The organism is Atribacterota bacterium, from assembly GCA_039638595.1.
Lineage (GTDB): Bacteria > Atribacterota > Atribacteria > Atribacterales > Caldatribacteriaceae > Profundicultor > Profundicultor thermophilus.
This window is the reverse complement of sequence record JBDIWM010000006.1, coordinates 1-56051: the sequence shown is the minus strand read 5'-3', so window position 1 is coordinate 56051 and position 56051 is coordinate 1. Positions and strand designations below refer to the sequence as shown.

Sequence of the window (56051 nt, the reverse complement as noted above, 5' to 3'; positions counted from 1 at the left end):
AAGCATGATCACCTACTTTTCAGGAGGAAAGCTGGTTTTTTCTCGGTATTTTAGCTGGGGATTGAAAAGGGTGTGGAATGCATTACGTGAGAAGTTCAATCTACTCCCAGTGGAAATCATGGAAGTCATGAACCGGGGGAAGAACGAAGTGGACATTCCATACCAGTTGGAAGAGGCTGTGCAAGATGTCAGCCAGGATTTGATTGTGGAATTGCGTCGCTCTATCGCCTTTTTTCAGAGTGAATTCAAACTGGATACCACAAGCGGCAAGTGCCTGCTTACAGGTGGTGGTGCTTCGCTTTATCCATTGAGAAAAGAAATCCTGCAAAACGTGGCGCTTGATTGTCAGGAGGTCAAACCTCTTTTACTGGGTAAGGAAAAGGTTCTCAGTGGGAGATTTTTAACCGCAGTAGGAGTGAGTTTATGGAACTGAAGGTGAGTTACCCAGTAAAAATTAATCTCCTGCCCAAGAAGTACGTGGTGAGACGCGCCCCAAACTGGGTGCGATTATTTTTTCTGACTTTACTTCTGAGTTTTACCACATTTTATGTTTATACGTACCTTACTACCTGGCTGGAAGTCAATTCTCTTATTAGCCAAAATACAATTCTTGAAGCTGAATTGGGACAGCTCAGAGAAAGGGAAAAAAGATTCAAAGTGGTTCAGGAGGAAATCAATCGAATTGAAAAAAGGGTTGAGGTCCTCAAGTCTCTGGTCGTCAAGGAACCGGATTGGCTAAAGATTCTGGCTATCCTCGGAAGGAGTATGCCTCCGGATCTCTATCTTGAGGAAGCCAGTTTCGACTCCAATAAAATTGACTGTAAGGGTAAAGCACAGAGTATTTTCAGTGTTGCACGGTTTATTGAAATGATTTCTCGTTATCCGGACATTTTTTCCTCGGCGGACTTCCGCTCCCTCAATCTCACTCCGGATGGAGTAATGTACAACTTTGACCTTTCTCTGGAGCTGAAAAAACTATGAATTTTGAAAAGAACTGGTCGCTGTACCTTCTTTCGTGGGTTGGTGCTTTGATTCTTTTTCTTTTTTTTGTAATCACGCCGGTTTTGCACAAAGTTGATATGCTGTTGCAGGAAAGAGACCGCCTGCAGCAGGAAATTATGGTCCTGCAAAAAAGGGTCCAGCAACTTGAAGTACTCGAAACTAGGTTAGAAAGCTTGAAAGACATGGCCCAGATCTTGGAAGAACGGATTCCTAATGAGAAAGAAATTCCCAACCTCCTTTTGACCATTGAGGACGCTTCGTTCCTCTCGAACGTGGAACTCCTTTCTCTTGTGCCCCAGGGAATGCAATCGGGAAGCGATTATATGGAGTTTCCGTTGCAGGTTTCTTTGCGTACCTCTTTTCTCGACTTTTTGCTCTTTTTAAATTGTCTTCGTCAGTCACCACGCCTTGTTCAGGTCAAAAGTTTCAATTTTCGCAGAGAACAGGAAGGATTCCTGGTGAACGCTCAGTTGGTGACGTACCTTTTGAGTTTACCTTTACCGGAGATCCAGACTAAGGAGGGGACACCGTGAGGGGAAAAGAAAGTTATGCGGTTCTTCTCTTGGCCGTAGGATTCGGTGTGATGGTTTTTCTCAGTTATGATTTCATGGGAATGGGGCTGCGAAATCCGTCCTCTGCGCCCGTTTTGCCCCCCATCATTGTGGTACCGAAGTCCAACCTTTCTCCACCTCAGAATGAACCAGTGCAAAATTTCTTTCTTCCAGCGTATTCTGACCAGGAGTTACGGTCTTTTCGCGATATTTTCCTGGCGAAAAGGGGGATTTCCTCAGTAGAAGAGTTCATCATTGCCGTGGAAGAGCCGGATTCATCAACAGAGAAAAAGATTCCAGAAGTCGAACTCGAACCACTTCCAGAGGAACAATCTGTCCAGGTAACTGTGAAAGGGATGGTTGTTTCTCCACAGGGGAAGGCTATTATTGTAGAAATTGACGGGAATATTCGCATTCTTACTTCTCAAAAACCATTGCAAGAAGGTGTGAAATTGGTTAAAGTAGAGGGAAAACAGGTAACTCTTGAGTATCAGGGGAGGGAATTTGTATTTTCACTGGCCGAGTAAGAATCTTGGATGTTAGTCTTACAGTCCTTTTTCTCCTTGCCTTTGTCGCACCTCTATACGGTGCAACGCTCAAGGATTTATTTTGGCGGGCGGACCACGGTGAGATTAAGCTCACCTTCAAATTCAACGCGCCGGTGAAGTGGAAGGATGTCTCACCCGATGAATACCATCTGGCTTTAGAAGTGGAAGGTGCGCATAGTGGATTGCCCTACGCTGAAAGATCCATGACTGTCGGCCCTTTGCAGAAAATTATTTTTACCGAAAGAGAGTTAAAGCTCGTCATCTGGGTTGAACTCGATCGACCTACGACATATGAAGCCTATGATGAAGCCGGAGGGCGTCTGGTCAGTGTCATTCTGAAAGGCCCGTTTGAAACGAGGCCAAAGAAACAAAATCTCTATTCCTTTGATTTTTACGATACCGAAGTACGAGACGCGATCGTAGCCTTAGCCAAAGTGGCTGGTGTCAATGTGGTTGTCGATGACTCGGTAGAGGGGAAGATTACTGCTTCTTTTGAAAACCTTACCTTTGATCAGGCACTGGGATATATACTCACCATACGTGGTCTGGGGCAGGTAAAACTAGGAAATAACATTATCGTTGCTCGAAAAGAAAAACTCGACGAATCTTTTGGACTATTTGAAGTGCGCAGGTTTCCTCTCAAAAGTATCGCCCCTGAAAAGGCCCGAGAAATTTTGAACCTTGTTGTTCCAGCGGAACGTGTGGCCGTTGACGAAGGAAGCCGGGCTCTTGTTATTCGGGGAAAGGAAGAGGAGTTCAATCAGATAGTAGAAATTCTGAATAAAATCGACGTTGCTCTGAAAACTCAGACTTTTTACCTTTCCAATAATATTTATGAAGATGAAGCACAACTTCAGAAAATCCGGGAACTTCTGAGAATTGTTGTTCATGAAGAAGAACGGGTGAATTACGATTTCATGCAGAAGGCCTTCATTGTTCGGGGAACAGAAGAAGAAATCAAAGCTTGTGAGGAACTGCTCGTAAATTTAGACCGTAAGCTCCCTCAGATTATGATTGAGGCCAAGCTCATAGAAATTAACCGGGAAAAGGTTAAAGACCTGGGTGTGACCTGGACTTCTGGTGGAAAAGAAGGACAGATCGCCTTTGGAGAACTCACCCTGGGTGGTTCCATGGAGCGCCAGGAATTGATGGAAGTTACTCTTAAGGCTCTAGAAAAGAGAAATTTGGCTAGGTTGGTGGGGAATCCCAGAATTTTGACCCTCAGTGGGAAAACAGCCACCATTCATGTTGGAGATTCTATTCCCTTTCGGAACCTCCGCACCGATGAAGAAGGACGAATTCTTCCTGGAGAATTGCAGTTTCTCGATGTGGGAATTACCTTGGAAGTGACTCCGATCCTCACTTCAGAGGGGACGGTCGTGGTGCACGTCAAACCTGAAGTGAGCACCTACACCGAGAGAGAGTACGTACTGGCTGGACTGGCCTTTAAGGACCCGCAAACAAGTATTAAGAATGCCGATACCACTGCCCGTCTGCATCCGGGAGAAACTTTAGTGATTGGAGGACTCATCCGGAGTGAAGATATCGAAAACATTACCCGTATTCCTATTTTGAGCGAAATTCCGCTCATCGGAAGTCTCTTTACTCTCCGGAGCAAAACCCATAAAGAGACAGAGCTCGTTGTTTTTCTGACTCCTCATCTCATTGGGTATTGAAGGAGGACAGTGATGAAGGAATTAAGGTTCTTTGGTCTTGTAGTAAGCGTATTGGCGCTGTTTTTGTCCCTTGCTGGTTGTGGCTGGTTTTCCGATAATCCCATGTTTCCCAGAGCTAAGGTGAGTATCACTGGTGAAGTGGTTATGCCTTCCGAAACATTTACGAATAACTTGGGACTGGTGAAATTTACTTTTACACCGCTAAATAAAGTTGGTGTGCAGATAACTCAATATCGCCTTGAATACAAGAAGAAGGATGGTACGGCCCTTCCTCATCTTACTGCCACTTTGAGTACCAGCATCGATGTTATTCCACCGGATACACCCATGGCTTCTTTTGCTGGTACCGAAGCTTTTTCAGTGACTCGAGAAATTGACCTTTTGCCTGCGGATGTTGAAGCGTACCTAAAGTCAAATCGTATCCCAGCCGTAGTGGTTACCATCACCTTCAGCGGTGTGGATTATGCGATGCATGATGTGAGTTATGAGGGAGGGGCATTCAGATTCAACATGTTGGAAGGACTGCCTTCAGGGTTAACACTGGAATTCTTCTGTACCGTTGAAGAGGGCTGTGCTTCCTGTGGGAACACGGCTGCAGCCAATATCGGTTGTGCTCTTACGGGTGAATATGACGTGATGGTCATCACCAAAGTGGAATTCTATATCAATGGGGAGCCGGCCGGTATCGATGTCACAGCACCTTTTGTATCTGATACCGTGAGGATGAAGCCGAATGATTCAGTTGTTGGTGTAGCTCTGGTGCATGACATCAATGGTGGTATGTCTACGGTAACGAATGTAGCAAAGGTGGAAGAGGTTTGTATGGTTGCTTCCCCAACACCTACGCCTGGTCCATAGCAAAATGAGCACCAAATGATTTCCAGGATTGCTCTTCTGGGCTTTATGGGAAGTGGCAAGACGACTATTGGCTGGATGGTAGCAGAATCATTACGTTGGCGCTTTTTAGATACTGATTCCTTGGTTGAAGAACAAACCGGCTTTTCTATTCCCCACCTCTTTGAGCAGTATGGAGAGGAATACTTCCGCCGGTGGGAAACCAGAGTGTTAAGAGAAGTCGCTAATAAGGAGAGAATTGTTCTGGCCACTGGTGGAGGACTGCCAATAAAAGAAGAGAACTGGGAAATCCTCAAGAGGTATTTCCTGACTGTTTTTCTGCGCTGGAAGTTGGACACGCTCTACGAGCGGATTAAAAACGACCCGGGAAGACCATTAACCATAAGATATCCTACGCTGAAGCACCTGGAAACACTGTACCTTCAGAGGCTCCCTTTTTATGAACGAGCCAGTGTTATAATAGATGGAAATGGAATGACCAAAGAAGAAATCGTTGAGGAGATCATACGGCATGCGAAAAATTGTGGTGTCGCTCTCTGAAGGGAGGTCGTACCCAGTTTTCGTTGGAAAAATGTTGTTCGGCGAAAAGGGGTGGAAGGATTGCGTCTTTTTTCCATCGAAAAGAGGGGTACTTATTACCAACACCACTTTGGATGCGCTTCACACCGACAAACTTGTGTCCTCTTTCGAACAGGAAAAATTCACTCTGGGAAAAGTGGTTATTCCGGATGGAGAAGCACACAAGAATCTGACCACGGTAGAAGCAATTTATCATGAACTCATCAGGTTCGATATAGACCGCAGGAATTTTCTACTTTCGTTTGGTGGAGGTGTGGTGACGGATATCACCGGTTTTGTGGCTTCGACGTTTTTGCGAGGGATAGATTACTTTCAGATTCCCACCAGTTTATTGGCCCAGGTGGACAGTTCCATCGGGGGGAAGACGGGAGTGAATCTCCAGGAGGGGAAGAATCTGGTGGGGACGTTTTACCAACCTCGGGGAGTTTTCATTGACCTCTCTTTCCTGGAAACACTTCCAGAGCGAGAGTACCGAGAGGGTTTAAGTGAAATTTTGAAGGTGGCTTTTCTCAGTGGTGGTGATTTCCTTGAATTTGTTGAGAAGTATCGAGAAGCCATAAAGAGAAGGGATTGGGAGGTACTGGAAGAACTGGTAATTCTGGCTGTGGATTTTAAAAGAAGGATTGTGGAGGAAGACGAAAGAGACAGAGGTTTGCGGAGCATCTTGAACTACGGCCACACCGTTGGGCATGCTTTGGAGAAAGCGCTGGGTTACGGGGTCATCCGTCACGGGGAAGCGGTGGCCATCGGAATGGTGGGAGAGGCTTTCCTGGCCTGGAAATTGGGTATGTCTAATGAGAAGATTTTCAAGCAACAGAGAGCAATTTTACAGAGTTTTGGGCTCCCAGTCTCCCTTGAGTATCCGCTCGACAGGTTAACTTGTGTCTCGGCCCTTTGTCGGGATAAAAAGAAAGAGGAAGGTCAAATCCGCTTTGTTTTTCTTAAGGACTTTGGTTCCCCCCAGTGGGGAGTCGAGGTGAACGAAAACGATCTTGAGTGGGTTTTATCTTTTCTGGAAAAAAGGGAGGAATAATGAGGCTTCTTATTATCTTTGGACCAAACCTTAATCTTTTGGGAGAGAGGGAAAAAGAAGTTTACGGGTCATTGAGTTTTCAAGGCCTCAAAGTGATGCTTGAAGAGGAAGCCAAAAGGATCAACGCGAGGATAGAAATTTTCCAGTCGAACCACGAAGGGGAAATTATCGATTGTATTCATAGAAACCGAAAAGAGGTGGACGGAATTATCATGAATCCTGGGGCATACACCCATTATAGCCTTGCCATCAGGGATGCTGTTAAGGCTGTCAACATTCCCACCATTGAGGTGCATCTTTCCAATATCTATGCTCGGGAGGAGTTCCGCCATCACTCGGTTATCGCCCCAGTATGCTGGGGGCAGATTTCTGGTCTCGGTCCTTGGGGATTTGTTCTGGCAATGGAAGCATTTGCTCTGAGAGGAGAAAAACATGAACTGGGAGAAACGTGTTGAAGCCCTGACGAAAGTTTTGGAGCGCCCTCTGCTTGTGACGCATCCGGCAGACCTTTTCTACCTCTCGGGCTTCACTGGTTCTGCGGGGTTTTTGCTTCTTTTCCAAGAACGAGAACCGGTCTTTTTCTGTGACGGACGATATACCACGCAGGCGCAGGAAGAGCTAAAAATTAAGGCACAAATTCTGGAGTTTCGCCATCAGGTGGCTAAGAATATTGCGGAGAAAATGAAAGAGGAGGGGAAAAGAGAGCTTTCTGTTGATGAAAGGGTGAGTTGTGCGTTCATTCGTTCTTTAGAAGGGGAAGGATTGAATCCAACCGCCATGATTTCTCCAGTGAGAAACCTCCGAATGAAAAAGGAATCTGAGGAATTGGCCATGATCAAGAAAGCACTGGCCATATCGGAAAAAGCCTTTGAGAGGGTTGTGCCCTTTTTAAAACCTGGGATACGAGAGAGAGACGTTGCCATTGAACTTGATTATCAGATGCGGGCTTTGGGAGGAGAAGTGGCTTTCCCAACCATTGTCGCCGCAGGGAGGCGCACGGCACTTCCCCATGCCCACCCTGAAAAGACGAAGCTTGAGTGGGAAAGCTGGGTTTTGGTTGACTGGGGAGCTCGGTACAAGGGATACTGTGCCGACCTCACCCGTACTGTATATCTTGGGAATCGGCATAATGAACAATTTCGAAAGATATTCCAGTGGGTTCGTGACGCACAGAAATTAGCTAAAGAGCATCTCAGAGAAGGGATGGTTGCTTGCCAGATTGACGAAATCGTGAGAAAATCTCTTTCTCAGAAAAAAATCGAAGCGTATTTCACTCATGGTTTGGGACATGGGGTGGGCATAGAGATTCACGAAGAACCGGCCATCAATCCACAGAGCCAGGTTGTGCTTTCTGAAAACATGGTGGTAACCGTTGAACCGGGGCTCTATTTTCCAGAATGGGGGGGAGTTCGTCTGGAGAGCATGGTGGTGGTCAAAAGAGATGGTTGTATTACGCTCGATCAACTGAATCCATTCTAAGAAGGGAGGAAGAAAATGCCTGACTACATCTCGAGTAACGATCTGCGTGTAGGTACCTGCATTGAAGTTGATGGCGTCCTATACGTGGTTACGGCCTTCCAGCATACCAAGGTGGGAAAATGGGGGGCGATCATGAAAACCAAGTTGCGCGATATTAATACCGGGCTTACGGTGGAAAAAAGCTTTCGTGCTGGGGAAAAAGTAGCCCGGGTAGTTCTTGAAGGAAAGAACGCTCAGTTCATGTACAGGACTGGTTCTGATTACCACTTCCTGAATCTTGAAACCTATGAAGAGATGACCCTTCCTGAAGATATGGTGGGTGAAGCCAGGGAGTTTCTGGTAGAGAACTTGGAAGTTGAAATCCTGACTCACGAAGGGAAACCCATTACGGTGAACGTGCCGCCATTTGTGGAGCTTGAAGTGGTCGATACCCCTCCGGGGATACGGGGTGACACGGCTTCGGGGGGTTCTAAGCCTGCGATTCTCGAAACCGGTCTGACTATTCAAGTTCCACTTTTTGTCAATCCTGGGGACCGAATCCGAATCGATACCCGGACGAAAGAGTATCTGGAGAGAGCCTAAGGGGTGAGCATTCTGAAAGGCGTTGAAATTGGCTCTTCACAGGGAAAAATCACGTATGCACTCAGGGTTTTACAGAAAATCGTGGAGCGAACCGTGTTACAACATCGAGGAATCGAGTCTTTGGAGAAAGGTCGGGATGAGAGTATCCGGATTGAGGTTCGCAAGGGATTGATCGCACTCAATCTTTTTCTCATTTTTAACCTGGAGAGGCGTGTTCCAGAAGTGGCTTGGGAACTCCAGAGAAATCTCAAGGAAATCATCGAGAAGCGTACCGGTATCAGGGTGGGGCAGATTAACGTTTATGTTCAGGGATTTGACTCTCGAAGAATGGAACACGTTCCCTTTTCGGTGATTTCAGAATAGGACGCTACGGTGAGGACACAGGCGCGGGAGATTGCTTTTCGTATACTTTTCCAGAAAGATCTGCGGGGAAAGAAGATGAGCGAGATTCTCCCGCTGATTAAGGTTCCCCAAGTTTGGGACGAAAAAACCATTTCTTTCTTTTTAAAATTGACGAAAGGTCTAGAAGAAAAATTGGAAGAGGTGGATCAGACCTTAACTGAGAGTATAGAAGGATGGTCTTTGGCGCGCTTAGCAAGTGTGGACCGCAACATCTTACGTATTGCAACGTATGAGATTCTTTTCCTTCCGGAGATTCCGGTTACTGTGGCGATTAATGAAGCCGTGGAGCTTGGAAAACGATACGGGACCGAAGAATCGGGGAAATTTATTAATGGAGTCCTCGGGCGCCTTTTGAAAAAATTGGGCGATGATCGCAGGAAGGACATGAATGATGAGTAATATTGAACAGTTCTTGAAGGAAAATGCTCAGGAAGTGGACAAGTTTGTTGAAAACTATCTTTCCTTGCAAAGAGTTCCACCTCAGTTGTTCAAGGCCCTGCGCTATGGTGCTATCGGAGGAGGTAAAAAAATCCGAGCTTCACTCCTTTTCGCTGCCGGTGAAGCGTACGAGGTGAGTAGGGCAACCCTTTTGCCTCTGGCCGCGGGAATTGAGATGATCCACACATTTTCTCTGGTTCATGATGATCTTCCCTGCATGGATAACGATGATTACCGGCGGGGAAAACCGAGTATGCATCGTGCTTTTGGTGAGGCCATGGGAGTGCTGGTGGGTGATGCGCTCTTGGTGGAGGGATTGTCTCTTTTCATGAACAATGAAGGTTTTATTCAATCTTTTGGGGCGGAACGGACCCTTGAGATGGCTCAAGTTATCTTGAGAGCCTTGGGGGGAGAGGGAATGGTGGGAGGGCAAGTCCTTGACCTTGAATACCAGGGTAAAGACGTAAAGGAAAATGAGGTGTATGAAATTTACCATATGAAAACAGCTTGCTTTATTCAGGCTCCGGTTATGTGTGGTGGAATAGCAGGAGGAGCAGACCAGAAGGAGAGAGGAGTTCTGGCAAAGTTTGGATTGAAGCTCGGGATATGTTTTCAGATTAAAGACGATCTCCTTGATGTCACACAGGAGAGCAGCATCCTGGGGAAAACAGCTGGTAAAGATGTAAAACAGGATAAGGCAACTCTGATAAAGATAAAGGGTATGGAAGCAGCTGAAAAAGTTCTGCAGGATGAATTTGAGCAGGCTGTAACGCTCCTTTCTTCTCTGGATCGCTCTTTTGAACGACTTCTGGGTATTGCTCGTTTTATTGTAGAACGCCGGTGTTAAATTCAGTGTATGGGGAATCCAGAAAAGAAGGTTCGACTGGATGAGTTTCTGGTCAAAACCGGTTTCTGCGAAAGCCGGGAAAAAGCACAGCGGCTGATCCTTGGTAACCAGGTCAGGGTTGAAGGATACCCATATCTCCTTAAACCTTCTACAAGAGTTATGCCTGATGCGGTTGTCTTTGTACTAAAGAAACCGCGTTTTGTAGGTCGAGGAGGGGAGAAATTAGAAAAAGCGCTGCAGGAATTCTCTCTTTCTCTTGAGGGTCTTTCTTTTGCCGATATTGGTGCTTCAACCGGTGGTTTCACCGATTGCCTTCTCCAACATGGGGCGAAGAAAGTGTACGCCGTTGATGTGGGATATGGGCAACTCCACGAAAGTTTGCGCCAGGATCCCAGAGTCGTGGTTTTGGAAAGAGTGAACGCTCGGTATCTCACCCTAGAACAGATTGGGGAATTTCTGGATGGGGTTACCATCGACGTCTCTTTTATTTCTCTCACTTTGCTCTTTGCTCCCTTAGTACGCCTTTTGAAGGAAGGAGGCATTCTTATCGCGTTAATTAAGCCTCAGTTTGAAGCTGGAAGAGAGAAAGTCAAAAAAGGGGTGGTGAAGGCACCCCAGGTTCACGAAGAAGTTCTCACGAACGTTCTTCAGGAAGCAGAACGCTCTATGCTCTCCCTTTGTGGCCTTACTTTTTCTCCTCTCCTTGGACCTCAGGGGAACATCGAATTTCTGGGATGCTGGCGTAAAACAGGTCTATCCTTAACGAAAGAGGAAAGAAGAAGTATAATAATGAAAGTGGTGGAAGAAGCACACATGTTTTTTAAAGACAGAGGAATAGTTCATGGGGTTGAATAATTTTATTCTGATTCTTGTTTCGGTATTGGTTGGAGTTGTATTTTTGACGCTGAAAATGATTTCTCTCTGGCGAGCAAGGCGCTTGCGGAGAATTTTTGCCCATGCTCACGAGGTAGAGAAAAACGCTTTTCAGTTACTTGAAAAAAAGGGGTACCGAGTACTAGGAGAACAGGTGGAAAAAGAAGCTTTTATGATTGTTGATGGTCAAAGGGTTCTCTATCGGGTTCGGGCTGACTACCTTCTCCGCAAAGGAAATAGGACCTATGTTGCTGAGGTGAAAACGGGAGATCAAGCCGTTAGCGTTCTTCAATCTCATACTCGAAGACAGCTTTTAGAGTATTATCTGGTGTATAAACCTCAAGCGGTGCTTCTGGTGGACGGAGAGGAGGGAACAATTGTAGAGGTTGTTTTCCCCGGCAGAAACAATGGTCTTAAGATATGGGAATGGGGAACAATTGTTTTTCTCTTGGGTTTTGTGGTGGGACAATGGATCAGTCTTCTCTAAGTTACGTTCACATCTTTACCAAGAAAAATAATTCCCGGGTTCAGGAGGAAGCCAAGAAATTGGCCGTATTGCTTCATTCCTTTCGGGTGGAATGTGCTTTCTTTACTGAACATGAAGAGAGGAATGAACAGCCTCAGATGGTTTTCGTTTTGGGTGGAGACGGGACCTTTCTCTCGGCAGTCCGTCATTACGCCCCACTGGGTATTCCCCTTCTGGGAATTGACATGGGGGGATTAGGTTTTCTTGCTGAAGTCAGTGTTGAGAATATGCTTGAAGCGGCGGAGAAATTGTTGCAAGGAAAATACGGCGTTGAAGAGCGCATGATGGTTCAGTGTGAAATTGTTCATCAAGATGGAACGGTAGAAACCGATTTCGCTTTGAACGATGTAGTCATATACCGGGGGCCATTTGCTCAGATGATTCGCCTTTCCACTTACGTTGACAATGAATTCCTGGCCTCTTTTCCTGCTGACGGCCTGATTGTGGCCACTCCCACTGGTTCAAGCGCGTATTCTCTTTCCGCGGGAGGGCCGGTGGTATTCCCGACGCTTGCAGTTTTCATTGTGACACCAATCTGCGCCCATACCCTGTACGCCCGTTCCATTGTGGTACCGCCAACTTCCTGTGTTAAGGTAGTTCTGGAGTCCTTGAAAGAAGGAACAATGGTTACTCTGGATGGACAACGGGGATATGCTCTCTCCAAAGGGGAACACCTCAAAGTATATCGAGCTTCTTTTGCGGCGCGTTTTATTAAACTCTTTGCAGAGCGGCACTTTTATACGCTTCTCCGGAATAAACTCTCCTGGGGTATTGACATTAGGAAAAGGATCGAGCCGGAATGTTAAAGACGCTCGTGGTCAAGAATTTTATAATTGTAGAACATCAGGAAATCGAATTTCATCCTGGACTTAACATTATTACCGGTGAAACTGGGACCGGTAAATCGCTCCTCGTTAACGCTTTACTTCTTCTTCTTGGAAGCCGTTTCAGGGAAGAGTGGATTCGTCAAGAAAGAGATGTAGCCTTGGTGGAGGGATGTTTCGAAATTGCCGGCCACGATGTCCTCAGAGAAAAAATGAGAAAACTCAATCTTGACCATGAAATACGCGATAGGGTGGTTATTTCCCGAGAGATTGCTCGGACTGGAAGGAGCAAGACTCGTCTCAATGGGAGGGTCGTCCCGGCTCAAGTTGCAAAAGTGGTCGCTTCTTTGCTTGTGGATGTGTACGCTCAGGGGGATCAAATTCGTTTTCTGGAACCGGAAAATAAATTTACCATTCTGGATACCTTCCTTTCTGAAGAAGGAAAAACATTGAAAAGAACCTATCAGGAGTTTTTTGAAAGGTTCAAATCGATCGAAGAACACCTCCAGGGATTATGGCAGGGAAAAGAAGAACGAATGAAAGAGTATGAAGAAATTTTACGGGAAATGGAAGAAGCGAAAATTGAGCCAAGGCGGGTTGAAGAAACAGAAGAAGAATTCCGGCGTCTGAGCAACTCCCAAGCTTATCTTGAAGCAATTGATTCTCTTCTTGCACTCCTTTTTGGCGGAGAAGAAGGAGGAGGATTCCTGAGCCGTCTAACGCGGGTTAAGGGGCTTTTGCGTACCCTTCCTGATGACTTCCCTTTCTTCTTACCTTCCTCTGTGTTTGAAACTCTGGAAAGGGTAGAAATTGATTTGCGGGAATTATCGCATCTTGCGCGCCGGGCTCAAGAGGCTTTCTCGTTTTCTCCCGAACGCGTTGAAGAGCTGGAACGGGACATCAGTGAGATTGAGCGGCTGAAACGTAAGTATCGCCTGCTTACTACGGGTGATTTATTATCTTTTCGGGAACGAATTATCCAAGATCTTGAGACCATCAAGCGGGAAATTGCTGAACGGGAGCGGTTAAAGAACGAAAGATGGATTATTTTAGAGGAAATGAGAAAGGTGGGGGAGAAGCTGAGTCGAGAACGAAGAGAGGCAGCTCAAGTGCTGCGGGAAAAAGTAGAAAAAGAGTTAAAAGAGCTGGTATTCCGTAAAGTTGAATTCGTCCCCTTTTTAGAAAAGCTTCAGGAACCAGGAAACTCTGGTCTTGACCGGATTTCCTTTCTGGTATCGCTCAATCCCGGGGAAATACCTGCGCCAGTGGAGGAAGTGGCCTCTGGTGGAGAGCTGTCCCGTATTATTCTTGCTCTCAAGTCGGTTACTTCTGGTTTGTCCAGTGTTCCAACCCTGATTTTTGACGAGATTGATCAAGGTATCGGAGGGAAAACAGCTCTCTGGGTAGGAGATAAGCTCCGGAAACTGGCCCGAAACCATCAGGTGATATGCGTCACCCATCTTCCACAAATTGCGGCTTTTGCTCATCATCATTTGAAGGTGGAAAAGTTTGATGACTCTGTAAAAACCTGGACTCAGGTGAGTTATCTACGAGGAAAAGAGGAAAGAGTAAAAGAAATAGCTCGGATGATGGGAGACGAAGGAAAAGAAATTTCTGCGTTGACCTATGCGGAGCTTCTAGTGGAAAGAGCGCACAATGAGAATTCTTAAATCCACTCAATTCTTCTCTGATACCCTGTCTGGGAACGATGTTTTTATTCTTGCCGGTCCGTCTGGAGTTGGAAAGACAGAGATTACGCTCAATCTTGCCGCTTTCCTTTCCAATTCTACAGTGGTGGATCTCGATTTTTGTAAAAGTGATTTCACGCTGCGAAGCGATCGGTTCTGTGCTCCAGTGCCTGTTCCTCAAAGGAACAATCCTTTCCGTTATGCCGATGTACCCACCATCGACCAGAAACTCCTTTCTTTGGTGGGCCGGGCAGCTATTCATGGTCAGGTCGTTATCGATTTGGGAGGCGACCGTCAGGGAATGAAGATATTTCAGGTTATAAAACCCATTTTACTCAAAAAAAGGTGGCACTTGAGTTTGGTGGTGAATTTTTCTCGCCCATTTTTTGAAGAAGAAAGGGATTATTGTGCCTTTGTAGCCAAAATCGAGGAAATGTTTGACCTTCGGTTTCACTCCATCATTGCCAATACTCATCTTATGGAACTGACCGATTGGGCTATGCTCTGGAAGAGCTGGCAAAAGACAAAGGAACTTTCGCATATGATTTCTTTGCCCCTTCTTCTTGCTACAGTTTGGGAAGGAATGGTATCTGCCGACCATCGATGGGAACGTTTTGAAGGTGCTGTGGCGGCTATTCGGAGATTTCTGCGTTTACCATGGGAGGAATGAGTATGAAAGAGGCAGTGAAAGGAATAGTCCTGATAGATGAAGAGTTTTGTAAGGGTTGTGGGCTATGCGTGCGAATTTGTCCCAAAAGGGTTCTGGCTATCGCCGAGCGTTTCAATTCCAGGGGGTATTACCCTGCCTGTGTGGTGAAGAAAGAAGAGTGTATCGGTTGTGGTTTCTGTGCCCAAGTTTGCCCAGACGTTGCCATTACGGTGTACAGGGGGTGAATGCATTGGAAAAAATTCTCATGAAGGGGAACGAAGCTCTGGCAGAAGCGGCTGTAAGGGCCGGTTGTCGGATGTACTTTGGGTATCCCATTACTCCTCAGACGGAAATCAGTGAATATCTGTCTCTTCGTCTTCCCCAGGTGGGGGGAGTTTTTTTGCAAGCTGAAACCGAGGTGGCTGCGATCAATATGGTTTATGGAGCCAGTGCTACTGGAATGCGGGTTATGACTTCTTCTTCTGGACCTGGAATCAGCCTCAAACAGGAAGGACTATCAGCTTTAGCCATCGCAGAGCTTCCCTGTGTGGTGGTGAACATGGTGCGAGGTGGTCCGGGTGTGGGCAATATCCAGCCGGCTCAGAGCGATTATTTTCAGGCAGTAAAAGGAGGAGGGCATGGAGATTACAAAGTTATTGTGCTTGCCCCTTCTTCGGTTCAAGAGCTGGTGGATTTCACCTATCGGGCATTTTATCTCGCTGACAAGTACTGTAATCCAGTGATCATCCTGGGAGACGGAATGTTAGCCCAGATGATGGAACCGGTAATTTTTGCCGAACCTGATTTTCCCCCGCTTCCTCCTAAAGACTGGATTATCCAGGGTAAAGGCCGAGGCGAAAGAAAATTCATCGTCTGCTTCGCGCTTGACCCCCAGAAACTCGAAGAACTGAACCTCAAATTGCAGAGGAAATACCGCCTGATGGAGGAACAGGAAACCGATTTTGAAGTACTTGGGGAGGACGATGCAGAATTGCTTCTGGTTGGCTTTGGAACCGTGGGGAGAATCCTGAAAACTGTAGTGAGAGAAGGGAAAAAAGAAGGCATAAAATGTGCGCTTTTCCGTCCGATAACGCTTTTTCCTTTTCCCTATGGTCAGTTGAAAGAGGAAGCAAGGAGAGTGGGGAGGGTTCTGGTGGTAGAGATGAACCTCGGGCAAATGGTGGAGGACGTGAGGCTTGCCGTAGAAGGAATAGTCCCGGTATTCTTTCATGGTCGAACGGGGGGAATGATTCCCAAAGTGGAAGAGATTCTGGAAAAGGCCCGCCAAATCCTTCGAAATGAGGTGTACCATGAGAGTCGTTTTTGAAAGGCCCAGAACCCTCATTAAAAAACCATTCACGTACTGTCCTGGGTGTCATCACGGGCTTGCTCAGAGGTTAATTGCTGAAGTCATTGATGAACTGGATATCGGAGCAGTAACTATTGGGGTGGGTCCCATTGGGTGCTCGGTGTACATCTACGAATTCCTCAATGTTGACTTTGTCGTGGGTGGTCATGGAAGAGCCCAGGCTGTGGCCACGGGAATTAAAAGAGCCCTTCCAGATCGAGTGGTCTTTTCCTATCAGGGGGACGGAGATATTGGAGCAATTGGCACTGCCGAAGCTATCCATGTTGCCAACAGGGGTGAGCTTATCACCTCGTTTTTTATCAACAATGCGGTTTTTGGGATGACTGGAGGACAGATGGCTCCAACCACACTCCTTGGTCAAAAAACGAAGACGTCACCTTTGGGGAGGGATGCTAAGGTCCACGGTTTTCCACTGAGACTCGCTGAAATGTTGAAGGTTGCTGAGGGGAGTGCCTATATTGCCCGAGTTGCCCTTACTCAGCCTCACTTGATAAAACAGGCTCGGGAATGTATTAAAAAAGCCTTTTTAGCCCAGATTGAAAAAAAAGGGTTTTCTCTGGTAGAAATCCTCTCTCCCTGTCCTACCAACTGGGGAATGACACCAGAGGATGCGGTCAAGTGGCTGGAAGAGAAAATGATCCCATACTTTCAACTGGGGGAGATTAAGGTGAAAGAAGGGGATTTCAATGGAGCATCATGAAATACTCATCGGTGGTTTTGGGGGGCAGGGAATTCTCTTTCTAGGCAGGGTTCTTGCCACTGCCGGTATGGTAGAAGGATATGAAGTGAGCTGGTTCCCTTCGTATGGTCCAGAAATGCGCGGTGGGACGGCAAACTGTACCGTCATCATCTCTAAAGAAAAAATTGGAGCTACCGTTACGGATCATCCACATGTACTTGTGGCGATGAATGCACCTTCTTTTTTCCGATTCGCTCCTTTGGTGCGGCAGGGTGGACTTATTGTGGTCAACTCCTCGCTCATTTCCGGATGCTCTACCCCCGAAGGAGTCGAAACCTTGAAAATCCCGGCAAACGAGTTAGCCGGCAAAAAAGTGAATGCTCCGGAGACGACCAACATCGTCATGCTGGGGGCTTTGCTTGCTCAAAAAACTGTGGTACGCTTTGAGAGCGTGGAAGAATCCCTGAAGCTGATCCTTAAAGGAAAAAAGGAAGTTTTCCTTCAGCTGAACCTGGAGGCGCTGCGGGTAGGGAAACATTTTGTTGAACAGGGAGGGAAAGTCTATGCTCGTTAGAGACCGTATGCAGAGGGAAGTGATTGTGATACCGAGCTCAACTACGATCCTTGAGGCTCAGAAAATTATGAAGGACCGAAAGATAAGGAGATTACCGGTGGTTAACGGAGGAAAACTCGTGGGCATTGTCACCTACAACGACCTTCTGGAAGCTTCTCCTTCTAAAGCAACCTCGCTGAGTCGATTTGAAATCACCTATCTCCTCAGTAGGATGACCGTGGCTGATATCATGACTCGAAAAGTTGTTTTCGTTGAACCTGATGTGCCCATTGAAGAAGCGGCCCTTATTATGAACAAAAATCACATCGGAGGGTTACCGGTTGTGGAAGAGGATAAATTGGTGGGTATTATTACTGAATCGGACATCTTTGAGATTTTTGTGGAAACGCTGGGAATGAGAGAGCGGGGATCCCGACTCACTCTGGAGCTTCCTCAAAAACCTGGCATCCTCTATGAGGTGACCCGGATTATCAAAAATCACAACGTTAACATTCTTAGTCTGGCCACTTTCTATGATGAACAAATGCCAGAATACCGCTATGTGGTGTTACGCATTAGTACTTTGGAACCGCAAGACCTGGTCAGAGAGCTGGAAGGACATCCGGAGATCAGGGTGAAACACGTATGGATTAGCCCCGAGGAGGCAGAGTGATGTTTTTCCCCTATGACGAACGGCGAAAGGAAGGTCTGACCTTACCCCAAGAAATTCAGGAGAAGGTACTTGTAGAAACTCATATTTTACGTATGGTGAAGAAGACCTACGCAGGAGGAATGGAGAGGGTATATCTTGAACATCCTGGGGCGGTAACCATTGTGGCCACAACTCTAGATAACAGGCTTATTTTGATCAAACAGTTTCGAGCTCCTGCCCGGGAATGGTTGTGGGAAATTCCGGCTGGAACCTTGGAACCTCGGGAAGACATTTTGAAATGTGCCCAGCGGGAGCTTGAGGAGGAAACGGGTTTTTCTTCTCAAGAATGGAGTTATCTTTTTCCAGTTTTCCTGGCCCCCGGTTATAGCAGTGAGATCATTCACTTCTTCCGAGCCCGAAATGCTGTCCCGGTGGAAAACGCCAAAGAGGGGGATGAAGACGAAGTCATATACTATCTCCGGGTGGACCGGAACGAAGCCATGGAAATGCTTCGCAGGGGTGATATCAAGGATGCGAAGACCATGATTGGTGTTCACATATTTGTGGAGGAATAGAATGCGAGTTTTCATCACTCTCCTTGATGGAGTAGGAATGGGTGAACTTCCCGATGCCTATCTTTATGGGGATGAGGGGAGTCATACCCTCCGGAACACGGCTCTTTTAACCGGAGGACTTAAGCTTCCTCATCTGGAAAAGCTTGGCCTGGGGTGGATTGATGAGATACCAGGGGTTAATGCCGCACTTCCCATAGAAGGCTCATACGGAAAGATGCGGGAACGTTCCCCTGGAAAAGATACCACCAGTGGGCACTGGGAAATTGCCGGTGTTGTACTCTCACAACCTTTTCCGGTTTACCCTTCCGGGTTTCCCGAGGAAATCGTGGACGCGTTGCAAGTGGTGATTGGTACGCCTATTCTGGGAAATAAGCCGGCTTCTGGAACGGCGATTATCGAAGAGCTGGGCGAAGAACATCTCCGCACTGGCTTTCCTATCGTGTATACTTCAGCAGATAGTGTCCTGCAAATTGCTGCTCACGAAGAAGTTATTCCTCCTGAGCAACTGTACGCCATGTGTGAAAAGGTACGACAAGTGATGAAGGGAGAACACGCTGTAGCCAGAATTATCGCCCGCCCTTTCGTTGGAAAACCGGGACATTTCGAGCGGACTCCCCGCCGTAGAGACTTTTCTTTACCACCTCCAGAGACAACCATTCTTGATGTCCTTCAGGAAAATGGGAAAAAGGTCATTGGTATAGGGAAGATTAAAGATGTTTTTGCGGGAAGAGGTCTCGGTGAGAACATTAAAACGGCCAACAACTTCGAAACCTTTCGAGTTCTGCGGGAGATTCATCGGAGTAGAGATGGGGATCTCATCTGGGCTAATTTTAACGATTTTGATACGATTTTCGGTCATCGCAATGACCCCAAAGGATTTGCAAAGGCTCTTGAAGAATGGGATAGGGAACTGGGAAATTTCATCCCTTCTCTTGGTCGTGAAGAGGTTCTTTTTATTACCAGTGATCATGGATGCGATCCAACCACGCCGAGCACTGACCATTCCCGGGAATACGCGTTGCTCCTTGCTTTTGGCTTGAAAATGCGAAGAGGAATTTCTCTTGGTGTACGGGAGAGTTTTGCGGATCTGGGGGCAACAATCATGGAAATAATAGGGGTAAGCTGGAGTGGAAAAGGAACAAGCTTTGCTCCGCTTCTTATATCCTCCTGACGCTTTAAAAAAAATCGTAGCGGTGGTTTCCCGGTTTCCTCGCATACCCTTTATGAGCATTATTGCTGGCTCAGGGTGGAAAGATGTAGTTGAGGGACAGGTTCTTGAGATATTTTCCTACCAGGATTTTGGCATTCCTTTTCACCATGATGTGGAAGGACACTCCGATCAAGTACGCCTTCTGGAAAAGGATAACATACCGATTCTCGTTTTTGGAGGTCGGCTTCATCTTTACCAGGGGTACCGTTACGAAGAAATAGTCTTGCCGGTTATTGTCTCCTTTCTATCCGGGGTTAAGGTACTTCTTATCACTAACGCTGCCGGAAGCCTCCATTGGAAGATCCCGCCTGGGAATCTTTGTCTCCTCACCGACCAGGTTGATTTTACTTTTGTGCCTGATCCACCGGTATTTCGAAATAAACCCTGTTTTTCAGCAGAGCTTTGCCATCTCGCTTGGAAAGCAGCGCAAAACAAAGGTTTTTCTCTTTTTCAGGGTACCTATGTGGGGGTGCTGGGTCCTTCGTTTGAGACTCCAGCAGAAATCCGAATGCTTGCTCGATTTGGGCAGGTGGTAGGGATGTCTACGGTCAAAGAAACCAAAATGGCGGCCAACCTTGGTCTTCCGGTTTGTGGTTTCTCGCTTGTAACCAACTGGGGTAGCGGTATGATTTCCTTACCTCTTTCTCATCAGGAAGTCCTGGAGCTTTCTCTGCGTTCGAAACATCTGATGCAGGAATTTACCAGTGCTCTAATTCAGGAGGTTTCCAGAGCGTGGAGATTGTAGTAAGTCATGAAGGAACTGACTTTGACGCCTTTGCTTCCATGTTTGCCATCACCAAACTTTTTCCAGGAACTCAAATTGTCCTTGGTGGGAGCGTGAACCGAAATGTGCGTCATTTCCTTTCTCTCTACGGGAAATTTTTTCAGTATCTCAAAGAAAGAGACGTTGACTGGAAGCAGATCAAGAAAGTATATGTGGTCGATACTCCATACTTTGAACGCCTGGGAAAGATCGGAGAACTATGGCAGAAGAGAGAAACTGAGTTTTTGGTTTTTGATCATCATCCTGAAGAAAAATTGAAGAATCTTCCCAATGCTGTTCTCAAAGAGTATGGGGCCTGTACCACGATTCTGGTAGAAATGATTCAAGAAGCATCTCTTCCCCTTTCTCCACTGGAGGCGACTCTTCTTCTTATCGGCGTTTACGAAGATACTGGATTTTTTACCTTTCCAACCACCACTGCCAATGACTTTCGGGCTTCTTCTTTTCTTCTTACTCAGGGAGCTATGGTGAGTTATGTTCCCAGGTTTACCAGAGTCCCATTGACGACCGAGCAACGGGAAGCGTTGCAAAAAATGATCCAGTCACTCTCGTTAAAAGAAATCGGAGGAATTCCGATTCATTTCTGCCAGGTAAAATTCTTGGAATACGTCGACGGTGTGTCGCTTTTGGTCCATAAACTCATGGATTTAGAGGAGATCGAGGTGCTCTTTGCTCTTTTCGAAATGGAGAATAAAGTTTATGTTATCGCTCGGAGCCGTCTTGAGGATGTGAATCTCACTGAAATCATTGGTAGAATGGGAGGAGGAGGACACCGTAGCGCAGCTTCGGTGGCTTTTAAAGGGAAAAGCTTGAAAGAAGTGAAAGAGGAAATCCTTAAGGTCCTCGAGCAATCTCTCTCCTTCATCAAAGCGAAAGATGTCATGTCTCAACCGGTCAAGGTCATTGCTCCCGAGCAATCCGTTGAAGAAGCATTCCTCACTATGATTCGCTTCGGTTTCGCAGGGTTGCCAGTGGTGGATGCCACCGGAAAACTCGTGGGAATGATCGCCCGGCGGGATGTAGAAAAAGCCATGTACCACGGTTTGAAGAATGCTCCGGTCAAGAGCTTTATGTCTACCCATCTTGTGAAGGTCAATCCAGAAGACTCTGTATTCCGGGTACGGAACCTCATGGTGGAAAGGGATATTGGTCGTATCCCTGTAGTTCAGGGCGACACCATTCTAGGAATCATTACCCGGAGCGATGTTTTGCGTGTTTTCCATGAACGAGAGAACGCAGTTCTACAAAAATTGACCCGCCACAATCTCGCCGAGAAGCTTTACCTTCACTTCGATAAAGATACTTTGGGGTTACTCAACGCAATTGGAACCTTGGCAAAGCGAATGGGTGTCAAGATTTATCTTGTAGGAGGGGTGGTGCGGGATATCATCCTTGGTTACCCCAACTATGATTTGGATCTCGTGGTGGAAGGTGATGCCATAGAGTTTACCCAAAATCTGCAGGGTTTGTTTCCTGGAAAGGTGGTGTCCTATCCACCCTTCGGCACGGCTATTTTTTTCCTGCGCGATGGTAAAAGAATCGACTTTGCTTCAGCCCGTCACGAATTTTACCTTTACCCCGGTGCACCTCCTCAGGTAGAATACAGTAACTTACGACGAGACCTCTTTCGCCGGGATTTTACCGTCAATGCCATGGCTATTAGCATTCACCCCGATAATTGGGGAGAGCTGTTTGATTTTTTTGGTGGCCTCAAAGATCTAGAGGCAGGAATTTTACGTGTTTTGCATCCATTAAGCTTCGTGGAAGACCCGGCCCGGTCAATCCGGGCAGTTCGATTTGAGCAAAAATATGCTTTTCGCATTGAACCATTTACCATGAGTCTCCTGAAGCAAACCATTCGGGAAGGACTTTTGGGAAAGATTAAACCCGATCGACTCAAAGAAGAAATTCAGCTGATTCTCCGCCTACCAGGTTTTTACCGCTATCTCTTCCGTCTGTATCAATTAGATATGTTTCCCACTATTTTCCCTGGGTGTTTTTGGAAAAGGGAGTACGAGGAGGTCTATGGACGTCTTCAGGAAATAGTTGATGATTTTGCTGGCTACGAAATTGACCTCTTTCTCCTGAAGCTTTCACCAATCTGGGGTGACATGGTACCGGAGTTGCTCCCAAAGTTGAGGGAGAAGATGAGCCTATCCAAAAAGCGGGTCCATAAAATTAGCAGTTACTTAGAGAAGAAGGGAATCTTTGAAAGAGGAATTCAGGATCTCTATCTTCCAAACTCTAGGATTTATCTCCTCTGTTCTGAGATACCTCCCGAATTCTTGTTCCTTTCTCTGGCTAAATTTTACGACGTGCCACTTGTGCGGGAGCGGATCATTCATTACTTGCAAGTATGGCAGACAGTAGAACCCCTTCTGAGCGGGAATGCCCTGCGAGAAATGAATATTGAAGAGGGACCAGTTTATGCTAAAATTCTTCAGGAGCTCAAACTGGCAAAAATAGATGGAAAAATAAAAAACCGAGAAGAGGAAGAGAACTTTGTCAGAAGTTTTTGGGAAAGGATGAAGGACGTTGAAAAAAGAAAAGATATTTAGTGGCATGAGACCAACGGGGAGAATGCACATTGGTCACTATTTTGGGGTTCTAAAGAATTGGGTAAAACTTCAAGGAGAGTACGATTGTGTTTTTGGTGTCGCAGACTGGCACGCCCTCACTACCAGCTTTGAAGATACTGAAAACCTGGAAAAGAGTGTCGTTGAAATGGTGGTAGATTGGCTGGGTGTGGGTATTGACCCGAAGCAATGTATACTTATGATCCAGTCTCTGGTTCCAGAACACGCTGAGCTACATCTTCTCTTTTCTATGATTACTCCGGTGGGATGGTTAGAAAGAAATCCGGTTCTCAAGCAGCAACTTCAGGATATGGGGCTCAAGGAAGCTGTAGGGTATGGCCACCTGGGATATCCAGTGCTCATGGCTTCGGACATCCTTATCTACAAAGCGAACAAAGTACCGGTAGGAGAAGACCAGGTACCGCATATTGAAATTACCAGGGAAATCGCTCGCCGGTTTAACTCCCTTTACAGGGAAGTCTTTCCGGAGCCCCAGGCTCTCCTCACCGAATCACCGCGTATTTTGGGAATTGATGGGAGAAAAATGAGCAAAAGTCTGGGAAATTACATCTCGCTTTCTGAGCCTTCTGAAGAAGTCCGCCGTAAAGTCATGTCTATGTTTACCGATCCCGAAAAAGTTTATAAAAACGACCCTGGTCATCCAGAACGGTGTAACGTCTTCTCCTTTCATAGAGCAACTGAAAACGAAAATCTGTTTACCATCGAAAGTGACTGCCGGAAGGGGAAGTTGGGCTGTGTGGACTGTAAAAGAGATATGGCTGAACGGATGGTTCGCTTTCTGGAAAAAATTTCTCCCTATCGGGATCGGTATGTGGGGAAAGAGAAACTCGTTGAAGAGATCCTGTTTGAAGGGAGCCGAAAAGCACGCCTTCTTGCCCGGGAAACCCTGGATGAGGCCAGAAAGGCTATGGGAATCAACTATGGTGGAGAAGGATTTCTGGGTAAGTGATGATTTTTTTAAGGAGCGCATTAAAGTACTCGAAGCACTTCTGGAAAAGGTAGAAGCACTGCTTGATGAGGTATTAGGAAAAGGCGAAGAGAACGAGGAAGAAGTTGAAGTTTCTACTCAGGAGGAACGTATTGACCTCTTTGAGCTTTTTATTCAGTTATTATCAACGCTAAAGGAAAAGGAGGACAATACGCTTAAGGTGCCATGGACGAGATGGAAAACAATTCAGAGTCGAAGCACGCTGAACTTTGAGAGGATAACTCTTTCAGACCTTCTGGCCCTTTATCATATCTATATTGATCAGGATGAAAGGACAAGAGAATTTCCGATCGATGATTCATTCGAAAAACTCCTCATCGAGCGTCGTGCAGTAGCACGAAGGATTGTTCAGGGTAATTCCAATGGACCCCTGCCTATGGAACTTTTTTTTCAGGATTGCCGTAACTCCAGAAGTACGATTGCCACATTCTTAGTGCTCCTTGATCTTGTTTTTCACAAGGAATTGCGCATGATAGAAAGCCAGGGGAAAATCTACTTCGAAAAGAATGGAGCAGGCGAAATTCTTGAAAAACCTTCTTGAGGCCTTGCTGTTCTCTTCACCTTACCCACTGACAGCGGAAGAAATAGCAAAATTGATCGAGGTAAGTCAAGAAGATATTGTACTCCAGCTTGAGACGTTACAGAAAGAGTACGAAGAACGGAAAGGAGGTCTTGCGATACGTCTCTGGCGGAAAAAATGGCAAATGGTTGCCAGACCAGAATATGGTGCAGTCATCAAGAAAAAGTCAAAAGGTACTTCTTCAAAAACCATTTCTCGAGCTACTCTGGAAACTCTGGCCATCATTTCGCTTTATCAACCTCTTACCAAGGCAGACGTGGATCTTCGAAGAGGAGTGGATTCTTCACAGGCTATAAAAACACTTCTTGAACATGGTCTTATTACCATCTGTGGGAGAAGCGAAATCCCTGGGAAACCATTCTTGTACCGGGTTACCGAGAAGTTTTTTGAAATCTTTGGTATCGAGGGAGAAAACGAGTTGCAGAGGATGCTTCAGATGTTGAAGGAAAATGGAGAGGCTCAATAAGTTTCTGGCTCGAAAAGGCATAGCGTCCCGCCGAAAATGTGATGAACTCATTAAAGAGGGAAAGGTCAAGGTGGCAGGAAAGGTGGTCACGAACCCAGCCACAAAGGTCAACGAAGACGCACAGATTGAGGTTGAGGGATACTCCCTTTCTCAGGAAGAAAAATCAATCTACATCATGTTCTATAAACCCCGAGGATACCTTACCACCGTCTGGGATCCTCATGGTCGGTCAACCGTCATGGATTTCTTTAAAGGGATCCCTAATCGGATTTTTCCAGTGGGAAGACTCGACTATGACAGTGAGGGATTGCTCTTTTTGACCAACGATGGTGAAGTGAACTATGTTCTTACTCATCCCCGTTTCCAGGTGGAGAAGCGATATCTGGTGTACGCTATAGGTAAGGTGAAAGAAGAAGCCCTACGCTTTATGGAGCGAGGCGTGGTCGTAAAGGGTGTGTCGTATCGAATCGTATCCGGGGTTATACGGGCTTGCCATCCGGAATATACCGTTGTGGAAATTATTCTCGCTGAGGGAAAAAAACACGAAATCAGGATTCTGTTTGATTACCTGGGACATCCCGTGTTAAGATTGATACGCATAAGCATGGGTCCTATTATGTTGGATAACACCCTTTTGCCTGGGAAGTGGCGGTATTTCTGGAAGGATGAGGTTGTACGGCTTAAAGAATACGTGAAGGAGAAAAAGGGTTATGCCTGAAAAGGGGTTTATTCAGGTCTATTATGGGGAAGGAAAAGGGAAAACCACGGCCTCTCTGGGACTAATTCTCCGGGCGGTGGGTCACAACTGGAAAGTACTCCTCATTCAGTTTTTTAAAAATGCTTTTACCGGTGAAATTGCTTCGTTACAGTGTCTTCCCGGTGTTACAGTATACCGCTTTGGGAGTAGGGAGTTTGTGTGGGAAGGCAAAGTCAGCGAAGCTACAAAAAGGGAATTTCTGTGTGGCTGGCATTTGGCGCAAGAGGCGTTGAAAAATCAAGAGTATGACCTGATTGTCTTAGATGAGCTTCCTTATGCCTTTTTCTATAACCTTTTATCCTGGGAAGAATTTCGAAAAACCATGGATGTGAGAAATCCTCAGGTTGAGGTGGTTATCACTGGAAGAAAAGTTCTTCAAGAGCTTATTGATTTTGCTGACCTTGTTTCAGAAATACGAGCCGTGAAACATCCGTATCAACACGGAGTACAAGCGCGAGAAGGAGTTGAGTACTGAATGATGGTTCGAGGAATCAGAGGAGCGATTACTGTAGACCATGATGAAAAAGACCAAATTAAAAGTGCAACTTTGAGTCTTTTTCGGGAAATTCTGATTCAGAACCAGCTTGCTCCCTCCGATATATCTTGTGTTTTCATTACTGCGACTCCGGACCTCTCCTCGGTCTTTCCTGCCGAGGCCATCCGGGAACAAGAAGATTTCCGTTATGTTCCAGTGCTTTGCGCTCAAGAGATTGACGTGAAAGGGGCTATACCTAAGTGTGTCAGAATGCTAGTTTTGGCTGTGACCCAGCGTTATCCCCATGAAATCAAACACGTATATCTGAGGGATGCGCAAAGTCTTCGCCAGGACCTTTGTAAGGAAAGGGGATCCGATGAGTAGAGCAATCATTCATCCATTTCGTGGTGTTTTGAGAGGAAACATCCAATGTCCTCGGGACAAATCTTTAAGCCACCGGGCGGTGATGATTGGTGCATTGAGCCAGGGTGAGACGGAAATTACTGGATTCTTGGTCTGTCAGGATTGTTTAGCCACTGTCGAGTGTGTAAGGGCCTTGGGAGTGGATATTCAGATGTTTCCTGAAGAAGAACGGGTCATAGTACAGAGTGAAGGACTTTCTGCGCTCCGGGAACCTGAGAACGTGTTGAATGCTGAGAATTCTGGAACGACCATTCGGCTTCTCTCCGGTATTGCCACTGGTATCGAAGGGTTGACGGTGTTAACCGGGGACCAAAGTCTCCGGAAACGGCCCATGCACAGGATTATTGAACCACTTCGTCAAACCGGGGTGGAAATCGGGGGAAGAGCGCAGGATAATTTTCCGCCCCTTTTCGTAAGGGGTTCTGCCCGGGTGAAGTCAATTCGGTACACACTTCGTGTTCCCAGTGCCCAGGTTAAGTCAGCACTCATTTTTGCGGCATTGAAAGGAGATACGCCTTCCCTCATTGAAGAACCAGTAAGTTCACGAGACCATACTGAGAACATGCTCCGCTATGTAGGGGCACATATTGAAAAGGAAAACGCCACGATCGTTGTAGAACCCTGTCGGGAACTTCAGGCTCGTTCCTTTGCTCTTCCTGGAGATGCTTCTTCAGCCGCTTTCCTGGTTGCACTGGCGACATTACTCCCTGGGTCGTGTGTGACCATTCACGATGTGGGAATCAATCCTCACAGAACGGGATTTTTCCGGTGTCTGGAGAGGATGGGAGGAAGATTCAAATTTTCCAACCAGAAAGAAGAATTTGGGGAGCCGAGAGCTGACCTTGAAGTGGAATCGTCTTCTTTGCGGGGTATCGAGATTGGGAAAGATCTTATTCCTTCCCTGATTGATGAAATTCCCATCCTTGCCATCCTTGCTACCCAAGCTGAGGGAAGAACTACCATTTCTGGAGCTGAAGAATTGCGCGTGAAAGAGAGTGACCGCCTGACATCAATAGTTCAGGGATTGCGGTCTCTGGGAGTAGAAGTGGAAGAAAGGGCGGATGGTTTCGTTCTTGATGGACCGGTTCCATTTCAGGGTGGTAGAGTAAAGAGTTTTGGCGACCATCGCATTGCCATGAGTTTTGTCATCGCCGGTTTTGTGGCACAAAGGAGTGTTGTGATCGAAGATGTTGATTGTATCAGAATCAGTTACCCGCGTTTCTTCCAGGACCTTGTCACTTTGGGATGCGATACGTTCACTCTTTTGAATTCGCAGGAAACGAGGGAGGTTGAGGGGTGAAGCAACACATTGCCATTGATGGTCCTGCGGGAGCGGGCAAAAGTACTGTTGCCAGGGGTGTGGCAAAAAGGTTAGGATACCTCTATCTCGATACTGGGGCACTCTATCGCGCATTAACGTTTTATTTCTTGCGCGAAAGCTTCGATCCTGGTGCCGTGAACCTCGAAAGCGTTCTTGCCCAGATAACTATTTCCTTAGAACCAAGTGATGATGGGACCAGGGTAATTCTTGATGGCGAGGATATCACGGCGTTCATCCGCTTGCCAGAGGTGGACAGAATGGTATCTCGAGTTGCCGAGTTAAAAGGCGTGCGGGACTTTCTCCGAAGCATTCAGCGCACACTCGCCCTTTCAAGGCCATCTGTTGTGGAAGGACGGGACATCGGAACAGTCATTCTTCCGGAAGCGGATCTCAAAGTGTTTCTGACTGCAAAACCCGAAGTACGAGCTTACCGGCGGTGGCTTGAGCTTCGCAGCCGGGGAAACATTGTTGACTATAAACGAGTTTTAAAAAATATCTTGGAGCGGGATGCGATTGATTCGAACCGCCAGTATGCTCCCTTGAAAAAAGCAGACGATGCTGTATTGATCGATACTTCCTTCTTGAAGATTGAGGAAGTCGTTCATAAAATTTATACTCTGGCAATGGGTAAAGAAAATGGATATCGTGGTGATTGAACCAGCAGGTTTCTGTCCAGGAGTCAAAAGAGCCTTTGAGCTTGCGCTGCAAACGCTCAAAGAGAAAGAAAAGTCGGTATATCTTTTGGGAGACCTCGTGCACAACCGCCATGCGGTTGCAAAATTGCAAGAAGAGGGAGTGCACCTTGCCGAGAAGATCGAAGAAATACCTCTTCACACTACAGTTATTACTCGTTCACATGGAATCGAACGGGATACCATTCAAAAACTCAAGGAGCGGGGAGCGACTATTGTCGATACCACTTGTCCGAGAGTGAAAAAAGTTCAGGATCTGGCTCAGGATCTTGAAGAGAGGGGATATATGTTGCTTATTCTGGGTAATTCGGAACATCCAGAGATTCGGTCTCTCCTGAGTTTTTTGAAAAATCGACCCTTAGTTTTTAAAACCGAAGAGGAATGGAACTGTTTTGACTTTTCTCCATTTCGAGAGGAAAGAATCGCGGTTCTGGCGCAAACTACTTTTCCTAGAACGCTCTTTGAAACGTTTCTGCGGTGGAAGAATGCGAAGTGGCCCCAAATTTTGATGGACGTATTTCACACTCTCTGTGCTGAAACCGAAACTCGCCAGAGTAACCTCGCCAGGAAAATTAAGGAAAACAAGCTCACCACAGTCATTGTGGTTGGAGGACGGAAAAGTTCGAACACTGCTTCCCTTTTTCTTTTAGCTCGTAGAGAAAATGTTCGCGCCATATGGGTGGAAGGACCTGAAGAATTGGCACAGGAAGTATTTCGCCCCTCCGAGCGAATAGGAATCGTAAGTGGCGCTTCCACACCTGACTGGATAGTACGGCAGGTGCTTGATTGGTTACGAAGTCAAGCGTATCCGGGTGGAAGGGCGTGAAGAACGTATATCCTCTGATTGTCATTATCGGCCGAACCAATGTGGGCAAATCAACACTTTTTAACCATCTTTCTCAGGAAAGGGTTGCCATTGTGGATCCTTCTCCAGGGGTGACCAGAGATTTCTTGGAAAATTTTATCACTATAGGAACAAAGACGGTACGCATCGTCGATACGGGGGGTCTAGAAGTTTTTGTTTCTCCTCGCGATACCATGCAAAAAAAAATAGAGGTGAAAGCCTGGTCACTCCTTAAAGAAGCACATCTTGTCCTTTTTGTGGTTGATGGTCGTGCACCGCTCACCCAGATTGAGTGGGAGCTCAGCTCGAGGCTGCGTAAAGAAAGTCGCTCAATAGTACTTGTAGTGAACAAGCGGGAAGGAATGACGCAAGAGTCTTTGCCGGAAGAATTCCTCCGTCTGGGGATTGAAAAGGTGGTTCAGATATCGGCTTACCATGGAGATGGAATTATGGTACTCAAAAAACTCATCGAGTACGAACTTCAGCGCTACGAAACTGAAAAAAAGAATCCGTTGCAGAATGCCATTCACATAGCAATTGTTGGAAAGCCAAACGTTGGCAAATCGACACTTTTCAATACTCTGCTCGGAATGGAAAGGGCTATTGTGGGCGATGTGCCTGGCACCACTCGGGATGCACTCCGGGCGATCATTGATACCGAGTACGGAAGGTACGCTTTTCTCGATACGGCCGGCTTGACCCACCGCAGCAAAACTGAAGAAGGAATTGAGTTTTATGCGTATCTTCGTACAAAAGAGAGTATTGAGAAATCTCAGGTATGCATTCTCGTGCTTGACCTCTTTCAGGGAATTACCCGGCAGGATCAGAGAATTGCTCAGGAGATTGCGGAAAAGAAAAAGTGCTGTCTTGTGCTTCTCAACAAGACCGATCTCCTTCCCAAAGATTTGCCCATAACTTCCAAAAAGCTCCTCCAAGCCGCTCGGCAAGAATTGAATTTTTTGGGATATGCTATCTTTCTGGCTGGGTCAGCAAAGGAGAAAGGGTTACGACACCAAATGCTTTCCATTATCGCTGGAACCCTTACCCGATACCATCAGGTTGTTCATCCGAATATGCTGAATCAGAGGGTACGGCAAAGAGTCAACATGCATTTTCAGAAGGTTTTTTCGGATACTGCGCCTTTTATCGATCGTATTGTTCAGGAGAGCATCGCTCCGCCTGTATTTGTGGTGTACTCTCATGATAAAAGTTGCGGGAATGTTCGGCGAAGAGAATACTATACCCGGGTTCTGGAAAAAGTGTTGCGGGAGGAGGTGGATTGGGAAGGTGTGCCAATCGGAGTCGAATTTGTCCGGCCCAAACCAAGAATTACTAAACATTTACCGTGATTATCTTCGAGAGGAAAGGCGATACTCGCCACACACGGTAGAAAATTACCTCCGAGTTCTAACCCAATTTGCTCAGTTCTTGGCAAAAAATGAGGAAAGTAAGAGCCTTCTCCAGGCTTCTGCCCAGGATATCGGTGGTTTCTTTGTATTTTTGAAGACCCAAAGGGGACTTAAAAGAATTTCTCAGGTGAATCGGTTATCAGCACTGCGGACTTTCTATCGGTTTTTAAGGAGACGAGGTTTGGTTGCTGTGAATCCATGCGATGGTGTCAGCACGGTGAAAGTTGAGAAAAAATTGCCTCTTTTTCTCACCATCTCTGAAGTGGAGAAAATCCTTCGGTATCTCGAGGAAAAGGCACAGCATAGTGCTGATTTTGCCTCTTTGCGAAACGCAGCACTTTTTGAGTTGCTCTACGCAAGTGGTCTCCGGGTGGGGGAGTTGATTCAGCTCACTCGCTATAATTTTGATTTTTCCAGCCGAATGGTAAGGGTAAAAGGGAAGGGTGGGAAAGAACGATTCGTTCCTTTTAATGAAAGTGCTCAAAAAAGTCTTCTCCGGTACCTTGAAGTGCGCTTTCAAGATTTCCCCGGTGGTCCTGAACAGATTTTTCTAAACCAGCGGGGTGGGCCTCTTACCTCCCGAGGGGTACGAAAGATTCTCAAAGATATCGTTTGTGCGTTACGGATAGAAAAAAAGGTTGCACCTCACACTTTCCGTCATAGTTTTGCTACCCATCTTTTGGCGGGACAGGCAGAATTACGGATCGTCCAAGAGGCACTCGGGCATTCCAGTCTTTCAACTACGCAGATTTACACCCATCTCGACTGGGAACGAATGAAAGCGGTATACGATAACACTCATCCTCATTCAAAGAAGGTGAAGCAAAATGATTAGGTCAACGACGGTGATCGGAGTGCTGCGAAATGGTCGAGGGGCTATGGCCTGCGATGGTCAGGTGACCTTCAATGATTCAGTGCTCAAAAAGGGTGCTCGTAAGATACGGCGTCTTTACCAGGATCAGGTTTTGGCTGGTTTTGCAGGAAGTGGTGCAGATTCGCTTACCCTTTTAGAACGATTTGAAGAGAAGCTTAATGCATACAGTGGTAATCTTTCTCGAGCAGCTATTGAACTGGCCAAAATGTGGAGAACGGATCGAATCTTGCGCCAACTGGATGCCCTGCTTCTCGTAATGGATCGGTCGCACCTTTTCATTATCTCCGGTAAAGGAGATGTCGTGGAACCTGATGAGCCGGTGGCGGCAATTGGTTCGGGGGGTAATTTTGCCTTGGCTGCAGCCAAGGCGCTTCTTCGCACAACGAGCCTCGAAGCAAAAGAAATCGCTTCCCTTTCTATTCAGATTGCCTCTGAGATCTGTATCTATACCAATGATACAATTAGCTTGGAAGTCATCGAAGGGGGTCAACCATGAACCTTGTTGAAGAGAACCTCACTCCGGAAGAAATCACCAAGGAACTCGACAAGTACATCGTAGGGCAAAAAGAGGCAAAAAAATGTGTGGCGATCGCTTTGCGAAACCGGGTCAGGCGTCGCATGCTTCCTCCCGAGATTGCAGAAGAGATAACTCCCAAAAACATCATCATGATTGGACCTACAGGGATAGGAAAAACAGAAATTGCCCGTCGTATTGCTCAGCTGACCGATGCTCCATTCATCAAGGTGGAAGCAACCAAGTTTACCGAAGTGGGCTACGTGGGCAAGGATGTAGAATCGATTATCCGTGACCTTGTAGAACTCTCTATAAGGATGGTCAAAAGCGAGAAAATCCAGGCTCAGGAAGAGAAATTGAAAGAGGTTGTGGAAGAAAGAATTTTGGATATCCTTCTCAGTAGGGGTAATGCAACTCAAGAATGGGAAGAACAAAACCGTGAGGAATCACCGCGGGTGGATGTGGTTTTTCCCCAGCCCTCTATCCGTACCCGGGAGAAATTGAGAGAAAGGCTCAAAAAAGGCGAGCTCGATGAGCGTTTCATTGAAATTGAAGTCGAGGAGAGTACGGTTCCCATAGAGATTGTTGCGGCAAGCAGCATGGACAACTTGGGCATCGATTTGAAGGATGTCTTTGGAAGCATTTTTCCTCCCCGAAAGAAGAGAAGAAAAGTCAAAGTTAAAAACGCCCGGGAAATCTTGCTGAATCAGGAAATTCAAAAGGCGATTGATCAGGAAGAGATAATCCAGGAAGCAATACGAAGGGCGGAAGAGAATGGTATCGTCTTTATCGATGAGATTGATAAAATTGTTTCTCCCCCAGGCGGTGGTTATGGTCCGGATGTTTCCCGGGGAGGGGTACAAAGGGATTTACTCCCCATCGTGGAAGGTTCTACAGTCCTCACCAAACACGGTCCAGTACGGACCAATCATATCCTTTTCATTGCTGCCGGTGCTTTCTCGCAATCGAAGCCATCCGACCTTTTACCAGAGCTTCAGGGGAGATTCCCTATTCGAGTGGAGCTCTCATCACTTTCCGAAGACGATCTTTATCGGATATTGATTGAACCTTACAATTCACTGATCAAACAGTATAAGGCCCTCCTTTCTACTGAGGGAGTGTCTATCGAATTTACTGAGGATGCTTTGAGGGAGATTGCCCGTATATCGTACCAGCTGAATCAGAAGATGGAAAACATCGGAGCACGACGACTTCATACCGTGGTGGAAAAACTTCTCCAGGATATTTCTTTTAATGCTCCCCGCATGAAAGGGGAACAAATTGTCATTGATAGGGAGTACGTGGTTCAACAGCTTGCTGAAATCCTTCGCGATGAAGACGTAACTCGTTACATCCTTTAGCATCTTTGAAAGAGATGTTGCAAAGTTTTTTTTCTTCGTGATATACTTAGCCAGGTCTCGGACCGAAAACACATGCAGGGTCTACGTTTGCCGGTGTTCTTTTGGGCTTGCACACCCTGCAGAGGAAAAACCGGAAGGAGGTTTTTTTATTCATGATTGTTACAATGAAGCAACTTTTGGAAGCAGGAGTCCACTTTGGACACCAGACCAGACGCTGGAACCCCAAAATGAAGCCTTACATCTTTACCGAGCGAAACAACATTTATATCATCGATTTGCAAAAAACCGTGGAGCTCACTGAGAAAGCGTACCAGTTTGTAAAGGGACTCGCTCAGGAAGGAAAAACGCTCCTTTTTGTGGGGACCAAGAAACAGGCTCAGGAGGCAATTCAACAGGAAGCACTTCGTTGTGGAATGTTCTACGTGAACCAGAGATGGCTGGGAGGAATGTTGACTAATTTTTCCACGATCCGCAATAGCATTGAACGTTTGAAGAGAATTGAGGCGATGGAAGCAAAGGGACTTCTTGGAAAATTACCGAAAAAAGAGGTCATGCAGATCATGAAGAGAAAAGCCCAGCTTACCAAATACCTGAGTGGTATACGAGATATGGAACACTTACCGGATTGTCTGTTTGTGGTTGACCCACGGCGAGAAAGAAATGCAGTTCTTGAAGCCAGAAAACTCAGTATCCCCATAGTTGGTGTGGTTGACACAAACTGTGATCCGGACGAAGTTGACTATGTTATTCCGGGAAATGATGATGCGATTAGGGCTATACGATTATTTGCTTCCATTATTGCTGATGCGGTCATTGAAGGGAAACGAATCGCCCAGGAAGGTGCAGAAATGATGATTGCTGGAGAAGTAACCACGGCTATCCATCAGGAAGAAGCCACTATACCCGCAGATTTGGAAGAGGAGGCGTTGCAGGTACTCCAGGACTTCCAAAATGAGGAATTTGAAGAAATCGAAGAAGAGGAGGAACGGTAATGGACTCGAATGCAAAAGTGGTCTTCGAATTGCGAACCCGAACTGGTGCCGGAGTGATGGATTGCAAAAAAGCACTCATTGAGGCTAATGGAGACTTGGAAAAGGCCTGTGAAATTTTACGACGCAAGGGGATCGAAACTGCCACCAAAAAACAGACCCGAACTGCTAAGGATGGTCTTATCGGAGCCTATGTTCACACCGATGGGAAAATCGGAGTGTTGGTAGAAGTAAATTGTGAGACTGATTTTGTTGCTCGGACTGACGAGTTTAAAAACCTGGTCAAGGAGTTGACCCTTCAGGTTGCAGCTCAGGCACCACGCTGGGTTTCACCTGATGATGTTCCGGAAGAAATCAAAAAGAGAGAAGAGGAAATATACTGGCAGCAACTTGCAGAGAGTGGAAAACCAGAGGCTGTGAAGCAGAAAATCGTGGAAGGAAAAATGAAGAAATTTTTTGAGGAAAATTGTCTTTTGGAACAGGAATATATTCGGGAACCGGAGAAAAAAGTCAAGGACCTTGTAGTAGAGACAATTGCCAAGGTTGGAGAAAACATTGTGGTGAAGCGTTTTGTCCGCTTTAAATTAGGGGAAGGAGAGAATGAGTAGTTCACCCGAAATTCGCTTTAAGCGGATTATGCTGAAACTCTCTGGAGAAGCCTTGAAAGGGGATCTTCCTTCGGGGATAGATATTAGGGTTCTCTCATATTTAACCGAGGAAATCGAAAAGGTGAAAAATCTGGGAGTCGAAATTGCCATTGTGGTTGGTGGAGGCAATATCTTTCGGGGAAGGGTTGCGAAAGAACAGGGAATTAATCGTGTTACTGCTGACTATATGGGGATGTTGGCTACAGTGATTAACGCCCTGGCGCTGCAGGATTTTCTGGAAAACAAAGGTATCCCGACCCGAGTGCAGACCGCGATTGAGATGAGAGAAGTTGCTGAACCGTACATCCGCCGCAGGGCCATTCGTCATCTTGAGAAAGGGAGAATCGTCATCTTTGCTGGTGGAACCGGTAATCCATATTTCACCACGGATACGACTGCCGCTTTGAGGGCGGCAGAAATAAAAGCTGAAGCACTTCTCAAAGCCACCAAAGTTGACGGTGTATACGAAGCAGATCCAGTTGCCAACCAGAATGCTTGTAAATTTGAAAGGCTTGACTATCTGGAAGTGATTAACAGGGGATTGCAGGTGATGGATTCCACGGCGATCTCTTTATGTATGGAAAATCATGTTCCCATCATTGTGTTCAATATCAACGAACCAGATAACCTTTATCGGATTGTTACTGGTCACAAAGTTGGTACTCTGGTAGGAAGGGAGGGAAAAGCGTGACCGAAATTTTAAAGTCCCTACTTAAAGATATTGAAAAGAGAATGAAACAGGCAGTAAATGTGGTTCGAGAAGAACTCTCGCACGTGCGAACTGGTAGAGCATCACCAGCTTTGGTGGAGAACATAGCAGTGGACTATTATGGAAGTACAGTGGAATTAAAGCAAATCGCTTCCATTACTACGCCAGATGCAAAAACACTCCTGATTCAACCTTGGGATAAGAGTGTCATTGGTGTTATTGAAAAAGCCATCTGGAAGTCTGAGCTTGGTTTCAACCCCGTCGTCGATTCCGCGGTAATCCGGATTACCATGCCCCCTCTTACGGAAGAACGGAGAAAAGAAATTGCCAAAATGGCAAAGAAGATCGTGGAGGAGGGCAAAGTGGCCATTCGGAATTTACGAAGAGAAGCAAACGAAGAAATCAAAAAGATGGCCAAAGAGGGAGAAATTTCTGAGGACGATGAAAAAGCCACTCAGGCCGAGATTCAGAAACTCACCGATGAACATATTAATGAACTGGACGGGGTATGGGAAAAGAAAGAAAAGGAAATCATGAGCGTTTAGATTTCATCTTGAAACATGTGGCCATCATCATGGATGGAAATGGTAGATGGGCTGAAAGGCGGGGGCTTCCCCGCCTTGAGGGACATCGAAGAGGAGTGGAAGTGACCAGATCCATTGTTGAGGAAAGCGGAAAAGTGGGCATTAGATTTCTTACTCTTTATTCTTTTTCTACTGAAAACTGGAAACGTCCGATTAGCGAGGTACAGGGGCTTATGCACCTTTTTGAAGAGAGTATCGAGCGGTACGGAGATGAGCTGAACGAAAATGATGTGCGGGTACGTTTTCTGGGAAGGCGAGAAGGGCTTCCAAGAGAGATAGTGAGAAGTATAATAGGGCTAGAAGAAAAAACAGCCTTGAATCAGGGTTTAACCCTAAATTTGGCTGTTAACTATGGTGGAAGAGATGAAATTCTTCGGGCTGTGCAGCACATCTATAAAAGAAATCCCGAATCTCTATTGTCTCTGGATGAGGATACATTCCGTTCTTACCTGGATACAGCGTTGTGCCCCGACCCTGACCTTCTCATCCGTACCGGGGGGGAAAAAAGAATCAGTAACTTCCTCCTCTGGCAGATTGCATATACTGAACTGTGGTTCACAGATACGTTCTGGCCCGACTTTACTGTTATCGAGTTCCGAAAGGCCTTAGAAGACTTTGCTTCCAGAAAACGGAAGTTTGGGGGTATTCGTTGAAGTCTGGAAAGAGTGAGTTTATACACAGGGTTCTAGGAATTGCTCTGGGTGTGCCTCCCTTTATCATTCTTTTATTGCTCAGTCGGTGGACGTTCATCGGTATGTTTATATTCCTTTCGTATCTTTCCTTTCGAGAATACTGGAGAATGGTGGGAAAAGAACCGTTCGCTTTTGCACTCTGGTTCTCTTTTTATCCTCTGGTACTGGTTTACTGTTCCTTCGTATTCAGCCCTTTTTTGCAGATGCTGGGCTGGTATATTTTTTTTCTTGTCCTCATCATCTGGAGTCTCTTCCCTCCGTCGCAGGTTCTGGAGCGGAGTGGAACCTACCTGTGGGGTTGTGTCTACTGTTTCGTCTTTCCTTTTTTCTGGGTTAAAGTGGGCATAGAGTATTCAAGGTGGCTCCTTTTGTTCTTTGTCCTTCTGGTCTGGATCAATGATATTTTTGCATATCTTATAGGGGTGAGGTGGGGACAACATAAAGTGGCACCTACCCTCAGTCCCCAAAAAAGTTGGGAAGGTTTGGGAGGGGGAGTCTTAGCTACGGTACTTTTCTCCATGCTTCTGGGATTTCTCTGGTTCGGGATCCCTCCGTGGATGGGTTCTATAGCAGGATGTTCAGTCGCCCTCCTTGCCTTTGTGGGAGATCTTTTTGAATCAGCTCTGAAAAGAAAAGCTGGAGTCAAAGATTCGGGAAAATTTCTCCCTGGCCACGGAGGAATCTTGGACCGCTTTGATTCCTTCTTTGTGGTGGGACCACTGGTTTACTTCCTGAGTTGGATCATCTGGAAAGGATGACGAAAATGCGAGTGGCAGTTTTGGGGTCAACCGGATTCTTAGGAGAACAGATTCTAGAAGTGCTTTTTCAGGAAAAGGACTACGAAGTTGTGCTGTTATCGGGTTACCAAAATATTGATAAATTGCTTCGTCAGGTGCACACTCTGCGTCCTCGTTACGCTTTCAGTCCCTACTTTACTGAACACGAGGAGAAGATCCATGTTTTTGGAACCAGATTGGTAAAAGAGATAGAAGTGTTGCGAGAAATTCTCCTCGGTGGAGAAGTTGAGGGTATCTTTTTTGCCGCCGGTGGAGTTTTTTTTCTGGAGCTCTTCCTGGAGTTACTTGATACCCAGAAATGGCTGTGGGTGGCGAGTAAAGAGATGATCATCCTGGCGGGGGAGATAAAGCCTCGTGGTTTTTTCCAAAAAAGAGCACACTTTATTCCTCTCGACAGCGAACACAACGCCCTCTGGCAAATGTTTAGAATGGTAAAGAAAGAAGCGATACGCAAGGTGTACCTAACGGCTTCGGGGGGACCATTCTATGAGTGGCAGGGGAAACTTTCAGATATTACTCCCGAAATGGCCCTGGCTCATCCGAACTGGAAGATGGGAACAAAAATAACCATCGATTCAGCCAATCTCATCAATAAAGGATTGGAAGTCATTGAAGCTTCGATCATTTTTGATCTTGATTTTCAGAGCCTTGATGTTATCGTGCAAAAGGAGAGTTACATCCACGCACTTCTGGAGTTGAACGATGGTTTCACGCTGGCTCTCCTTTCTCCACCCGACATGCGGTCAGTCATTTTCAATGCTCTTCATCCGGAAAGGAATGTGCACAACCCTTTTTGTCTTCCGGACTTCTCTAAGTTCGGCGTTCTCCATTTCGATTATCCAGTTCCATCCAGGTTTTCCGGTTTTTACCTGGCTCTGGAAGCAGGAAAGCGGGCTTCGGGGTACCCGACGCTTTTTTGTGGTGCTGACGAAGCGTGCGTGCAGGCCTTTTTGAAGAGAAAGATAATGTTTGATGAAATACCGTTGATTCTAGAAAGGGTCTTAGAGAGAAGAGTCGCTAACCCGAGAAATGTGAAAGAGGTCGAAAAAGTATATCGACTAGGGATGAAAATTGCCGAGGATTTGATTACTGAGAGGAGTATCCCGGGATGATAACTGTTCTGGCTTTCATATTTGTCATCAGTCTTCTCATTCTGGTACATGAGTTTGGTCATTTCATCATGGCTCGACTTTTCCGAGTCAAAGTCCTCAGTTTTGCGTTGGGGTATGGACCAAAAATATGGGCTATCCAGCGAGGTGATACTGAATTTTCGATTCGGGTTCTGCCCCTCGGTGGGTATGTTCGGATGGCAGGAATGGAAGGGAATCCTATCGAGGGATATGGAGAAGCTGAATTTTCTCCTGAAGAACGGTTCGACCGAAAACCACTTTGGCAGCGAAGTCTGATTGTGGTGGCGGGACCAGCGATGAATTTCCTGCTCGCAATTTTTCTGGTTTCGCTCGTCTTTGGTACTGCTGGTGCTCCCACTGGGAATCTCATGGTTTCAGAAGTAATGCCTGGTGGTCCTGCAGAAAAAGCGGGTGTCCAGAAAAATGACGTCCTGATCGCCATCAATGGGAAGCCGATTAACGATTTGGAGGAAGTGGTGAAGATTATTTCCACAAGCAATGGTAGAAGTATTACGCTCACGATCCGAAGAAACACTCAGGAACTCAATGTTCGTGTGACACCGGAGTGGAACGAGGCAGAAAAAAGGGCCCTGATTAAGGTGGTCTTTGGACGAGAGAATCAGAAGCTGAACCTTTTTCAGGCACTCTCTCGAGGAACGCGAACTGCTATTACCTGGTTCGTGTTGAGTGTAGTGGGACTTCTATACACAATAATGGGAAAAATTCCTTTTGAAGCTACTGGGCCGCTGGGTATCGCTCAGATGGCCGGTCAAGCAGCGAGTTTTGGTTTTTTAAATCTGCTTCTTTTCGCAGCGGTAATCAGTGTTTTTCTCTCCATCTTTAACCTTATTCCCATTCCAGTGCTTGATGGAGGGCATCTGTTACTTTTTCTTTACGAAAAAATAAGAAAGAAACCTCTGGAACCTGAAAAAGTAGGGTTTGTCTACTTTATCGGTATTGTGTTTATTTTCCTTCTAGCTATTTTTGTCACTTATCAGGACGTGATGAGGATGGTAACGGGAAAATGAATCGTGAAGAAACCAGAGAAGTCCCGTTAGGAAGAATTACAGTTGGGGGGAAAAACCCAATCTGGGTGGAAGCGATGGGGCGAAGACATCCTGCTCAAGTGGAGGAATGTCTTCGGGAGATTGCCGCAGCTCAGGAAGCTGGGTGCGAAATTTTTCGAATCGCGATCCCGGATCGCGAATCCCTGAGGGGTTTGGAAGAAATCAAAAACTGTGTCCGTATCCCCTTGATTGCTGATATTCACTTTGACTTTCGTCTCGGTGCTGAAGCAGCCATTCTTGGAGTGGAAGCGGTGCGGGTGAATCCCGGGACGATAGGCAATAAAGCGAACTTCGAAGCGTTTCTCGAAATCGCGAAGTTGAAGAATACCACATTGCGACTTGGTGCTAACACTGGGTCCATTCTACCCCGCTTTAGGGGTAGAGACCGGGTCAAAGCCCTTTTTGAGAGCATTGCGGAATCGGTACGAGTTATCGAGGAAAAGGGGATACATAATATTATTCTCTCAGCCAAATCAACAGATGTGGAAGAAACCATTTCGACTTATGAAAAACTTGCTTCGGCCTTTTCCTATCCTTTGCACGTCGGTCTTACCGAAGCAGGAAGCGGTCTTGAGGGGATCACAAAGTCTATTGTTGCCCTGGGGATTTTGCTCCGGGAGGGTATTGGGAACAATATCCGAATCTCCCTCACTGCTTCTCAGCCAATTTTGGAAACGAAGGTTGCCTGGGCACTCCTTGAATCGATGGGTTTGAGACACCGAAATCTTCAAATCATTTCCTGTCCCACCTGTGCTCGAAGGAGGGGGAATGTGGTATCATTGGTACATGGGTTAAAAAAAATGACTCAAGCTCTCCGGTTGGAAACACCCCTGAAGGTTGCCATCATGGGATGTGAGGTTAACGGACCGGGTGAGGCGAGGGAGGCGGACTGGGGCCTGGCGCTTAGTAAGAACTGCGAGGCGGTGCTCTTTGCAAAAGGGGAAATTGTAGAGATTGTTCCCCAAGAAATAGCGTTAGCCAAACTATTACAGAGAATTCAAGAAAACATCCAGTAGGGAGGAAGAAATCGTGCAAATGTCTCGTCTCTTTGTCCCGACTTTGAAAGAAAACCCACAGGAAGCAGAAATAGTGAGCCATAGCTTAATGCTTCGTGCAGGGTTAATCAGACAGGTTTCTGCAGGTGTGTATACATTTTTGCCGCTGGGCTTGCGTGTCTTAGACAAAATTGCCGACATCGTTCGGGAAGAGATGAATAGAGCAGGCGGACAGGAGTTGCTCTTGCCTGCGTTGCACCCTGCTGATCTCTGGAAAGAGACCGGGAGGTGGCAGGTCTATGGACCAGAGCTAATCCGATTTAAGGATCGGAGAGAGAGAGACTTTTGTCTTGGTCCCACACATGAAGAAGTCATCACCGATCTGGCGCGGAAAGAAATCCGCTCTTATCGGCAATTGCCTCTCCTCCTTTACCAGATACAGACCAAATTTCGAGACGAAATACGGCCTCGTTTTGGGATTATGAGAGCAAGAGAGTTCCTCATGAAGGATCTTTATAGCTTTGATCGGGACATGGAAGGTTTGAAAGAAAGTTACGAGAAGATGTACCAGGCTTACTGTCGGGTCTTCGAACGCTGTGGCCTAAAGTATAAAGCTGTGCCGGCTGAAAGTGGAGTCATCGGGGGTGACGTCTCTCACGAGTTTCTTATCCTTGCCGAGTCAGGAGAAGAAAAATTGATGGTTTGTGGATCCTGTTCATATGGAACGACCAAAGAAGAAAAAACCTGTCCCCGGTGTCAGACTGATCTGGAAGAAGAGAAAGGAATAGAAGTCGGTCATATTTTTCAACTGGGAACCAAATACAGTGAACCAATGAAAGCTTACTTCCTTGACAAAGATGGAAAAGAAAAGCCCCTGGTTATGGGGTGTTATGGTATTGGTATCGGTCGAACCATGGCTGCTGCCATTGAGGCGAACCACGATGAGAAAGGTATTCGGTGGCCTGTTTCTATAGCCCCTTACGAAGTTGTTGTCATTCCGGTAAATTCCAACAAGGAATCGCATCGCGAAAGGGCTGAAAAAATTTACTATACCCTTCTTGAACGTGGTTTCGAAGTGGTTATCGATGACCGACAATATAGCGCGGGATACAAATTTAACGAGGCTGATCTCATTGGTTTCCCTTTTCAGATTATTGTGGGTGAAAAAATGGAAAAAGATGGAGTGTTGGAAATTAAGATCCGCAAAAATGGTGAGAGAATAGAAGTGAGTCAGGAGGGGGTTGTCCAGTTTTTAAGAGAGCGCAAGAAAAAAAATGGAGAGACAAGAGAGTATTAGAACGAGTACAAGAGATAATTTTTTCAAAGTCACCGCAATCATTGCGGCATACAACGAAGAAAAAACCATTGGTCCCATTATTGATGTTTTGAAAGAAGTGCCTTTGGTTGAACAAATTGTGGTCGTTAGCGACGGCTCCACGGATCGAACTGTAGAAATCGCTCGTAGCAAAGGCGTGGAAGTGTTGGAATTACTCCACAACGTTGGAAAAGGAGGAGCACTTTACCGAGGTCTCGAATATATTCGCACCGAAGTTGTTCTGCTTCTTGATGCCGATCTTGTAGGTCTCCAGAAGGAGCATGTTGAAACTTTGATCCGACCAGTTTTGGCCGACGAAGCTGATGTCACCATTGGTGTCTTTGAAGAAGGGCGATTTGCTACCGATTTTGCACAAAAAATAGCCCCCTTCCTTTCTGGTCAAAGGGCAATCAAGGCGAGCATCCTGCAGAATATACCGGATATGGAAGTAAGTCGGTATGGTGTAGAGGTGGCCATCAACCGTTATGTACGAAGGAATGGAGTGCGGGTGAAACTCGCTAAGCTGGCTGGCTTGACTCATGTCATGAAAGAAGAAAAGTTGGGACTTGTGAAGGGTTTTAAAGAAAGAGTAAAGATGTACTGGGAAATCATTAAAAATACCTATCGGGGGGCTGATCAGTGAAAAGATGAGTGGTGCCCGAGCAAAGGGAGTGCTTTTAGTGGTTCAAGAAACCAAGGACATTGTTTCTTCTGAATTTTCCAGGCGAGAATTGGAAGAAATTGTGCGCAGTGCAGATCTAGAACCATTATATATTTTTGAATATAAAGTAAAAAATCCTTTTTATCGTTATTACCTGGGAAAGGGGAAAGCCCAAGAGATCAAAGATTTTATCCTTCAAAATCCCTCAGTGAGCTTTGCGGTTTTTAGCGTTGAAATTACACCCTCTCAGCAACGGAATCTTGAAGACCTCTGGCAGGTGCCTGTTTACACGAAAAATGGAATCATTCATGAAATATTTGCCCAACGTGCCCGCACTGCTCAGGGACGGGTTAAAGTCGAATTAGCTCGACTCCGGTATGAACTGAGCCGACTAAGCGGCAGGGGGAGAGAGTTCTCCCGTCTGGGCGGTGGTATTGGAACTCGTGGTCCTGGAGAACAAAAAATCGAGATTGAACGGAGAAAAATTAAAGATCGCCTTGCTTTGCTCCGCAGAGAATTGAAAAAAATCCAGCAGCGGACGGAAACACAGAGAATCGCCCGAGTTGAAAGGGGTATTCCCCAAGTGGCTATCGTGGGATACACCAATGCAGGGAAATCAACACTTTTTAACGTCCTCACCAAATCTAGAACTTACGTTGCTGATAAGATGTTTGCCACGCTTGATCCAGCTGCCAAAAAGGGGTATCTACCCGAGGTTGGTGAAGTCATTTTTATCGATACTGTGGGTTTCATTCATAATATGCCTTCTACCATTAAAGATGCTTTTCGGGCCACCCTTGAGGAAATTCGAGAAGCTGATTTGGTACTTGAAGTCGTGGATATTTCCGATCCCGATTACGATCTTCATCTTCGAACGATTCATGAAACCCTCCGGGAAATCAATTTTCATGAATGCCCGCAAATCGTTGTGTTTAATAAAATAGACCTCCTTGGAGAAATTCCCTTTATAGCAAGCGAGACAAAAAATACCTATCCGTGTCTCTTTATCTCAGCTAAAAACAAAATCGGTATTGAAGAACTTTTCAGAGAAATCGCGATACATTTGCAGCCTCTCATGAGCTGTCTTTCTATAGAGGTAGCATACGAAAAACTTCCTCTTTTAGAAAAGGAAATTTATCGTCAAGGGTACATCAAAGACATTCGTCCCAAGAGTTCCAAGAATGTAGTTTTGGAATGTTTGGTCCGCAAAGAAGCCCTTCCTCGAATTCGTTCCATCTTGTAGTCACACTGCTTTGGTTCTCATAATGTATATTATGTAAAATCTTCTTTTAGCAATTTCCACATAAAGAGCATACCCTTCTTGAGCACGCTGAATGAAGGAAAGGTAAGCTTCGATTGCTTTTTCCTTTTGACCAATATGTTCCAGAGCCAGCGCTTTGTTGTAATAAGCCATAACCAAATTTGAATCCATCTTGATCACTATTGCCTTTTCATAGAAGCCGTGGGTACGGTACCCATTACCGCGGGTAAAATGTATTGTGGTTTCTCTTCTTTGTTCGAGGATTCGTCTTAGGATTTCTACCCTTTTATTTGCATCCTTTGCAAAAACATTGGTTGCGGGAACTTGCTCTAAAAAATACTGGTAAGCCGAAAGAGCTTGTTCGGTTTCACCCATCCGTTCGCAGGCCAGAGCTTTGTTATAATAGACTATGGCTAATTATAATCCTCAAACGCCCGATCAAGAGCCTTTCGCAAAATAAATCATATCCCGATTTGAAGTATCATGGCATTTTATAACATAATGCAACCAAACATTCCTGGCTCTACCTACCAATTCCCCTTTCAGAGGAAATCTATGTGAAGTCAGCGGACTCAAGAAGAAGGAAAAGGAAGAGGAAAAGAGAGGAGGATTCGCTCAAAGCCTTGTGGCAAAGGCTTTTCCCAACCCTTGGCGCGCCCGAGAGGAGTCGAACCTCCAACCTACGGATCCGTAGTCCGTTGCTCTATCCAATTGAGCCACGGGCGCACCAAACGTAAGTATATTGTATAGTCTCACCTACCAGGTGTCAATAAGAATCACACTTTGTCCTGCACTTTCCGGATAGAAGCTTTTCATGTGGTTTTCGAGTTCCTGTGAGAAATGGGTCAATTCTTTTAAGGCGAAGGGAATCTCTCGTAACGAAGCACTGTATTCTTCAGTTTCAGTTGAGGTTTCTTCACCAAAGGTAGCATTCTCTTCGGCAAGCGAAGTTATTCAAGCTCTATCTCGGCAACTGACTGCACAATGTGATGGGGACGATACGGAAAACGAGGAATATCTTCCAGCTTGGTCACACCGGTGAGGACAAGAATGGTCTCAAGACCAGATTCTAAGCCCACCTTGACATCAGTATCCATACGGTCTCCAACCATAACGGTATTTTCGGAGTGTTCTTCGATGTAACGGAGCGCGGCGCGAAGAATCAGAGGGTTCGGCTTTCCAACAAAATAGGGGGAATAGCCAGAGGCTTTCTCAAGGAGTGCCGCTACGGCTCCACAAGCAGGAACTATGCCACCTTCACCGGGACCAGAAGGGTCAGGATTGGTGGCAATGAAAGGCACACCAGACATAATAAGTTGACAAGCCCGTATGATTTTATCGTACGGGTATGATTCCATTTCACCCAGAATGACGAAATCGGGTCGATAATCGGTGAAAGAATATCCAACTTCATTGAGGGCCTGGTAAAGGCCGGTTCCTCCCAGAACAAACGCTGAACCTTTAGGTTTCTGCAAGCTGACAAAATGGGCGGTAGCCATAGCACTGCTAAAGAAATGTTTGGCATGGACTTCGATACCCACCCGACTCATACGGTGCTGCAAATCAAGTGGTGTGTACCGGGAATTATTGGTGAGAATGAGAAACTTATACCCATTCTTCTGCAGGCGTTCAAGAAATTCCTTTGCACCGGGAATAGCCTGATCACCATAGAGAAGGACTCCATCCATATCGATGAGAAAAGCCTTTTTACCTTCCATGCTGTAATTATAACCACTTCGTATTTTCTTGCCAAGCCCGATACAGCAATGCGTTACCTAAAAATGGGAACCAAATCCTGTAAACCAGTAAACCAGCTTTCCTCTTCAAACGTATAAAAGATAAAAATTGAAAAAGGGGGTTTAGGTCTTGTTGATGCAGCGATTCCTCCAACTCGTGCTCATTGTTACCTTAGTCACTTTTGCTGGATGTATCGTGGAGGTCAATCAATCGCTTCTTGAAATAACCGGAACAGTTCGTTTTGTTGAACTTGAAGGAGGTTTCTTTGGCGTGGTTGCCGATGACGGAACTCAGTATGAACCCATCAATTTGCCCAAAGAATACTACCAAGATGGGCTTCGGGTACACCTTTGGGCAAAGATTCGTGAAGATTACGCCAGTATTTTTATGTGGGGTACAATTATCGAAATTGGGAAAATCGAAGTTCTGAGCTAATTTTTGAGAAACTGGGCCAGTACTGAGGGAAAATCCTGTTCAAAGTCAGAATTCAGCGCCAGGAGTACGCCTCCATGACCTTTTCCCGAGATGCGGTGCAATATGGCTCTGTTTCCTTTTTCACGAAGCGCTCGGTAAAGGCACTCCGTTTGGGAAGGTGGAGTGACCTCATCCTTTTCGCCTACCATAAGGAGAAACTGGAAGGGGACTTTCTCCACCTGATACACTGGTGAAACAGAACGGAGATTCCTCCGTCCTTCGAAAAGGTTAATGAAGAGGAGTTCGACCACCTCTTTCCAGCGAATGTCTATATTTCCCTTATATGCCAAAAGATCATATGGGCCACTGAGAAGCAGCACTTTTTTAACAGCCTGATAAAGAGGAAAAGGCAACGAATCTTTCCCAACTGTGAGGAGCGCTACAAGATGCGCTCCTGCAGGGTGCCCACTGAGAGTAAGCTTTTTCGCATCCCCACCGTATTCCTCGATATGTTCATAGACCCACGTGAGTGCAGTAACGATATCCTTGGTCATTCCCGAGATTGAGACCTCAGGGTAGACCCGATAGTCAATGCTTACCCAAATGTATCGATTCCGAATAATTTCCTTACTGAACTGGGCATAAAGGACTTCATCTTTACTGCCCCCAATCCAGGTACCCCCATGGGCGAAGGCGAAAACGGGAAGTTTCTCCCCTTGCCGGAGAGATAAAGGAACCATCACGTCCAGAATCTGATTTTTCTTCCGGCCATATCGGACATTTTTATAAAGGATTCCCTGAGCGTATTGAGCCAGCGTTTCGGGGAGCATAAAAATTCTTTTGCCTTCCTTTTCTGGGCAAGAAAGACCAAAATAGTTGCATAGCTGAACTTTAATGCGTTCATTTTCCTGATAAGAAAATGCAAATCGCTCTTGAAGTTGAGCGGTCAATCGTTCGCTTACGCTTTCAAGAGAAATATAACTGAAAAGGAGAAAAAATAAAACCAAAACCACATTGCTCCGGAGAAGCATTTTCTTTTGTCCTCCCGTTTATTCCATCACTATACCCTATTGTAAAAATTTTTGAAACTGGAAGATAAAATTATTGTTTTTTCTCCCCTTCGACCTATAATCATTCTTAATTCAATGAACAACGAGTCTTCGTGGAGGAAGAGTTCTGTATGAAAGAAGAAACTGATGTTCATCGGTTTTCGGTTCCAGCTAGAATTCGAGGTAAAAGGCTACGTTCCTTAGGTCCGATCCCATCATTGGAAGAGTACGTGCACCCTGACTGGTGGAGGTATATTTTTAATTCTCTTTATCTCAAAACCGATGCTGACGTAGTTGACGATCAAAATATCACTAAAAAAGAGGTGGATTTTTTTACTAAGATGCTGGGACTTCAGCCAGACGACGCGATTCTTGACCTGTGCTGTGGACAGGGGCGACACTCTCTAGAACTTGCTCGGCGTGGTTTTACAAAAGTTTACGGTCTGGACCGATCTCACTATTTGATTCAGAAAGCCCGGCAGCAAGCAAGAAAAGAGGGTCTGAATGTTCAGTTTAAGGAGGGAGACGCTCGAAGGCTTCCCTACCCTGTAAGCAGTTTCGACGTAGTGCTCATTCTTGGAAATAGCTTTGGATATTTTGAAAGCGTTCAGGATGACCTCAGGGTGTTACAAGAAGTCCACCGAGTTCTTAAACCGGTTGGGAAAATATTTATCGATGTTGCCGATGGCGAATACCTAAAGGATCATTTCCAAGCCCGTTCTTGGGAATGGATTGGGAAGAAACAATTTGTACTTCGAGAACGTTCTCTCTCTACCGATGGTCAGCGCTTAATTTCCAGAGAAATCATTACCCATGTGGAAAATGGGGTCATTGCTGATCAGTTCTATGCCGAGCGTCTTTATTCGAAGGAAGATCTTTGCGCATTTCTTGAAGAAAGCGGATTTAAGGATATCATTTGTCATGGAAGTCATTTTTCTGAATCCACCCGTTGTCAGGACCTGGGAATGATGGAACGGAGAATCCTCCTGAGTGCGCGGGTGCATAAACCTGTCTCGATTGATCGTCTAGGAAAGAGTAAAAAAAAGAGCTTCAGAGTCGCTGTTCTCCTCGGAGATCCTCATCAACCAGATCCGATTAAACCAAACACGGTTTTTGACGAAGATGACCTTTATACAGTTCAGAGCCTAAAAAGTGTTCTGAACGACCTCTCGGGTTATTCTTTTATTTATCTTGATCGGCATGATACACTCGTTCATGATCTTGTGAAACTTCGAGGCAAAGTTGATCTTGTGTTTAACCTTTGTGACGAAGGGTTTAGCAACGATGCTCGCAAAGAACTCCATATCCCTGCCCTTCTTGAAATTCTGGGATTTCCATATACTGGCTCCTCGCCTCGGTGTCTTGCGTATTGTTATGACAAATCTTTGGTTCGTGGTATAGCTAAAGAAATGGGTATTCCGGTTCCGAAGGCTTTTCTCATTCAATCTGACGATTTCACCTTCAACCTCCCTTTTCATTTTCCGGTTATTCTCAAACCCAATTTTGGGGATTCCAGTTTCGGTATCACTCAGAAAAGTGTTGCCACAAATATGGATGATTTTGTGGAAGCCGTTTCCGAAATCCGGGGAAAGTTTGGTTACGATAAACCAATCCTAGTGGAAGAGTTCCTCACTGGTAAAGATCTGAGCCTGGGAATCATTGGAAATCCCCCTGAATCGTACCAAATCCTCCCGCTCACCGAGGAAGACTATAGCTTCCTTGCTCCAGGGTTACCACCCATCTGTGGGTATGAAGCCAAATGGCTTCCGGATTCGCCTTACGGTAAGGTTACTTCCGTTCCCTGTACATTGGACAAAGAAACTGAAAAAGTCATCGTTACAAGCTCTTTGAAGCTCTTCGAACGGTTGGAATGCCGAGATTATGCCCGGTTTGACTGGCGTCTTAGTAAAGATAGCCACCCTTATCTCCTGGAAGTGAACCCTAACCCCGGCTGGTGCTGGGATGGACACCTGGCAAAGATGGCCTTCTTTGCGGGATTGTCGTATCAAGAAATGCTTCACGCCATCCTCAAAGCCAGCATTAAGAGATTAAAAGGAGAGTGTGAACTCCCTTAGGAGCTTCATGTAGATTGAATCATCCTCTTGATGCTTTTTTGTGCCTTCTGAATGATTGCTTCTGGTAACTCAATCTGGTATTCCATTTTTTCCAAGCTCGACACGATTTTTTCCAGGGTAATCTTTTTCATATCAACACATATGGCATTCTCACTCACAGGATAAAAGCGCTTTGTTGGATTTTCCTTTTGCAGGCGATACAGAATCCCCACTTCGGTTCCCACAATAAAGGTGGAGGCTAAAGACTTCTTCATATACCAACACATGCCTTCCGTGGAAAGAACGTGGTCTGCAAGTTCGATCACTTCCTGACGACATTCAGGATGGACAAGGACAGGGGCTTGAGGATAACGCTTTTTTGCCTCTTCAATGTGTTCTGGTGTGATATCGACATGAACCGGACAGTATCCCGGCCAAATGATGAAATTTCCTCCAGTTTGAGAAGCAACATATCGGGCAAGATGTTGATCTGGAACAAAAATAATTTCTGCAGCTGATTTCAAGCTCTCCTCTACAATTTTCACGGCGTTTGCTGAAGTGCAGCAATAATCACATTCAGCTTTCACTGCTGCCGAGGTATTAACATAGCATAGGCTTACCGCTTGAGGGTGAAGACTTTTAAGCTCTCTCAGCTGCGGTGCAGTAATCATGTCGGCCATTGGACATCCAGCTTTTTCTTCGGGCAATAAAACCAACTTCTGAGGGGAAAGGATTTTGGCCGTTTCTGCCATAAAGAAAACACCACAAAATACAATCACCTTGGCATCGGTTTGACTCGCTGCGATGCTCAAGCCCAGCGAGTCTCCTACGAAATCAGCCACATCCTGTACTTCGGGTAACTGGTAATTGTGAGCAAGAATCAGCGCTTTTTTTTCTTGTTTGAGTTTGAAAATATCTTTTTTAAGATCGTCCATCATGTTTTTTGCACTTCCTTCCTTCATTCTAGTACCCTTTCAATGATTCCTCCGCCCAGAATTTCGTCATGACTGTAGAAAACCACCGATTGTCCAGGGGTAACCATTTCTACTTCTTCCTCAAACATCACCTGCACTTTTTGGAAATCCAGTATTCTAACAGAACACAGCCTTTCCCTTTGCAGATACCGTACCTGAGCAAAAAGGTGAGTTGGAAACGCTTCCACAAGAATGTTACAGGGCGACGCGATAAGACCTCGTACCTTCAATTCTCCTCTTCCCCCTACCACAACTTCGTGACGTTCCGGCCTTATGGCAACAACGTAAAAAGGTTTTACACCGCTTACTCTTAATCCTTTTCTCTGGCCAATCGTATATTGGAAATATCCTCGATGCCTTCCTAAAACCCTTCCATCAGATGTCACAATTAATCCAGAAAGGTCTTCCTGGATCTTCTGGGTGAGGAATTTCCGATAATCTCCATGGAGGAGAAAACAGACATCCTGGCTCTGGGGTTTGGTTGCCACCGGGAGGTGAGCCCACGTTGCCAGGGCTCGCACTTCCTCTTTTGTTAACTCTGAGAGGGGAAAAAGGATAAAAGGGAGATGTGTTTGTTCAATACCATAGAGGAAATATGTCTGGTCTTTTCGTCTATCTTTCGGCCTCTTCAGAAAATATTTCCCCCCGCGTTCCTCAATTCTGGCATAGTGTCCAGTAGCCAGGTAGTCAAAACCCATAATTCTTGCATGACTCAGTAGTTTTCCGAACTTGAGGTGTTTATTGCAGACCACGCAGGGGTTAGGTGTCTTTCCTTGTCGATACTGGTTGACAAAATCTTGAATGACAATATCTTCCATGTGGTGGGAATAATCAAGAACATGATGAGGAATGTCAAGCTTTTTACAGACAGAAGTAGCGTCTTCGACAGCCTTTTCAGAAGTTGAAAGGCCAAAATACATGGTTACCCCGGCAACCTCAAATCCTCTTTCAACAAGGATCAAAGCTGCAACCGAAGAATCTATCCCACCACTCATGGCTACAAGAACTTTCTTCTTTACCATAAAGTTCACCACACTCTCAAAAAATTGATAAATACCGTTCACCAGTGTTGGGGAGAATAACTACGATGAACTCTCCTGGTTTTACTCTCTTTTTGCGGTTTTGATTGCTCACCACCAGGCAGCTATGTCTTTCTCTTTTGCCAGGCATTTTAACATGGCAAAGACGTCTTTATTGCTTACCGTGATAATCGCGTTCAGAAGCTCTACCTGGAGAATGTCTGGAATAAAGCCGGTCCCAATTCCTTGAACACGGCATGGAGAGAACCGGGCGACACCCCCGGGCAAAGATAAAGGTTAAACCAATTCCGGTATTGCCGATGGTTGGTTCAACTATGAGTGTTTCAGGTTTTGAGAGTCTTCCTTTTTCGGCATCTTCAATCATGACTAAAGGGGCCTCTTTTAGACTCTTACGGGGGTTGAAAAATTCAAGTTTAGCCACAACTTCCTCCGGCAAGTCTTTTGCAATTTTTTCCCCGTCGCATAAGCGGTGCCTTTCTGATTAGTCGGGTGACGTCGTCAGTAATTTTCGTGTTTCCTCCTAAATCATTTTTTGCCTGACTGCTTGTTCTTCCATTTTTGGCACACGCCACACCTCTTTAAGGCGGTGGTGTTCGATACCAATGGGAACATGGTGATCCTCATAACGGACGTAATAGGCTAATAAGGAAGCAGCATCTTCCAGAGTGTCTCTATTCTCTCTTCCTCTTCCCAGTGCTATGGGTCCTTTTCCCTCTACAGGGAAAAACAGCACGTCCTCAGGGGTAGCAACACTCCAAATCTTTTCATTTTCTCCAGCATCTCGTCCCACGATGAGCTTGAAAGTCGGGTTAAAACGGAAATGCCTTCCCAACTTTAAAAGTTCGATTTCTTGAAAGGTGAGATTTCCCCCGTGTTGAAGTAAATCCCGTAACCTCCTCGAAAAGTTGGGTTCGGTCAGAAGGCAACCACCAGCCGGAGGTGAAAAAGACCGTATTTTCCATTCTTCGGCGAGTTTGAGTTGTTTTTCCCTTCCTCGTCCCGAAATATCCAGCAATGCTTCTCGTTTTATCCACCCTTCCTTCTCTGGGATCGTCTCTGGAAGGAGTTTTGCGGAAAGGGGACGGAGTAACAATCCTTTCAGTCCACTTTGTTTTTCAATGAGTCTCAGAGTGTTCTTCATCTGGGACTTGGGCCTTTGCCCTATCACTTCACCAGTAAAAACGAACGAAGCCCCCCATTCTTCCATGAGTTCTCTGGTCCGGCGTAGCATCCAGATTTTGCAGTCAATACAGGAATTCATATTTTTTCCATACCCATAGCGGGGGTTTTTGATAATTGCCAGATAACTTTCGTCTACTTCGATTTCTCGATACTCTACTCCTAATTCTTGCACGAGTTGTTTTATCTGGTTCCCTCTTCCCCAGAAAGGACTCAGGAATCGGAGGGCAATGACCTCGATGTCTTGCTTCTTCAAGAGGGAAACCGCCAGTGCACTATCCAAACCTCCTGAAATAAGACCAATGGCTCGCACTCTCATTCCTCAAATGCAATATTCTACCATTTGATTTGCTTGATTCATCTTGGTCAGGTCTTCCAGAGTGAATTCTTCCAGAGCTTCGATGATCTTTCTTCCCACCCGTTGCCAAACTTTTCTGGCCACACAGAAGGAAGCTCGTTCGCAGCGTGTATTTCCTTCCAAGCAATCAACTGGCAAAATGTTTCCCTCTAATGCTTCCATCACTTCTCGCACCGTAATCTGTGAAGGATGACGTGAAAGACGGTAACCTCCACCTGAACCCCTGCGAGAAGTAATCAAGCCTTTTGCTTTGAGAGGAATCACAATCTGGGTGAGATATTTCTCAGATATTCCTTCTCTTTCGGCAATCTCCTTTATATAGAGCAATTTTCGTTCTTCGTAAGAAAGCGCCAGTTGAATCATCAACCGCAAACCATAACGGGATCGGGTAGAAAAACGAATGAGAAATCCCTCCTGAAATTCATGAATTTAATCATTTTGGTAATATTTTATAAGAAAAGTCTCTTTTGGTCAACGTATAAGGGCTGTACTAGTCCAGATCGACTCTTCTTTTTTGCCTATTAAAGAGGGACTTGGTGTACACTTTCTCAGAGCGGCATAGAAGCCGTTACAAAAACCTGGAACTCAGACTACCCTCGGAACCTTTTAGAAAGAGAATAATTCACTTTTACAAAACAGGATGCGTTTGTTTCCCAATCAATATCGTTTCTGATGAAGGTTTTATGCTCAGCATAATTAGGGGAAATAAAAGAGATTCATGTACCAATCAAGGATTCGCACTCCGAAGAAGAGGGCGGTAATTGCCCCACCACTCAAAAATGGTCCAAAAGGGAGGGGATCTTTGAGGGTTTTCCTTTTCGTGAGGATGAGGATGATTCCTACGATACCACCACCTATAAAAGCAAAAAAGAGAGCCAACAAACCAAGTTTCCACCCTAAAAAAAAGCCGATGGCGCCAGCCAGTTTCACATCGCCAAAACCCACTCCTTTAGGCTGAGCAAGGTAAAGAAGAAAGAAAAAAGCAAAAAGGATGCCCCCGCCCAGGAGTTTGTCGTAGATCGAAGGATTCAAAACAAGTGAAATTCCCCCCAGGCCATAGAGGAAGATGGTAAGGGTATCGGGAATTCGCTGAGTTTTAATATCAACAAGAGAGAGAAAAAAAAGAATAACTCCAAAGGCGATACGAATCATGGGAATAGAGCCCGGGGAATGAATTCCCCGGGCTCTCGATTAACGAACAATTATTCGATGTTTGTACCACCAGTTAAATTGTTCGATTCAGAAATGACTCCACCTGGTCCAATAACAAACCTGTAGGTCGTGCCACTTGTTGCCGGGGTATTCGGATCCCAAATCTGGTAGTCTGTGCTGGAATTCGCTTTACATTGATATGGTACGTTTCCAATGGGAGTTTTTGGGGGATTCGGGATGCTTGACTTAATCGCGTTTATTAAACCTGCTGCAGTGCTTGGATAGTCGGCCAAAGCATTTTCCGTCGAATACACCTCAATGGCTGTAGCCATCTGATGGAGGTTGGCTTTAGTGGCATTCTGTGCAGCAACCAGACGTGAGGTGGTATACCGGGGAATGGCTATGGCCATCAGGAATCCAATAATAGCCACTACAATGATAAGCTCAATCAAAGTGAAACCTTCTTCTCTCTTTTTCTTTTTTGTGAACCAGTTCATGATTTCACCTCCAGAAAGAAACTATATTGAAATCCTCTCTCTAAACTTTATAGATAAATTATCTTGCCAAATTTATTCACATACCACCCCCTTGCATACCCTTAGAGGCGATTTCAAAAATTGGTAGAAAGAGGGATAGGGCTACGATGAATACTCCGACACCGATTATTATGGTCAATGCAGGTTCAATTGTGGAAGAGAGACGGCTGACAAAAAGGACAATCTCTTTGTCGTAGAGTTCGGTGACTTTGTTGAGGGTGAGTTCGAGGTTACCAGACTCTTCACCCACACTAACCATCTGGACCACAACCGGAGGGAAGAAGGGAAACTGGGCGATACTCTGGGAAAGGTTTCTTCCCCGGCGGATGCTTTCGGCAATTTCAAGAACCATATTCTGAACATAGGTATCACCTAAGGAAGTGGCCACTACTTCTAGAGCCTGAACCATGGGCATGCCACTACGAAGAAGACCATTCAAAATCCAGGCAAAACGGGAGATAATGAGTTTATGGAGGAGTTGACCAAAGAGGGGAAGACGGTACTTTTTTCGGTCCCACCACCTTCGGCCTTTTTCGGAAGCGATGTAGAGAAAGAAAATAAGGACTGCACCCAGAAAAGAACCATAAATCAAAAACCAGTTGGCATTCACAAACCGGATGAATCCGAGAACCACTTTGGTGATAAGGGGCAGTTCAATGGTAAAAGTTTCAAAAAGAAGGACAAACTGGGGAAAAACAAAGTATACCAGGAAAAACGAAGCGGCAATCATGGCCACCAGCAGAATCATGGGGTAGTACGTCGCCGACTGGACTTTATCTCGGAGGTCCTTTTCCCATTCGAGGTAGTCGGCAAGCCGTCCCAGAGTCCAGTCGAGGTTTCCACCTGCTTCCCCAGACTGAGCCATACCCAGAAAAACCCGATTGAAGGTTTTGGGATAATCGGCAAGGGCTTGGGACAGAGAGTACCCCCGTTCAATTTTGTTGGCGATTTCTTCGATGGTAACAACAAAGTTGAGGTTGCTGAGTTGTTTGGCAATACTCCGCAGGGCCGAAAGGAGGGGAACACCAGCTTCAAG

The 56051-nt window shown here is 45.9% G+C and carries 66 protein-coding genes and 1 tRNA gene (1 of these 67 running past the window's edge); 55 read left to right on the top strand and 12 right to left on the bottom strand.

Going from position 1 to position 56051, the window contains the following annotated elements; translation table 11 throughout:
* The 53 genes from pilM to hflX all read left to right on the top strand — a co-directional run.
* On the top strand, nt 1–433 hold the 3' end of the coding sequence (gene pilM / locus ABDK92_03015; GenBank protein MEN3185594.1) for a pilus assembly protein PilM. It extends 551 nt beyond the left edge of the window; 433 of the gene's 984 nt are visible here — the last part of the coding sequence; its start codon lies off the left edge, out of view; it ends in the stop codon at nt 431–433.
* Nucleotides 424–981: a PilN domain-containing protein gene (locus ABDK92_03010; protein ID MEN3185593.1), complete on the top strand. Its 558-nt coding sequence runs from the start codon at nt 424–426 to the stop codon at nt 979–981. Before pilM ends, ABDK92_03010 begins: the two co-directional genes overlap by 10 nt.
* The gene (gene pilO / locus ABDK92_03005) at nt 978–1535 is read left to right on the top strand and encodes a type 4a pilus biogenesis protein PilO (GenBank protein MEN3185592.1); all 558 of its coding nucleotides are present in this window, start codon (nt 978–980) and stop codon (nt 1533–1535) included. The genes ABDK92_03010 and pilO overlap by 4 nt, the downstream gene beginning before the upstream one ends.
* Nucleotides 1532–2080 (top strand): hypothetical protein, encoded by a 549-nt coding sequence (locus ABDK92_03000; protein MEN3185591.1) that lies wholly within the window; start codon nt 1532–1534, stop codon nt 2078–2080. Before pilO ends, ABDK92_03000 begins: the two co-directional genes overlap by 4 nt.
* Before the next feature lie 5 nt (nt 2081–2085).
* The gene (locus ABDK92_02995) at nt 2086–3777 is read left to right on the top strand and encodes a secretin N-terminal domain-containing protein (protein ID MEN3185590.1); all 1692 of its coding nucleotides are present in this window, start codon (nt 2086–2088) and stop codon (nt 3775–3777) included.
* A gap of 12 nt (nt 3778–3789) precedes the next feature.
* On the top strand, nt 3790–4635 hold the full coding sequence (locus ABDK92_02990; GenBank protein MEN3185589.1) for a hypothetical protein: 846 nt from the start codon (nt 3790–3792) through the stop codon (nt 4633–4635).
* Between the two features lie 15 nt (nt 4636–4650).
* Entirely contained in the window at nt 4651–5172 is a 522-nt protein-coding gene (locus ABDK92_02985) for a shikimate kinase (protein ID MEN3185588.1), read from the top strand.
* On the top strand, nt 5144–6244 hold the full coding sequence (gene aroB / locus ABDK92_02980) for a 3-dehydroquinate synthase (GenBank protein MEN3185587.1): 1101 nt from the start codon (nt 5144–5146) through the stop codon (nt 6242–6244). Before ABDK92_02985 ends, aroB begins: the two co-directional genes overlap by 29 nt.
* Nucleotides 6241–6699 (top strand): type II 3-dehydroquinate dehydratase, encoded by a 459-nt coding sequence (gene aroQ, locus ABDK92_02975; protein ID MEN3185586.1) that lies wholly within the window; start codon nt 6241–6243, stop codon nt 6697–6699. The genes aroB and aroQ overlap by 4 nt, the downstream gene beginning before the upstream one ends.
* A complete protein-coding gene (locus ABDK92_02970; protein MEN3185585.1) occupies nt 6677–7723 on the top strand; it encodes an aminopeptidase P family protein in 1047 nt (348 codons plus the stop codon). The genes aroQ and ABDK92_02970 overlap by 23 nt, the downstream gene beginning before the upstream one ends.
* 15 nt (nt 7724–7738) lie before the next feature.
* Nucleotides 7739–8305, top strand: coding sequence for an elongation factor P (gene efp, locus ABDK92_02965; protein ID MEN3185584.1), 567 nt, complete (start codon nt 7739–7741; stop codon nt 8303–8305).
* Nucleotides 8306–8308: 3 nt separating this feature from the next.
* A complete protein-coding gene (locus ABDK92_02960; GenBank protein MEN3185583.1) occupies nt 8309–8668 on the top strand; it encodes an Asp23/Gls24 family envelope stress response protein in 360 nt (119 codons plus the stop codon).
* Between the two features lie 9 nt (nt 8669–8677).
* Nucleotides 8678–9106: a transcription antitermination factor NusB gene (gene nusB / locus ABDK92_02955; protein ID MEN3185582.1), complete on the top strand. Its 429-nt coding sequence runs from the start codon at nt 8678–8680 to the stop codon at nt 9104–9106.
* Nucleotides 9096–9992, top strand: coding sequence for a polyprenyl synthetase family protein (locus ABDK92_02950; protein MEN3185581.1), 897 nt, complete (start codon nt 9096–9098; stop codon nt 9990–9992). The genes nusB and ABDK92_02950 overlap by 11 nt, the downstream gene beginning before the upstream one ends.
* A gap of 9 nt (nt 9993–10001) precedes the next feature.
* Nucleotides 10002–10847, top strand: coding sequence for a TlyA family RNA methyltransferase (locus ABDK92_02945; protein ID MEN3185580.1), 846 nt, complete (start codon nt 10002–10004; stop codon nt 10845–10847).
* On the top strand, nt 10834–11352 hold the full coding sequence (locus ABDK92_02940) for a hypothetical protein (GenBank protein MEN3185579.1): 519 nt from the start codon (nt 10834–10836) through the stop codon (nt 11350–11352). The genes ABDK92_02945 and ABDK92_02940 overlap by 14 nt, the downstream gene beginning before the upstream one ends.
* Nucleotides 11334–12197 carry an NAD(+)/NADH kinase gene (locus ABDK92_02935; protein ID MEN3185578.1) on the top strand — a complete coding sequence of 288 codons (864 nt, stop codon included), beginning with the start codon at nt 11334–11336 and terminating at the stop codon, nt 12195–12197. Before ABDK92_02940 ends, ABDK92_02935 begins: the two co-directional genes overlap by 19 nt.
* The gene (gene recN / locus ABDK92_02930) at nt 12191–13885 is read left to right on the top strand and encodes a DNA repair protein RecN (GenBank protein MEN3185577.1); all 1695 of its coding nucleotides are present in this window, start codon (nt 12191–12193) and stop codon (nt 13883–13885) included. Before ABDK92_02935 ends, recN begins: the two co-directional genes overlap by 7 nt.
* Entirely contained in the window at nt 13872–14573 is a 702-nt protein-coding gene (locus ABDK92_02925; GenBank protein MEN3185576.1) for a hypothetical protein, read from the top strand. Before recN ends, ABDK92_02925 begins: the two co-directional genes overlap by 14 nt.
* A gap of 2 nt (nt 14574–14575) precedes the next feature.
* Complete coding sequence (locus ABDK92_02920; GenBank protein ID MEN3185575.1) at nt 14576–14797, top strand: 4Fe-4S binding protein; 222 nt, start codon at nt 14576–14578, stop codon at nt 14795–14797.
* Between the two features lie 5 nt (nt 14798–14802).
* Nucleotides 14803–15879: a 3-methyl-2-oxobutanoate dehydrogenase subunit VorB gene (locus tag ABDK92_02915; protein MEN3185574.1), complete on the top strand. Its 1077-nt coding sequence runs from the start codon at nt 14803–14805 to the stop codon at nt 15877–15879.
* Nucleotides 15863–16621, top strand: a complete 759-nt coding sequence (locus tag ABDK92_02910) for a thiamine pyrophosphate-dependent enzyme (GenBank protein ID MEN3185573.1) — start codon at nt 15863–15865, stop codon at nt 16619–16621. The genes ABDK92_02915 and ABDK92_02910 overlap by 17 nt, the downstream gene beginning before the upstream one ends.
* Nucleotides 16608–17174, top strand: coding sequence for a 2-oxoacid:acceptor oxidoreductase family protein (locus ABDK92_02905; protein MEN3185572.1), 567 nt, complete (start codon nt 16608–16610; stop codon nt 17172–17174). Before ABDK92_02910 ends, ABDK92_02905 begins: the two co-directional genes overlap by 14 nt.
* On the top strand, nt 17164–17826 hold the full coding sequence (locus ABDK92_02900; GenBank protein ID MEN3185571.1) for a CBS and ACT domain-containing protein: 663 nt from the start codon (nt 17164–17166) through the stop codon (nt 17824–17826). Before ABDK92_02905 ends, ABDK92_02900 begins: the two co-directional genes overlap by 11 nt.
* Nucleotides 17826–18380, top strand: a complete 555-nt coding sequence (locus ABDK92_02895; GenBank protein MEN3185570.1) for an NUDIX hydrolase — start codon at nt 17826–17828, stop codon at nt 18378–18380. Before ABDK92_02900 ends, ABDK92_02895 begins: the two co-directional genes overlap by 1 nt.
* A gap of 1 nt (nt 18381) precedes the next feature.
* Nucleotides 18382–19551, top strand: coding sequence for a phosphopentomutase (locus tag ABDK92_02890; GenBank protein MEN3185569.1), 1170 nt, complete (start codon nt 18382–18384; stop codon nt 19549–19551).
* Nucleotides 19508–20335 (top strand): purine-nucleoside phosphorylase, encoded by an 828-nt coding sequence (locus tag ABDK92_02885; GenBank protein MEN3185568.1) that lies wholly within the window; start codon nt 19508–19510, stop codon nt 20333–20335. Before ABDK92_02890 ends, ABDK92_02885 begins: the two co-directional genes overlap by 44 nt.
* On the top strand, nt 20323–22932 hold the full coding sequence (locus ABDK92_02880) for a CBS domain-containing protein (GenBank protein MEN3185567.1): 2610 nt from the start codon (nt 20323–20325) through the stop codon (nt 22930–22932). Before ABDK92_02885 ends, ABDK92_02880 begins: the two co-directional genes overlap by 13 nt.
* A gap of 22 nt (nt 22933–22954) precedes the next feature.
* Nucleotides 22955–23920, top strand: a complete 966-nt coding sequence (trpS, locus tag ABDK92_02875; GenBank protein ID MEN3185566.1) for a tryptophan--tRNA ligase — start codon at nt 22955–22957, stop codon at nt 23918–23920.
* Nucleotides 23892–24500: a hypothetical protein gene (locus ABDK92_02870; GenBank protein ID MEN3185565.1), complete on the top strand. Its 609-nt coding sequence runs from the start codon at nt 23892–23894 to the stop codon at nt 24498–24500. The genes trpS and ABDK92_02870 overlap by 29 nt, the downstream gene beginning before the upstream one ends.
* On the top strand, nt 24484–25005 hold the full coding sequence (gene scpB, locus ABDK92_02865; protein MEN3185564.1) for an SMC-Scp complex subunit ScpB: 522 nt from the start codon (nt 24484–24486) through the stop codon (nt 25003–25005). Before ABDK92_02870 ends, scpB begins: the two co-directional genes overlap by 17 nt.
* A complete protein-coding gene (locus tag ABDK92_02860) occupies nt 24989–25723 on the top strand; it encodes a pseudouridine synthase (GenBank protein MEN3185563.1) in 735 nt (244 codons plus the stop codon). Before scpB ends, ABDK92_02860 begins: the two co-directional genes overlap by 17 nt.
* Nucleotides 25716–26237 carry a cob(I)yrinic acid a,c-diamide adenosyltransferase gene (locus ABDK92_02855; GenBank protein MEN3185562.1) on the top strand — a complete coding sequence of 174 codons (522 nt, stop codon included), beginning with the start codon at nt 25716–25718 and terminating at the stop codon, nt 26235–26237. Before ABDK92_02860 ends, ABDK92_02855 begins: the two co-directional genes overlap by 8 nt.
* Nucleotides 26238–26621, top strand: a complete 384-nt coding sequence (gene aroH, locus ABDK92_02850; GenBank protein MEN3185561.1) for a chorismate mutase — start codon at nt 26238–26240, stop codon at nt 26619–26621.
* The gene (gene aroA, locus ABDK92_02845) at nt 26614–27960 is read left to right on the top strand and encodes a 3-phosphoshikimate 1-carboxyvinyltransferase (GenBank protein MEN3185560.1); all 1347 of its coding nucleotides are present in this window, start codon (nt 26614–26616) and stop codon (nt 27958–27960) included. Before aroH ends, aroA begins: the two co-directional genes overlap by 8 nt.
* Nucleotides 27957–28637 carry a (d)CMP kinase gene (gene cmk / locus ABDK92_02840; protein MEN3185559.1) on the top strand — a complete coding sequence of 227 codons (681 nt, stop codon included), beginning with the start codon at nt 27957–27959 and terminating at the stop codon, nt 28635–28637. The genes aroA and cmk overlap by 4 nt, the downstream gene beginning before the upstream one ends.
* A complete protein-coding gene (gene ispH, locus ABDK92_02835) occupies nt 28618–29499 on the top strand; it encodes a 4-hydroxy-3-methylbut-2-enyl diphosphate reductase (GenBank protein MEN3185558.1) in 882 nt (293 codons plus the stop codon). The genes cmk and ispH overlap by 20 nt, the downstream gene beginning before the upstream one ends.
* Nucleotides 29496–30866 (top strand): ribosome biogenesis GTPase Der, encoded by a 1371-nt coding sequence (der, locus tag ABDK92_02830; GenBank protein MEN3185557.1) that lies wholly within the window; start codon nt 29496–29498, stop codon nt 30864–30866. Before ispH ends, der begins: the two co-directional genes overlap by 4 nt.
* Nucleotides 30805–31761, top strand: coding sequence for a site-specific tyrosine recombinase/integron integrase (xerA, locus tag ABDK92_02825; protein ID MEN3185556.1), 957 nt, complete (start codon nt 30805–30807; stop codon nt 31759–31761). The genes der and xerA overlap by 62 nt, the downstream gene beginning before the upstream one ends.
* The gene (hslV, locus tag ABDK92_02820; GenBank protein MEN3185555.1) at nt 31754–32296 is read left to right on the top strand and encodes an ATP-dependent protease subunit HslV; all 543 of its coding nucleotides are present in this window, start codon (nt 31754–31756) and stop codon (nt 32294–32296) included. Before xerA ends, hslV begins: the two co-directional genes overlap by 8 nt.
* Entirely contained in the window at nt 32293–33675 is a 1383-nt protein-coding gene (gene hslU / locus ABDK92_02815; GenBank protein ID MEN3185554.1) for an ATP-dependent protease ATPase subunit HslU, read from the top strand. Before hslV ends, hslU begins: the two co-directional genes overlap by 4 nt.
* 152 nt (nt 33676–33827) lie before the next feature.
* A complete protein-coding gene (gene rpsB, locus ABDK92_02810; GenBank protein ID MEN3185553.1) occupies nt 33828–34667 on the top strand; it encodes a 30S ribosomal protein S2 in 840 nt (279 codons plus the stop codon).
* Nucleotides 34667–35272 carry a translation elongation factor Ts gene (gene tsf / locus ABDK92_02805; GenBank protein MEN3185552.1) on the top strand — a complete coding sequence of 202 codons (606 nt, stop codon included), beginning with the start codon at nt 34667–34669 and terminating at the stop codon, nt 35270–35272. Before rpsB ends, tsf begins: the two co-directional genes overlap by 1 nt.
* Nucleotides 35265–36002 (top strand): UMP kinase, encoded by a 738-nt coding sequence (gene pyrH / locus ABDK92_02800; GenBank protein MEN3185551.1) that lies wholly within the window; start codon nt 35265–35267, stop codon nt 36000–36002. The genes tsf and pyrH overlap by 8 nt, the downstream gene beginning before the upstream one ends.
* A 41-nt stretch (nt 36003–36043) precedes the next feature.
* Nucleotides 36044–36565 (top strand): ribosome recycling factor, encoded by a 522-nt coding sequence (frr, locus tag ABDK92_02795; protein MEN3185550.1) that lies wholly within the window; start codon nt 36044–36046, stop codon nt 36563–36565.
* Nucleotides 36529–37257 (top strand): polyprenyl diphosphate synthase, encoded by a 729-nt coding sequence (gene uppS, locus ABDK92_02790; protein MEN3185549.1) that lies wholly within the window; start codon nt 36529–36531, stop codon nt 37255–37257. Before frr ends, uppS begins: the two co-directional genes overlap by 37 nt.
* Entirely contained in the window at nt 37254–38054 is an 801-nt protein-coding gene (locus ABDK92_02785; GenBank protein ID MEN3185548.1) for a phosphatidate cytidylyltransferase, read from the top strand. Before uppS ends, ABDK92_02785 begins: the two co-directional genes overlap by 4 nt.
* Before the next feature lie 5 nt (nt 38055–38059).
* Nucleotides 38060–39205 (top strand): hypothetical protein, encoded by a 1146-nt coding sequence (locus tag ABDK92_02780; GenBank protein ID MEN3185547.1) that lies wholly within the window; start codon nt 38060–38062, stop codon nt 39203–39205.
* The gene (rseP, locus tag ABDK92_02775; protein ID MEN3185546.1) at nt 39202–40251 is read left to right on the top strand and encodes an RIP metalloprotease RseP; all 1050 of its coding nucleotides are present in this window, start codon (nt 39202–39204) and stop codon (nt 40249–40251) included. Before ABDK92_02780 ends, rseP begins: the two co-directional genes overlap by 4 nt.
* Nucleotides 40248–41306, top strand: coding sequence for a flavodoxin-dependent (E)-4-hydroxy-3-methylbut-2-enyl-diphosphate synthase (gene ispG / locus ABDK92_02770; protein ID MEN3185545.1), 1059 nt, complete (start codon nt 40248–40250; stop codon nt 41304–41306). Before rseP ends, ispG begins: the two co-directional genes overlap by 4 nt.
* A 13-nt stretch (nt 41307–41319) precedes the next feature.
* A complete protein-coding gene (gene proS / locus ABDK92_02765; protein MEN3185544.1) occupies nt 41320–42582 on the top strand; it encodes a proline--tRNA ligase in 1263 nt (420 codons plus the stop codon).
* Nucleotides 42560–43243 (top strand): glycosyltransferase family 2 protein, encoded by a 684-nt coding sequence (locus ABDK92_02760; GenBank protein ID MEN3185543.1) that lies wholly within the window; start codon nt 42560–42562, stop codon nt 43241–43243. Before proS ends, ABDK92_02760 begins: the two co-directional genes overlap by 23 nt.
* A gap of 4 nt (nt 43244–43247) precedes the next feature.
* Nucleotides 43248–44504: a GTPase HflX gene (gene hflX / locus ABDK92_02755; protein ID MEN3185542.1), complete on the top strand. Its 1257-nt coding sequence runs from the start codon at nt 43248–43250 to the stop codon at nt 44502–44504.
* Here the strand turns inward: hflX and ABDK92_02750 are convergent, their stop codons facing one another.
* From ABDK92_02750 to ABDK92_02740, 3 genes are all read right to left on the bottom strand, one after another.
* On the bottom strand, nt 44505–44933 hold the full coding sequence (locus ABDK92_02750; protein ID MEN3185541.1) for a tetratricopeptide repeat protein: 429 nt from the start codon (nt 44931–44933) through the stop codon (nt 44505–44507). It lies immediately after the preceding gene.
* A gap of 238 nt (nt 44934–45171) precedes the next feature.
* A tRNA-Arg gene (locus tag ABDK92_02745) sits at nt 45172–45248 on the bottom strand.
* A gap of 224 nt (nt 45249–45472) precedes the next feature.
* Nucleotides 45473–46240, bottom strand: coding sequence for an HAD-IIA family hydrolase (locus ABDK92_02740; protein ID MEN3185540.1), 768 nt, complete (start codon nt 46238–46240; stop codon nt 45473–45475).
* 154 nt (nt 46241–46394) lie between these two features.
* On the opposite strand from ABDK92_02740, the gene ABDK92_02735 reads away from it, so the two are divergent.
* On the top strand, nt 46395–46694 hold the full coding sequence (locus tag ABDK92_02735; protein MEN3185539.1) for a hypothetical protein: 300 nt from the start codon (nt 46395–46397) through the stop codon (nt 46692–46694).
* On the opposite strand, the gene ABDK92_02730 is transcribed toward ABDK92_02735, so the two are convergent.
* Nucleotides 46691–47704, bottom strand: coding sequence for an alpha/beta hydrolase (locus ABDK92_02730; GenBank protein ID MEN3185538.1), 1014 nt, complete (start codon nt 47702–47704; stop codon nt 46691–46693). The genes ABDK92_02735 and ABDK92_02730 overlap by 4 nt on opposite strands.
* Before the next feature lie 149 nt (nt 47705–47853).
* On the opposite strand from ABDK92_02730, the gene ABDK92_02725 reads away from it, so the two are divergent.
* Complete coding sequence (locus ABDK92_02725) at nt 47854–49797, top strand: methyltransferase domain-containing protein (protein MEN3185537.1); 1944 nt, start codon at nt 47854–47856, stop codon at nt 49795–49797.
* Nucleotides 49798–49802: 5 nt separating this feature from the next.
* Here ABDK92_02725 and nadA read toward each other — a convergent pair whose 3' ends face one another.
* From nadA to ABDK92_02685, 8 genes are all read right to left on the bottom strand, one after another.
* A complete protein-coding gene (gene nadA / locus ABDK92_02720) occupies nt 49803–50711 on the bottom strand; it encodes a quinolinate synthase NadA (GenBank protein ID MEN3185536.1) in 909 nt (302 codons plus the stop codon).
* A gap of 23 nt (nt 50712–50734) precedes the next feature.
* Nucleotides 50735–51772 (bottom strand): tRNA 2-thiouridine(34) synthase MnmA, encoded by a 1038-nt coding sequence (gene mnmA, locus ABDK92_02715; protein ID MEN3185535.1) that lies wholly within the window; start codon nt 51770–51772, stop codon nt 50735–50737.
* A 169-nt stretch (nt 51773–51941) separates the two neighbouring features.
* Nucleotides 51942–52211, bottom strand: a complete 270-nt coding sequence (locus ABDK92_02710; GenBank protein MEN3185534.1) for a hypothetical protein — start codon at nt 52209–52211, stop codon at nt 51942–51944.
* Between the two features lie 99 nt (nt 52212–52310).
* The gene (locus ABDK92_02705; protein MEN3185533.1) at nt 52311–53288 is read right to left on the bottom strand and encodes a tRNA 4-thiouridine(8) synthase ThiI; all 978 of its coding nucleotides are present in this window, start codon (nt 53286–53288) and stop codon (nt 52311–52313) included.
* Between the two features lie 3 nt (nt 53289–53291).
* Complete coding sequence (locus tag ABDK92_02700) at nt 53292–53729, bottom strand: Rrf2 family transcriptional regulator (protein ID MEN3185532.1); 438 nt, start codon at nt 53727–53729, stop codon at nt 53292–53294.
* Nucleotides 53730–54023: 294 nt separating this feature from the next.
* Entirely contained in the window at nt 54024–54479 is a 456-nt protein-coding gene (locus ABDK92_02695) for an A24 family peptidase (protein ID MEN3185531.1), read from the bottom strand.
* A 50-nt stretch (nt 54480–54529) separates the two neighbouring features.
* Nucleotides 54530–54976, bottom strand: coding sequence for a type II secretion system protein (locus tag ABDK92_02690; GenBank protein ID MEN3185530.1), 447 nt, complete (start codon nt 54974–54976; stop codon nt 54530–54532).
* A gap of 76 nt (nt 54977–55052) precedes the next feature.
* A partial coding sequence (locus ABDK92_02685) for a type II secretion system F family protein (GenBank protein MEN3185529.1) occupies nt 55053–56051 on the bottom strand: 999 nt, incomplete at its 5' end.

What these genes read in the sequence shown, in the direction of transcription:
- nadA (MEN3185536.1), bottom strand. Translation starts at nt 50,711, where the DNA reads ATGGACGATCTTAAAAAAGATATTTTCAAACTCAAACAAGAAAAAAAA.
- ABDK92_02730 (MEN3185538.1), bottom strand. Translation starts at nt 47,704, where the DNA reads ATGCTTCTCCGGAGCAATGTGGTTTTGGTTTTATTTTTTCTCCTTTTC.
- frr (MEN3185550.1), top strand. Translation starts at nt 36,044, where the DNA reads ATGAAACAGGCAGTAAATGTGGTTCGAGAAGAACTCTCGCACGTGCGA.
- ABDK92_02920 (MEN3185575.1), top strand. Translation starts at nt 14,576, where the DNA reads ATGAAAGAGGCAGTGAAAGGAATAGTCCTGATAGATGAAGAGTTTTGT.
- ABDK92_02950 (MEN3185581.1), top strand. Translation starts at nt 9,096, where the DNA reads ATGATGAGTAATATTGAACAGTTCTTGAAGGAAAATGCTCAGGAAGTG.
- hflX (MEN3185542.1), top strand. Translation starts at nt 43,248, where the DNA reads ATGAGTGGTGCCCGAGCAAAGGGAGTGCTTTTAGTGGTTCAAGAAACC.
- uppS (MEN3185549.1), top strand. Translation starts at nt 36,529, where the DNA reads ATGGGAAAAGAAAGAAAAGGAAATCATGAGCGTTTAGATTTCATCTTG.
- ABDK92_02740 (MEN3185540.1), bottom strand. Translation starts at nt 46,240, where the DNA reads ATGGAAGGTAAAAAGGCTTTTCTCATCGATATGGATGGAGTCCTTCTC.
- aroH (MEN3185561.1), top strand. Translation starts at nt 26,238, where the DNA reads ATGATGGTTCGAGGAATCAGAGGAGCGATTACTGTAGACCATGATGAA.
- rpsB (MEN3185553.1), top strand. Translation starts at nt 33,828, where the DNA reads ATGATTGTTACAATGAAGCAACTTTTGGAAGCAGGAGTCCACTTTGGA.
- tsf (MEN3185552.1), top strand. Translation starts at nt 34,667, where the DNA reads ATGGACTCGAATGCAAAAGTGGTCTTCGAATTGCGAACCCGAACTGGT.
- aroA (MEN3185560.1), top strand. Translation starts at nt 26,614, where the DNA reads ATGAGTAGAGCAATCATTCATCCATTTCGTGGTGTTTTGAGAGGAAAC.
- ABDK92_02860 (MEN3185563.1), top strand. Translation starts at nt 24,989, where the DNA reads ATGGAGAGGCTCAATAAGTTTCTGGCTCGAAAAGGCATAGCGTCCCGC.
- ABDK92_02760 (MEN3185543.1), top strand. Translation starts at nt 42,560, where the DNA reads ATGGAGAGACAAGAGAGTATTAGAACGAGTACAAGAGATAATTTTTTC.
- hslV (MEN3185555.1), top strand. Translation starts at nt 31,754, where the DNA reads ATGATTAGGTCAACGACGGTGATCGGAGTGCTGCGAAATGGTCGAGGG.
- ABDK92_02985 (MEN3185588.1), top strand. Translation starts at nt 4,651, where the DNA reads ATGATTTCCAGGATTGCTCTTCTGGGCTTTATGGGAAGTGGCAAGACG.
- ABDK92_02990 (MEN3185589.1), top strand. Translation starts at nt 3,790, where the DNA reads ATGAAGGAATTAAGGTTCTTTGGTCTTGTAGTAAGCGTATTGGCGCTG.
- ABDK92_02940 (MEN3185579.1), top strand. Translation starts at nt 10,834, where the DNA reads ATGGGGTTGAATAATTTTATTCTGATTCTTGTTTCGGTATTGGTTGGA.
- ABDK92_02890 (MEN3185569.1), top strand. Translation starts at nt 18,382, where the DNA reads ATGCGAGTTTTCATCACTCTCCTTGATGGAGTAGGAATGGGTGAACTT.
- ABDK92_02725 (MEN3185537.1), top strand. Translation starts at nt 47,854, where the DNA reads ATGAAAGAAGAAACTGATGTTCATCGGTTTTCGGTTCCAGCTAGAATT.
- ABDK92_02855 (MEN3185562.1), top strand. Translation starts at nt 25,716, where the DNA reads ATGCCTGAAAAGGGGTTTATTCAGGTCTATTATGGGGAAGGAAAAGGG.
- ispH (MEN3185558.1), top strand. Translation starts at nt 28,618, where the DNA reads ATGGATATCGTGGTGATTGAACCAGCAGGTTTCTGTCCAGGAGTCAAA.
- ABDK92_03010 (MEN3185593.1), top strand. Translation starts at nt 424, where the DNA reads ATGGAACTGAAGGTGAGTTACCCAGTAAAAATTAATCTCCTGCCCAAG.
- ABDK92_02735 (MEN3185539.1), top strand. Translation starts at nt 46,395, where the DNA reads ATGCAGCGATTCCTCCAACTCGTGCTCATTGTTACCTTAGTCACTTTT.
- ABDK92_02705 (MEN3185533.1), bottom strand. Translation starts at nt 53,288, where the DNA reads ATGAGAGTGCGAGCCATTGGTCTTATTTCAGGAGGTTTGGATAGTGCA.
- ABDK92_02870 (MEN3185565.1), top strand. Translation starts at nt 23,892, where the DNA reads ATGGTGGAGAAGGATTTCTGGGTAAGTGATGATTTTTTTAAGGAGCGC.
- trpS (MEN3185566.1), top strand. Translation starts at nt 22,955, where the DNA reads ATGCACATTGGTCACTATTTTGGGGTTCTAAAGAATTGGGTAAAACTT.
- ABDK92_02945 (MEN3185580.1), top strand. Translation starts at nt 10,002, where the DNA reads ATGGGGAATCCAGAAAAGAAGGTTCGACTGGATGAGTTTCTGGTCAAA.
- pilO (MEN3185592.1), top strand. Translation starts at nt 978, where the DNA reads ATGAATTTTGAAAAGAACTGGTCGCTGTACCTTCTTTCGTGGGTTGGT.
- ABDK92_02970 (MEN3185585.1), top strand. Translation starts at nt 6,677, where the DNA reads ATGAACTGGGAGAAACGTGTTGAAGCCCTGACGAAAGTTTTGGAGCGC.
- ABDK92_02780 (MEN3185547.1), top strand. Translation starts at nt 38,060, where the DNA reads ATGCGAGTGGCAGTTTTGGGGTCAACCGGATTCTTAGGAGAACAGATT.
- ABDK92_02695 (MEN3185531.1), bottom strand. Translation starts at nt 54,479, where the DNA reads ATGATTCGTATCGCCTTTGGAGTTATTCTTTTTTTTCTCTCTCTTGTT.
- ABDK92_02895 (MEN3185570.1), top strand. Translation starts at nt 17,826, where the DNA reads ATGTTTTTCCCCTATGACGAACGGCGAAAGGAAGGTCTGACCTTACCC.
- rseP (MEN3185546.1), top strand. Translation starts at nt 39,202, where the DNA reads ATGATAACTGTTCTGGCTTTCATATTTGTCATCAGTCTTCTCATTCTG.
- mnmA (MEN3185535.1), bottom strand. Translation starts at nt 51,772, where the DNA reads ATGGTAAAGAAGAAAGTTCTTGTAGCCATGAGTGGTGGGATAGATTCT.
- ABDK92_02900 (MEN3185571.1), top strand. Translation starts at nt 17,164, where the DNA reads ATGCTCGTTAGAGACCGTATGCAGAGGGAAGTGATTGTGATACCGAGC.
- pyrH (MEN3185551.1), top strand. Translation starts at nt 35,265, where the DNA reads ATGAGTAGTTCACCCGAAATTCGCTTTAAGCGGATTATGCTGAAACTC.
- ABDK92_02905 (MEN3185572.1), top strand. Translation starts at nt 16,608, where the DNA reads ATGGAGCATCATGAAATACTCATCGGTGGTTTTGGGGGGCAGGGAATT.
- aroB (MEN3185587.1), top strand. Translation starts at nt 5,144, where the DNA reads ATGCGAAAAATTGTGGTGTCGCTCTCTGAAGGGAGGTCGTACCCAGTT.
- ABDK92_02690 (MEN3185530.1), bottom strand. Translation starts at nt 54,976, where the DNA reads ATGAACTGGTTCACAAAAAAGAAAAAGAGAGAAGAAGGTTTCACTTTG.
- ABDK92_02925 (MEN3185576.1), top strand. Translation starts at nt 13,872, where the DNA reads ATGAGAATTCTTAAATCCACTCAATTCTTCTCTGATACCCTGTCTGGG.
- recN (MEN3185577.1), top strand. Translation starts at nt 12,191, where the DNA reads ATGTTAAAGACGCTCGTGGTCAAGAATTTTATAATTGTAGAACATCAG.
- ABDK92_02910 (MEN3185573.1), top strand. Translation starts at nt 15,863, where the DNA reads ATGAGAGTCGTTTTTGAAAGGCCCAGAACCCTCATTAAAAAACCATTC.
- efp (MEN3185584.1), top strand. Translation starts at nt 7,739, where the DNA reads ATGCCTGACTACATCTCGAGTAACGATCTGCGTGTAGGTACCTGCATT.
- ispG (MEN3185545.1), top strand. Translation starts at nt 40,248, where the DNA reads ATGAATCGTGAAGAAACCAGAGAAGTCCCGTTAGGAAGAATTACAGTT.
- hslU (MEN3185554.1), top strand. Translation starts at nt 32,293, where the DNA reads ATGAACCTTGTTGAAGAGAACCTCACTCCGGAAGAAATCACCAAGGAA.
- ABDK92_02935 (MEN3185578.1), top strand. Translation starts at nt 11,334, where the DNA reads ATGGATCAGTCTTCTCTAAGTTACGTTCACATCTTTACCAAGAAAAAT.